Genomic DNA, 57,671 nt, shown 5'->3' on the forward strand with positions numbered 1-57,671 from the left:
GATCAACTAACTCTATTTCAAAAACTATTACTTTTATTTTAAAAGAAAAAAGACTGTAGGCAAACTCGAAATTTCGAGTTTGTCTACAGTCTGAAATGCTCTTCTATATTATGAAGAGCATTTTTTAATGGAATCACTTCTAAGTAACGAATCCTTTTAGTTTACATAATATCATTATTTGTTTCTATTTCTTTTTTGCAAATATTCTTGACGTTGTTCAGTTGGGACCATGTCTCCCCCTGTTGACCAAACGATGTGTGTAGACTTAGTCATTTTTTCAACAAGATAAGTTGCTTCTAAATAGTCTTTACCCTCTTTTACCAATTGAATAGGTCCAAAAACACCTGCGTGTGCTGATGGCTCCATGAAGATATTCTCTTGTTCGTACATCCCTATTAAACTATCGAATAAGAAATCATCATCTACTGTATAACAGCCACTAATGATTGGGTCCATCATCTTTCCTACGAATTTTGAAGCACGTCCTACGGCAAGCCCATCTGCTTCAGTTACATTTGTTAATCCGATATCTGATACTGCAATTTGGTCGTGTAATCCTGTCATCATTCCTATTAACATACAAGGCGATTGCAATGGTTCACCAAAGAAAATGTGTACATGCTCTCCATAAATTGCTTTTAATCCATATGCAACACCACCAGGTCCACCACCGACACCACACGGTAAATATACAAACAATGGATGGTTTTCATCCACCTGAATATTTACTTCTTGTAGTTGTTTTTGAAGTCTTAATGCTGAAACAGCGTACCCAGAAAATAAGTCAACTGAATTCTCGTCATCAATAAAATGACATGTTGGATCTAACTCCGCTTGCTTTCTACCTTCTTCTACCGCGAGGCTGTAATCTGATTCATATTCAATTACATGGACTCCCTTACTACGTAACATTTGCTTTTTCCAAGTTTTAGCATCATGTGACATATGTACGGTAACTTGAAAACCTAATTTTGCTCCCATAATACCTATACTTAGCCCTAAGTTACCCGTTGAACCAACTGCAATTTTAAATTGACTAAAAAATTCTTTAAAAAATGGATCCTGTAATTTTGCATAATCATCATGAATTGAAAGATAACCATGTTGTATTGCTAAGTTTTCAGCATACTTTAATACCTCATAAATTCCACCTCGCGCCTTAATGGATCCTGAGATTGGAAGTGAATGGTCACATTTTAATAAAAGCTTTCCAGGTAATTCAATTTCATACTTTGCTTCAATTTGCTTCTGCATAGAAACAATTTCTTTAATCGGCGATTCGATAATTCCTTCCTGTTGAGATGTTTGAGGAAATGCCACTTTTATATAAGAAGAAAATCGTTGAAGTCTTGTAGCCGCATCTTCTACCATATCAAAAGTAAACTCACCGTTATTCAATAGTTGATTTTGTTTATTCGGATTAATCCATAATACTGGTTCCCCTTTCCTCACATCACCAAGTAAAGGGAAATTTTTAACCAATTTATATATATTTACATTTTCCATCAGCTTTTTGCCTCCTTTTTTGCAATTATTGCACGTTCACAAAGTGTTCGAAAATTTTTTTCGAACAAAATATTATTTTCCTCCGTGCGCTTTTTTGGACCTTTTGTTCTTCCACCAGCGCGTCTGAATTTTGCACTTTCATAACGAAATGTGAGCAACTGATCAATGTTGCCTGATGTCATTTCCCTTCCATTTTGATCGATTACATAAGCCCCTTTTGCTAAACACATTGCAGCTAACCCATAATCTTGTGTAATGACGATGTCAAACTTTGAAACCGTATTCACTAGCTTAAAATCAACGGAATCAGGACCTTTCGGCACCATAATTGTTATTGCATTTTCTCTCTCAATCCGATGTGATGTATCGCAGAATAAGATTGTATTAATCTCATATTGTGATGAAATAGATAGCGCCAAATCTATAACAGGACATGCATCTGCATCGATAAGTAATTGTAAAATAAGTCTTCACCATCCAATCAATTTATTAGTGAAAAACAGGTTAAATGTTTTTTTAATATAGTAATAATTTCATTATATCTAATTGCGGTATTATTATCATCTAAAAACAAGATTGAATAGTTAGAAAAATCTTAATAACATAAAAGCAACAAAACATTTGGAGGGTTACACAATGACGTTAGAAGTATTAAGCAAAAAATCAGCAGCACAGCAGTACGTTGACTCAGTATTTGAACAATTAAAACAAAAAAATTCACATCAAGTTGAATTCTTACAAGCCGCAGAAGAGATCTTTATTTCACTTGTACCAGTGTTTGAACAACATCCTGAATATATTGAGCACAACATTCTTTCACGCATTGTCGAGCCAGATCGCATCATTTCATTCCGTGTAACATGGCAAGACGATCAAAATCAAGTTCATGTAAACCGTGGTTACCGTGTTCAATTTAACAATGTAGTTGGACCATACAAAGGGGGACTTCGCTTCCACCCAACTGTTAATGAATCAATTATGAAATTTTTAGCATTTGAACAAATCTTTAAAAATTCTTTAACTGGTCAACCTATTGGTGGCGGTAAAGGTGGTTCAGATTTCAATCCAAAAGGTAAATCTGATTCTGAAATTATGCGTTTCTGCCAAGCCTTCATGACTGAATTATACCGTCATATTGGTCCAGATGTCGATGTTCCTGCAGGAGATATTGGTGTAGGTGGACGAGAAATTGGCTATTTATGGGGTCAATATAAACGAATTCGTGGTGCTTATGAAGCTGGCGTGCTTACAGGTAAACAACCAGGATATGGCGGTTCATTAGCTCGTAAAGAAGCTACTGGATACGGTTTAGTATATTTCGTTGAGCAAATGCTACTAGATGCAAACGAAACTTTCGAAGATAAAATCGTTGCTGTTTCTGGTTCAGGTAATGTTGCAATCTATGCGATTGAAAAAGCTCAACAATTTGGCGCTAAAGTAGTTACATGTTCAGATTCATCTGGCTATATTTACGATCCAACAGGTATTGATTTAGAAGTCCTAAAAGAAATCAAAGAAGTTAAAGGCGATCGTATCTCAACTTATGTAAACTATCGTCCGAATGCAGTCTATACTGAGGGATGCACTGGTGTTTGGTCAATTCCATGTGATATTGCCCTTCCTTGTGCAACACAAAATGAAATTAATGGAGATTCTGCTCGCACATTAATTTCTAACGGTGTTAAAGTAGTAGCTGAAGGTGCAAACATGCCATCAGATTTAGAAGCAATTAATGAATTCTTAAATAATGGTATTTTATTTGGCCCAGCAAAAGCAGCTAATGCAGGCGGTGTGGCTGTATCTGCCCTAGAGATGGCACAAAATTCTAGCCGTATTTCTTGGACATTTGATGAAGTAGATGGAAAATTACGTAACATTATGAAATCAATTTATTCTGAAAGTAAAGAAGCAGCTGAAAAGTACGGTTACGCAGGCAATTTAGTTGTGGGAGCTAATATTGCTGGTTTTGTTAAAGTAGCAAATGGTTTACTAACTGAGGGTGTATATTAATATATAGTTTGTATTAAGTTGAAGTACATTTTACCTATAGCATCTTAAAGGGGGATGCTTAGGTGAAATGTACTTCTTTTTTTGTAGCACATTTACTTGTTGAAGTTCCGTTGTTTGTTTCTAGGTAACTTATCATATTTTTTATTATAAATGTCTTACGCCCAAACATGCTTCATAAATTACCATGAGGTGATGACATGAATAAGCTGGAACATCCAGTATATGATGAAAAACTGAATCCCCTTTTAAGCATTTGGACACAGCCTAAAAAAACAATTAGTTATGTGATTAAACACAAGAGTATATCTTATGTAATTTTATTATTAAGTATTTGTACGATTGGTAGCATATGTACTAGTTTAATTGACAGTGAACTATACCCACATATCCCTATATGGGGAATAATTGCTTTACTTCTCATACTTTCTCCTATTGTTGGAATTCTTACAAACACAATTTACACCTTTATTTTTATGTTATTTGGTAGGCTTTTTAATGGAATTGCAACCTTTACCGATCTTTTTAAAGCCCTTTCTCTTGTCTATATCCCATACGTAATATTAATCCCCTTTTATTTAATATGGATGATTGTTGATTCAAAAAGCTTGTTTTATCCTGATTTTGCTGATTCAATCGCCTTCCCTCTTTTTGTACTATTCCTTACCTTTATTGTATTTATTTGGTCTTTTGTTCTATCCGTTATTGCAGTTGCTGTAACACATAACATTTCTTACTGGAAAGCAATCCTCGCCATTTTACTCCCTACTATCCTATTATCTATTTTAATGTTCATTATCATATTTATGTTTATTTTAATTATTATTATCATGGGGGTTTCATTTGCCTAACTATTCCCATCTAACTCGAAGTTGTTTTATAAAAGGTCCTGCTATTTCTTTGTCATTCCGATTAAAACGAAGCTGGCAGGGCTTTTTGATTTCATTTATTAAAAAGTGTTCAATATTGTCCAACTATTCTAAATTTCAAAAATATGGTACAATTTATCTTCATTAAGTCGGATTTTAAGATGAATTAATTCTGCTTCTAAAATACAAAATCCGGACGCAATTACGCGAAGTCGCAATTGATTTAACATATTGTAATAAAAGGAGGAATACCTATGACAAATGTTGTACGTAGTGAAGTAAACATTAAAGAAACTTGGGATTTGACGCATCTCTTTCCATCAGACATTGCGTTTGAAGAAGCATTAAACAATGCTATTCACGATGCAACTACTATTGAACAATCATATAAAGGAACTATTAAAAACGCATCACAAGTGATCAAAGTTTTACAGGCTTATGAACAATTACTTAATAAATTAGATCCTATAGGAAACTACAGTAGTCTTGCATTAAGCGTAGATCAAACAGATGAAGTAGCACAAATGCGCGCTTCAAAAGTAGGTCAAACTTACTCAAAAATTAACGCTCAGCTTTCATTTATTAAAAGTGAATGTATAGAGCTTAATGAAACTGTTTTGATAAAAGCAAAAGAGCAAGCCCCTCAGTACACAATATTCATTAATAAATTAATTCGTCAAAAACCATACCAACTACATCCTGAAGCTGAAAAAGCTCTTGCTGCTTTTGGTACCACTTTCGAAGCACCATACGAATTATATAACACTACAAAATTAGTTGATCTAGAGTTTCCAAATTTCGATGCAGAAGATAAAAGTTATCCTTTAAGTTACAACTTATTCGAGGGAGATTGGGAAGTTGAAAATAATACTTCTATTCGCCGCGCTGCGTTTGATGCGTTTTCGAAAAAATTACGAGAATATCAACATACAACTGCAAAAACCTATGATACTCATTTAAAAATCGAAAAAACAGAGGCAGATTTAAGAGGATATGAGTCAGTTTTCGATTTCCTATTGTTTAAACAAGATGTTGACCGAAATCTATATAACCGTCAGATTGATTTGATTACTACAGAATTAGCTCCACATATGCAACGTTATGCGAAACTTTTACAAAAAGTCCATGGCCTTGATCAGATGACTTTTGCTGATTTAAAAATTTCATTAGACCCATCCTATGAACCTAAAATTACGATTGAAGAATCTCGCAAATATATGAAAGACGGATTATCCATTATGGGTGAGGATTATCGCAGAATGTTAGATTTAGCATTTGATGAACGATGGATTGACTTTGCACAAAATAAAGGGAAATCTACTGGTGCATTTTGTGCCGCGCCCTATGGAGCACACCCGTATGTTTTAATCTCATGGACTAGTCGTATGAATGAGGTATTTGTGTTAGCACACGAGTTAGGACATGCTGGTCATTTTTATTTAGCTAATGCGAAACAAAATATATTTAATGCTGAACCTTCTCTATATTTTATTGAAGCTCCATCAACGATGAATGAAATGTTAATGGCGAATTACTTATTAGCTAATTCTAGCGATGCACGTTTTAAACGTTGGGTTATCTCAACCATTATCTCTCGCACATATTATCATAATTTTGTTACCCATTTACTAGAAGCAGCATATCAACGTAAAGTCTATGAGCTTATAGATGAAGGTGGTAGTGTGAGTGCTAGTATTCTTAATAATATTAAAAGAAAAGTATTAGAGGACTTCTGGGGTGATGTTGTCGAAATTAACGAAGGTGCAGAACTAACTTGGATGCGTCAGCCTCATTACTATATGGGATTATATCCGTATACTTATTCAGCAGGTCTAACAATTGCAACACAAGTTTCTCAAAGAATCCTTCATGAAGGTGATGTCGCTGTTCAGGATTGGCTACAAGTATTAAATGCAGGTGGTACAAAATCACCTGTTGAACTTGCCAAGATGGCTGGTGTTGATATAACAACAGAGAAGCCATTACGTGATACAATCACTTACATTGGATTGTTAATTGATCAACTAGAACGATTAACAGAAGAGATTGAAAAATAATTAGGAGGCATCTTGAAGGTCGGTCATGTGCCACGCCTTCAAGATCCCTATTTATTTATAAATATTTATAGTTTATTCTATTTGTTTAATTGTTGCTGATATAGAGTAGAAACACCAGTATTAATGGCAGCGTCACCTACTGCTTTAGCCACAACATTCGCTACACGTTCATCCAATGATTTAGGGATAATAAAATCTTCGCTTAATTCCTCATCTGATACTAATGATGCAATGGCTCTCACTGCAGCAATTTTCATTTCTTCATTAATATCAGTTGCTCTTACATCTAATGCACCTCTAAAAATACCAGGAAATGCAAGCATATTATTAACTTGGTTTGGATAATCTGAACGGCCTGTCCCCATGATTCGTACACCCCATGCTAGCGCATTTTCATAAGTAATTTCAGGATTTGGATTTGCCATTGCAAATACAATTGGATCAGCATTCATCGATTTAATATGCTCTTCAGTTAATAAATTTGCTACTGAAACTCCGATAAATACATCTGCACCAACTAACGCCTCATCAAGACTTCCACGTAAATTCTGTGGATTTGTATGTTTTGCTATCTTGTCTTTCATTGGGTTCATGCCATTTTCTCGACCTTCATAAATAATGCCAGTTGAATCACACATAATCATATTCTTATACCCAAGTTGTAATAATAAACGCAAAATAGCAATACCAGCTGCTCCTGCACCATTAATCACAATTTTTAAATTTCCTTGTTCTTTTTTTACGATTTTTAGTGCATTTATTAACCCCGCTGCTACTACAATTGCAGTTCCGTGTTGGTCATCGTGAAATACAGGAATATTAGCTTCTTCACGTAATCTCGATTCAATTTCGAAACATCTTGGTGCTGAAATATCCTCTAAATTAATGGCACCAAAAGTAGGAGAAATCGCTTTAACAATACGCACAATTTCATCCACATCTTTCGTATCTAAGCAGATTGGAACTGCATCTACATTACTAAACTTTTTGAGTAGTAATGCCTTTCCTTCCATTACAGGTAGTGCTGCTTCTGGACCGATATCCCCTAAACCTAATACTGCTGTACCGTCTGTTACGACCCCAACTAAATTTCCTTTGATTGTATAGTCATAAACTTTGGTTGGATCTTTTGCTATTTCAACACAAGGGGCTGCAACACCAGGAGAATATGCCAAACTTAAATCGTGCGTATTATCAATTGGAACTTTCGGGCTTATCTCCATTTTCCCATTATTTTGTTTATGCATTTCTAATGATTTTTTATTCAAGTCCACACGCGCCACCCTTTCAACAACAATAGTTTTCTATAGTTTTGTATGATATTTCTTTATTAACTTAAAGTCAATTCAATTTGCGTAAAATTTACGTTTATATTTTAGTATTTCTTCGTTTAAACAATAAATTCATCTATTGTGTGATTTTTCACAAAATAACAACCGCAGAATTGTACAAAAAAATTATTATATCAAAAAAAACACAGGGAAACGCTTCCATTTTATGAACCCTTGTATAAGTACTAAGAATATGTGAATAAATACACGTTTTACTTTCTTATTCTATATATGAAAATATTCACAAACTTTTTTTGTTTTTCAGATGAATTACGATTCAGTTTGTCACAAAATGTTCATAATTAATTGATTTAATTTTTTATATCCCCTTCTGATTTACTAAAATGTTGTTTTGAATTTTACATTTTTTGTCCATATTATAAAGAAGATTTTCTCTATGGAAGGGGAATATATGTGGATTTAAAACCTCAATTTTATATTGAACTAAAAAAAGGAATCGATTTCATTGGTGATATTCATGCTTGTTTTGATGAATTTATCACTTTACTGAACTTACTTGGATATGTTCAAAACAAAGATGGCCTTTACGTTCATCCGGAAGGAAGAAAATTTATGTCTGTTGGTGATGTCATGAGTAGAGGACCAGAGTCTTTAAAAACAATGATCTTCTTTCAACAACACGTTGAACAAAAATTAGCTTATATGACTGATAGTAATCATGGTTGGAAAATCGCACGCTGGCTTGATGGGAGAAAAGTGATACTAAAGCATGGCGATGAAAAAGTAGAAGAGGAATTTATTGAATATGAAAAACAGAATGGAAGCGACAGAACGAATCGATTAAAGAAGAAATTAAAACACCTACTTTTAAACGCGCCATCACACTACGTTATCGTAAATGATGGGAAACAGGTGGCTGTTTGTACCCATGCAGGTATTAAGGATGATTTCATCGGGAGAGAGTCTTCTGGCATTAAAAACTTTTGTCGCTATGGAGATGTTTCCGGTGTTGATGAAAACGGAAAACCAATTCGTAAAGATTGGTTTCAAAATCGCCAGGGGGATTTATTAATAATTTGGGGGCATGATCCAAAACCAGAGCCTTTAATAGTTAATCAATCAATAAATATTGACCAAGGTGCTGTGTTTGGTGGTAAATTGACTGCTTACCGCTATCCAGAAGGAGAATTTGTGTTTGTAAAAGCGAACAAGGATTACTCGAACTCCCCGCATAACCCGATTTTGTCGAAATAATAAACATCTTCATTAGAAATCATATAGTTTAAAGATGCAAAAAATATTGAGTAGTAAACAGCACAGTCTAATTTGTGAATAAAATTATCCCAACAGCGAAACAGCAATTTAATTTAGTAAAAAAGCTTCCAAAATGCGAAATTTCCACATTCCGAAAGCTTACTTAAGGTTGGTAGCCCAGTATATTAGTAATGATCAATTAGTAATGGTAAGAATTCTTCAGACACGTATGTTTTATTTGGTTCTAACAATGCAGGAGCATTTTCGAATTTTCGGATTGATTTATTGTAGCCATAGTCTAAAGATCCACGAGTAACGGTGAAGGAAACCGCCCCTTTCGAAATAATGGCACCCTTCCCTGTTGACTCGACTTTAAATCCGAGCTTCTGAGCAACTAAACGAAGAGGAATCATTTTCACACCATTTTTTACATAGTAGTCTTCATTTGCGATTTTAATAGCTTGATCGAGATCTGAAAGTTCTGATTCTAAAACTATTATTTTGCTCGGTGAAGTTTGTGCTGGATAGCTTTCTAACACTACATCATAGAAAATGACAACCTCTTTATTCACCAAATCACTAGCCAATAATTTCTTACCTGATAAATTAGAAATAATTGTTTCATCATTTACTGTTATGATTAAATCCTTTTTTTTGTTAAGAAAATCTTTGTCAAATTTATCTACTTTAACAGTACCAGTTTCTTCTGTTTGGACTATGACCATTTCTGGTGCATATTGTGGAGGATAAATTAAAATCATTGGTTTATTTGAATCTACATAGGCCGTAAATTGCATACCTTCTTTTAATTCAATCTCTTTCCCACTGTTGTCAAGCATGATCGTTTTTTCATCGAATGTAAAGCTATGTGTTTCATTCCCTTTACTAAATTCAGCTAAAAAAGTCCCATTTTCATTCTTAGTAATTTTGGAAACAGTTCCTACAAGTTGTAAGAAGTTAGTTTCAGTTTCTTTTTCAGTTTGGACTGACTGAGTATTTACCGTTGAAGCCTGTGCGCTTGTCGCTGTAAACACACTGCCACAAATCAATGTTGTAGCCAATATTGCTGAATACGCTTTTTTCATTTTTCTCTCTCCTTTTCAATTACTTCGTACAATTAGTCGACCCACATTTGAAAAGGTTACACATTTATGGAAAGATTTGAATATAAAAATGCCTCCAAGTCCTTGGAGGCATTAGTATTATTATTCGTTTTCACCAGTTTCAATGTCGTATTCTGTAATCCAATCACTAAAACTTCCGATATAAAGTCGAATATTTTCATATCCTTCATCAGCTAGTACTGCATATAATGGTGACGCTGTTACTCCAGAACCACAATAAACAACTACCTCTTCATCTTTTCCTACTTTTTGTAGAAGCTTTTCATTAGCTGCTATGTGTGTTCCTTCTTTTAACTGTTCCCAATCGAAGTTTTTAGCTGTAGGTATATGTCCTGCTTTAACGTCAATTGGCTCATTCTCGCCACGATAACGGACTGCTGAACGTGCATCGAGTAAAGTCGCTTGTTCCTTCTTTTCAACTATCGATTTCACATCTTGTCGGTTCGCATAAATGGATTCATCCCATTTTAGCGTTACAGAAGAACGATTAAAGGATGAAATTGCATCTGTCAATTTAAATCCAGCTGCCCGTAACGCTTCAAAACCGCCATTCACTACAAAGACTTTTGAAAATCCGGCATACTTCAGCATCCACCAAGCTCTTGGAGCAAAAGGAGCACCACCTTGATCATAAACATAGACAGGTTCATTCGGTGTAAGTCCTGCTTCTTCAACTAAATTTTGAAGTTGCTTTTTAGATGGCATTGGATGACGGCCTTCTGATTTCGACATATCTGATAAGTCACGTTCTAAGTGCCAATAAACTGCACCTTCTATATGCGATTCATTATAACTTTGTTGTCCCCATTGTTGATCTTGTAAGTTAAATCGAGTATCGATAAAACGTGCATTCTTCTCTTGAATCTCAGTTGCTTTTACAAAAACTTTCCCCAAAGTTATACCCCCGTTTTTTGTAATTCATGGAAGATTTCCTTCCAAGTAGCAAGTCTACTTTCTTCTTGTAATAATAGACGTTCTGTTTCGATTTGTTGTATCGCTTGATGTTGAATAAACTCTCTTAACTTTTCCGCTTCGTCTTCAATGAATTTAATTGCCCATGTGTAAATATTAGATTTCTCATTTTCTACATAGCTTTGTGCATCAGGTTTTGTTAATTCCTCTAATGCTTCTTTCAACTTCTCTTTTTCATTCTTTTCAAAGAATGCTTTTGCATTTTTGAAATATGATTTAACAGAACTATATTTAGCTATGTTTTCGAATGGTCCTTTAAAATCTAATAAATCTGGTTCATCTGACTCAAATGCTAAAAATGAGAAGCTTGTATTTAATTCTTTTAATGAACGAACATCATCTTTATAGCGATCTTGCATTTTCTTTTGGACAAATTGAGCTAGTCGGAAATTAGTTACTCGAAGCTCTTGAGCAAAGTCAAATCGTAAAGCACTTAATGTTTCCTTTAATGCAACATCTAGTGCAGTTTGTGCTGGCATCGCAGCAAATGTAGACGGATTATAACTTTCTCTAAAGAAATCAGGATAACGATAGTAAACTCGTTGCATAACGTAGTACAGTAATTCATCTAATTCTTGTTTTACATCACTTTCTACCATATTCGTAGACGTCGTACTATACGTTTTACGGATATATTGTTCTAATTCTTTCAACTCTGCTAATCGTTCATCTTTACGCAATAGGTTTTGCTCAGTTTGTTTAATTAAGCCATGTAGTCGTTGATGAGTCTTTTCGACTTCTTCATGCAATGCTTGAATAGCTATATTTGCTAAATCCTCGTTTAAGAATTGGTGGAATGCCTGTTCGAATGGAGCCATTCCAGATTGTAGATCCTTCTGTTCTACCTTTTCGTGTAGAGCATTTAAACTTGATACCCCATATAATTTCGGGAATCGAATACCGAAACGTTGAAGCTCATTGCGTACATAGTCTTTAACATCTTCTTCTTCTTCTTTAGTTGATGCTAGGTCAATTGCATTAACGACGAAGAACATTTTATCTAGCTCAAATGCATCTTTAACACGACCTAATTGAATTAAAAATTCGCGGTCTGCTTTTGCAAAAGCGTGATTATAGTACGTAATAAATAGAATTGCATCCGCATTTCGAATATAGTCAAAGGCAACACCTGTATGTCTTGCATTAATTGAATCTGCTCCTGGTGTATCAACAAGCGTAACACCCATTCGAGTTAAAGGAGAATCATAATAGAAATCAATATTATCTACAAAACATGAACGATTTTCTTGCGCAACGAAGAGTTCGAATTCATCACGGTCCACACGAATGGTTTGGCCAAGTTGTGACTTGTATATTGGATAGCCTTGGGAATAAGCTCGAATAAATGATTTGTGAACATTAAGTCGCTCATCTTTTAATTGTACTTGTAATCCTTCTTCTGCACGGTTAAGTGCTTCGTCTAATGAAGAAATCGATAAACCAATTGCTTCATATGAATTTTTAATATCTTCTAGTAATTGTTCCGCTGTTTTTAATTGAACATCAGCAGTTTCATGCGGGTGCTCTGGTGTTACAGGTCGTATTTTGTTAATAGCAGCAGTTGTTGGGTTCGGTGAAACAGGTAATACTTTTGACCCCATTAACGCATTAGAGAAACTAGATTTCCCTGCACTGAAAGCACCAAATAAAGCAATAGTGAAATCTTTTTGCTGTAAGCGTTCAACTTTTTTCATTAAATATGTTGCTACTTCTTGGAATCCATCAACATTTTTAACTAAGTTGGCCGTACGAATAGCAGCTTGTACCACTTCTTCACCTTTACCTGCTAACTCTGACACTTCATTTTGTAAATTTTGCACTTCTTGTATTTTTTCTTTTTTTGGTGCTAACATGGCTGGATCGAATGGACGAATATCATTTAGCGCTTCCTCAAATCCTTTTTCCCAAACATGAGATTGCTGTTTTGCACCATCTCTTGTTTCCTTCGAAGCTTTTATTAATTGTTTTTCAGAAAACTCTTTTCGTTCATCCATCTCTAAAATTTGATGAATTGCTTTTACTTTATTTTCAATTGCTTTTAATTTTAATTGCACAGGTGCAGATATGTTTTCAGCAACTGCATTTAATACCAATTTTTGCTCTTCTCTCCAAACTTCTGTCTCTTGTACAAAATAGCGTTTCGTTGCTTCTGCCACACGATTTGCAAAGTTTAAAACTGCATCTCCTGTGACAAGTGCATCTTTTTGTACTTGGTTCTCAATTAATGAGAATGGTACATCATATTGTATTTGATCAATTGAATTAGCAAGCTCATCCGATAGAGCACCAACGTCCTTTAATGATTGCTTCATCAATTGCTTGATGTGACCAATAATTTGAGATTTTACAACTACTTGATATTGATCATATACATCTTGGATACGGCGATTTTTTTCTTCCTCAGTTTTCTTTTTAGCAGTGAAAAGTCCCCCTACTTTAAAGCCAGGCTGTTTACTTTCTAAATAAGCCCGTAATTTTTCACGGAAATCAGCAGGGATAATGGCTGCATTTGAAAGTAGCTCGTTCCGCTTTTCTTTAAAGGTTTCATTCCATGTATCAATTGAAAACAATTCTGTTTGTAATTTCAGTTTTTCATATTGATCTAAAATGTCTTCTCTATTTTCCCAATCTTCTTCAGAGATTAAGTCCTCAAAATCTGTTTTTCGTTGTAATTTTTCTTCCTCTAAAAAGGCGATATGTTCACTTTGTAACTTTTCCAGTGTACTTTCTGCAGTTAAAACAAGCTGTTCTTGCCAATTGTTCATAGAATCCATCACGATTTTCTTTACATGACTGAAATCATTATGTGGGTGGTCAAATTGACGTAATGATGTAAAGAATATGCCTTTTGGTTCTACTCCCCATGCAGCAAATGATTGCTGTACAGATTGTTTAAAGTCTTCAAAAGAGAGTTCTTGCTCTTTATGCTTATCAATTTGGTTTACAATTAAGTAAACGTTTGGATTATACTTCATTAATTGTTTTGTGAATTGGAAATTCAATTCAGATTGGACGTGATTATAATCCATTGTATAAAATACAACATCTGCAATATGCAGCGCTGACTCTGTAGACATTGCATGCGCATCATCCGTTGAATCGACACCTGGTGTATCCATTACTGTCACACCAAGAGGTAGTGCTGAGCCAGAGTGACCAATTTCAATCTGAGATACTAGATCGCCATTTTTACTTAGTTCTTTTACTGTTTTAAAATCGTACCCAGCTTCAAACTTTACTGGTTTGTCGTGATGCATGTAAACAATTGCAAAATCTTCTTCTGATTTATGAACTTTTACTATGTTTGCACTTGTTGGTATTGGACTTGCAGCTAAAATGTCTTCTCCTGATAGTGCATTAATCATACTTGATTTCCCAGCAGAGAAATGCCCAGCAAACCCGATGACGTATTCCTTTTGCAATAGTTTTCGTGCAAAAAGATTTAACTTCTCCATACGCTCTGTATCTTCATTATTTCTATAAATTATGTATTGAACAGCCGATCGCTGAAGTAGCTGTTGTAATTTGTCTTCAAAAGTACTCATTCACAAATGCCCCTTTGCCTTATTTTCGTCATATTTATATATAATATCATGGTTTGAATACAAAATCGGCTATTAAATAAGAAAAAAATCTAATAATATAATTATTTTTACTAAGTTAGGAAAATATTTTGCTCTAGAGGGGGCATGTTTGAGGTTGTTATAAGATTTAACATTATATTTTTTGGAGATTATTCGTTTTATTAACTTTTTTATAGACTAAGTTCTTTACTTTGGATTATGACTCTCTTGGGGGTTCCATTTTTATTTCACAGTTCTTTTTAGCACATAAGACCCAATTCCTATATAAATAATCACTGTTGCACAAACAAATAAATAGACCATTAGTCAATCCCCTTCCCAATATTGATAATCATTTTCAGTTGCATTTACTAAATTATAATGAAAAATTCACACATACGTCAAGTTACACTTAAACTCTTTTGTTATAATGTAGAAATAACATGAAACGAGATGAAAAAAGTCAAAAAAGGGTGCATTCGGTGATTACTTCAACAACCATTGAAACAATATTAAACAGCACAATTCAAGCTTTGAATACCATTTTAACAATGAAAATTGATTTGCAATCCCCTTCTTATACACTCGAACCTTTTTTACAAGAAGATATTGGGGTACAAATAGGTCTCACTGGGGATATAAACGGGAAAATACTAATAGATAGTACTTCATCTACTTTTAGTGCTATAGGCGCAAGAATGTTTGGCATTCCAGTTGAGGGAGATATGCTAGTTTCCTTTACTGGGGAATTTGGAAATATGTTTGCTGGCCATTTTAGCACTCATTTAGTACAAGAATTCGCTAATATCGATATTACTCCACCTACCGTCTTCGATGGGAACTCAACTATCTATGGATTTGAAAAGGCCTTTCTTCTACCTCTAACAATCGAAAATGCAGGTAAAATGACTATATTATTTACAATTGATTAGGATTTTGACTAAAAAGTGTTTTTTCACTTTTTTGCCATTAATAATGTAAACACACTAATTTTTTATGATTGGTGTGTTTTTTTTATTCCAAAAGATTCAAATATGTGTATTTTTTACGTTTCACATTAAGTTCACATTTCATATGCCATAGTGTGATTTTTATCACATCCTGTGAAAACGTTTTTTTATATGATGAGTTCATGAAATATATTTTCTCAAAATTAGGAGGGACTTTCATGGCAAACCATAAAAAATCTGATGAAAATTTGAAAGGTACTTTATATGCTACTTTCGGTTTAGGAATTTTCATTATTATCGTTTGGGCTCTATGCTTCAATTTATTTATTGATCGTTTTTAACTTAATTTATTTCTTTTTATAGGAGGGAACAACTTATGCACATACACAAGTATGAGAAGTGGTGGCTTTCGTTTGGCGCAGCCATGCTAGTTGCATTCTTAGTCATTGTAGGTGTGAGTGCTTTCCATAACGGAACTCATCCCAATAATTCAAAATGGACAATTAATTATGAAAAAGTTGATGAAATTGCACCGTTCAATCAACCTGGTGTTCACAAAGTAGAAGGTAAAGATTGGGATTATGAAGTAGTTTTAGTGGCTTCAGCTTTCAGTTATAACCCAATGAATATCGAAATTCCTGTTGGTTCAAAAGTAAAATTCATTGCTACAACAAAAGACGTTATTCATGGTTTTGAGGTTGCAGGAACTAATATTAACATGATGTTAGAACCTGGCTACGTTTCAGAATATGTAACAACTGCCGATAAGGTTGGAGAGTTTTTAATCGTATGTAACGAATATTGCGGAGCAGGTCACGCAATGATGTATTCTAAATTAATGGTGGTGAACTCAAATGACAGCAGTAATCACTAAGGATAAAAAGGTCACTCATAACAACAAAGGAAATTCAAAAGTAATTAGTAGTACAAAAGTTGATCGTAAAGATGCAAAACTTGCATTAGCTCATATAATGGTAGCATTCATAGCATTATTCGTCGGTGGTCTTTGTGGGTTACTTCAAGTTTTAGTTCGTTCTGGTCAATTCAAATTACCTTTTGGCATTGGTTATTATCAAGTATTAACTGTACATGGAGTATTATTAGGACTCATATTAACAACATATTTCATTCTAGGTTTCCAAACAGCAGCAGTAAGTCGAACTGCGGGTGCCCTTTCTAACAAGCAACGTAAAACTGGTTGGGTTGGTTTCTGGATCATGACAATCGGTATGTTAGCAGCTGCTACTATGGTACTTTTAAATGAAGCATCTGTACTTTATACATTCTATGCACCACTTCAAGCACACTGGATTTATTATTTAGGTTTAACATTAGTAGTTGTAGGTTCTTGGATCGTAGGTTTAGCTCAAAGTTTACGCTATATTCAGTGGCGCAAAGAAAATAAAGGTCAAACATCACCACTTCTTTCGTTTATGGTTGTTGTAAACAATTTAATGTGGTTTGTTGCAACACTTGGAGTTGCAGCTGAAGTATTATTCCAATTATTACCTTGGTCGTTAGGATTTATTGAAAGAATCGATGTATTATTAACTCGTACTTTATTCTGGTATTTTGGTCACGCTCTAGTTTATTTCTGGTTATTACCAGCATATATGGTTTGGTATGCAATCGTTCCAAAAATTGTTGGTGGTAAAATTTTCTCTGATGCCCTTGCTCGCCTGTCATTTATGCTATTTTTACTTTTCTCAATTCCTGTTGGTGTTCACCACCAATTAACTGAGCCTGGTATTGATGGTTTCTGGAAGTTTGTTCAAGTGGTTTTAACATTCTTTGTTGTTATTCCGTCACTACTTACTGCATTCTCTATGTTCGCAACATTTGAATTACGTGGTCGAGAGCTAGGTGCTAAAGGAGTATTTGGTTGGTTTAAAAACTTACCTTGGAATGATGTACGCTTCTTATTACCTTTTATCGGCATGGTTGCGTTCATACCTGGTGGTGCTGGTGGCCTTGTCAACGCATCTTATCAGATGAACCAATTAATTCATAATACTATTTGGGTAACAGGACACTTCCATTTAACAGTAGCTACTACAGTTGTCTTAACTTTCTTCGGTACAGCATATTGGTTAATCCCACATCTAACTGGTCGAAAATTAACGAAGAAAATGAACAATTTAGGAATTGTTTCAGGTATTTTATGGTCAGTTGGGATGGTCATTATGTCCGGTGCTATGCATATTGCAGGTTTATTCGGTGCACCTCGCCGTTCTGAATACTCTACTTACGGTGGATCTGAGCAAGCTACTGAATGGATTTCTTATCAAGTCGCACAAGCAGTTGGTGGTACAATATTATTCATCGCGATTTTATTCATCATTGGAATTGTCGTAAACTTACTTTGGTTCGCACCTAAAGGCGAAGAAGAGTTCCCAATTGCTGAAGTAGCTGAAGGTGCTGAAAAAACTCCTGCTCTCTTAGAAAACTTTAAAGTATGGGGAGTTATCTTAGTTGCATTAATCCTTATTGCTTACACTATTCCATTAATTGATATTGTACAAAACTCACCACTTGGTTCAAAGGGTTACAAATTCTGGTAATAATGAAAGCTGGAAACATCTATTTAATTCCGCGTCTGCGATAGCGCTACGTCCTCTGGTATAGCAGAGATGATTCAACTATTGTGATAAAATAATCCATTGTTAAAAACGTATTTACCCCCTCCCCTACTTATTGTTTGGGAGGGGTTTTTTTGATCATTAAATACATGTCCCACTAGTTTTATAACGCTCTTTTACTTAGACATTGTATTACGACATCAAAAAGTTCTTCAATAGTTAATAGTTCGATAAAATTATATTTAAAATACCTATCTATCACAAGAAAGATTCTCTTGTGCAAATAAAAAGACTGAGTTAAAAGTTGCAGTAACCTTTAAATCAGCCATTAAAGTCCCTATCTATTTATACGAAAAGTTTAATAGTTTTATGAGAAGAACTTGACTACCCCAACACTAAGTTGCGGGAATAACCAGAGTATCACTACGTCGATTGTCATTATTATGATAAATGGCATTAGAGGCTTAATCATTTTTTCAGGCAACACATTTCCTACTTTTGATGCAACAAATAAACTTAACCCTACCGGGGGTGTTAATAGACCAATTGTTAAATTTACAATCATTATAATGCCGAAATGTACCGGATCTATTCCTATTGAAGTTGCAATTGGTAGTAGAATTGGCGTTAAAATGATAATTGCCGAAATCTCATCAATAAACATCCCAACAATTAAAAGGAAGATAATAATAACAAACATGACTACGACTGGCTGCAAGTTTAATTCAGAAATGACGGACGCTAATTCATGAGGTAATCTCTCGATTGTTAAATAGAAGCCAAAAATAGAGGCCGATGCAATGATTACAGATAGTGTTGATAATACAATAACCGTTTCTAAAATAATCGTTCTTAAAACATTCCAAGTAATTTTCTTATAAACAAACTTCCCAACAAGGAACCCATACACAACCGCGATTACAGAAGCTTCGGTTGGTGTGAAGAATCCTCCATAAATTCCACCTAAAATAATGATCGGCATTAGTAATGCTAAAATTGAACCTAATCCACTTTTCCATACTTTCGAAAGATTAAATGTTTCCGTGCTACGAATCTCGTTTTTTAGTGAATAAATATATACCCAAACCATTAAAGTAATCCCAATAAATATCCCTGGAACAACACCTGCAATAAATAAATCACTGACTGATACACCTGCACTTACCGCAAATAATACCATCGGAACACTAGGCGGAATGATGACTCCAGTTGTACCTCCTGCTGCTTGGACAGATGCAGAGAATTCACGATTATATCCCGCTTTTACCATTGCAGGAATTAGTAAACCTCCTACCGCTGCAGTTGTTGCTACAGCTGAACCAGAAAGGGCCGCAAAAAACATACAGGCAACAATAGACACATGAGCTAGTCCACCACGAAGATGCCCTACTAGGCTAGATGCAAATTCTACGATTTTATCTGAAATTCCACCATGCTCCATAATCTTTCCAGCTAAAATGAAAAAAGGTGCAGCCATTAACGGGAATGAATCTAATGTCGTAAACATTCGATGAGGAACGGTACTTAACTCAAAACTTCCAGTAAGTAATACGATGATAATTGTTGATAATCCTAGAGCGACTGCGATTGGAACATTTAAAAAGAATAAAATACACAATAAGACGAATAGAAGTATACTCATTCATTCACCTCAAGGTTACGACTTTTATTTATTCCTTTTAACAATAGGTCAATAATGTTAATAATTTGTAGAATGGCACCAAGTGGTATGGCGAAATATACTAATGACATTGGTAAATGTAGAGCTGGAGAGGTGTTAGTCATGGATTCCATAGAAAGCTCAAATCCAGTAATAATAAGTATAATCGCAAAAGAGATACTGACCATTGCCCCGATTATTGCAAAAACATTCTTGGCTTTGATGTTAAATTTATTTACTAATACCTCAATACTAACATGTGCTCCGTATTGGTAGGCAAAACCACTTGCTAAAAAGGACACCCATACTAATATATACCTCGCTACTTCTTCAGTCCAAGAAAAGGAAAAACCAGATATTGCACGAGATATGATTTGGAAAAATACTAGGAGTACCATGATCACGAGAAATGACATCGCGACATATTCTGTAACACGATTTAATTGACGTACAAAAGAATGATACATATGTCCCTCCCTCTAGAGTTTAAAGAGGCCCCTTATTGGTAAATGGGGCCTGTTGAATAAAATCTTTACTCTTTAATTTTAGATATATACTCTGCAAACTTTGATTCATGTTTATCGTAAACTGGCTGAACCGCTTTTCTGAAAGCTTCCATGTCAATTTCATCTTGTTCGATTATTTTTACGCCATTGTCCGTCATAATTTTCTCTGCACTTTTTTCGTATTCAGGATAGATTGTGCTATGGTAATAGTCGTCACTTTCTCCTACGACCGTATCCAATTTCCCGCGTAAGTCGTCACTTAGTTCGTCATATTTATCTAAATTCATTACTAGTACACCTGCACGATAACTAATTCCAACTTTAGATAAGTGCTTCGTAACTTCGTATAACTTACCACCAGTCATTGTTACGTTTAATGGATCTGTCCCGTCAACCACACCTTGTTGGATTGAAGTGTATAGCTCAGGATATGGGATTGGTACAGGGTCAGCACCTAATGCACGGTATGTGTCCATAAAAATCTCGTTTTCTAATGTACGTAATTTTAACCCTTTTAAATCTTCTGGACCGTAAACATCGTGTTTATTATTAGAAATGTTAGCGATTCCATAATTCATGAAAGTTAGAATCTTTAAACCTTTTTCCTCTGCTTTTGCTTTTAGTTGATCTCCCACTTCACCCTTTAATACTCTTTGGGCATGATCTAAATCATCAAAAAGGAACGGCATGTCTAAAAAAGCAACGTCTTCAACAAAGTTAGACAGTGCACCACCAGTTACAAAGGCAAAATCAATTGTACCTGCACGAACTTGTTCCACCATTTCAACTTCGCCACCTAATTGAGCACCTGGGAATACTTCTATAGTTACTTGGCCATCAGTTGCTTGATCAATTCCTTCTGCCATTTTTTCAGATAGTAAATCTCCTGGGTCTCCTTCAGGTGCTGCATGACCAAAACGATAAACAATTTCTTTAGCTTCTGACGAAGTCGATGTTGCCGTATCGTCCTTAGAAGAACTTCCACAAGCAACTAACAAAATTGAACACATTACAATAGAAAAGAAGATTAATAGTTTTTTCATAGTCCACCCCGATTAGATTTTATTTAACGAATAACATAAAATTAGTTCAAATAAAGGAATACTACTCTCAAACCTCCCTTCAACATCTACCTATTCATGATTGCTAAGCTGAACACAGCTAAAAGCTTCATATACAATATTCTGACTGACTAAGAGGAAATGAAGTGGAAACGTTTACAAACTTCAAATTTCATAATAATGAAAATTTTATTACAATTCGAGTTCTTTTGTTACATAACATTTTTATGGAAAGTAGAATAAATTCCAACAAATACTTACGAATAGCAAAATGAGAGGTTAACATTTATTGAGGGAGTTTCTTGACAAATTTCATCTTAAACTGAAATTTAGAAATACAGATCCGGATTAAATCTTTCCGAAATGATCTTCAATAAAAAAAGCGAAATGCCACATTTGGACATTTCGCTAAATTCTATTCGATTGGTGTAACTGGTAAAATTTCAATAAATTCAGTTTTCACTTTTTGTTCTTCTGGATTTAACAGAATATGAATTTCCCCATAATCATTAGAAGTACGGATGAGCCTTCCCATCCCTTGTTGCAAGCGAAGTTGCATAAATGGTAATTCGACTTCCTCAAAGGCATTTTCTGAAAAGGAACGTTTCGCATCAAATAGTGGATCATGTGGTGGGAACGGTAAGTCAAAAATAATAACCCTTGTTAATGCTTCCTCAGGTAAATCAAGACCTTCCCATAAATGATACGAACATAACGTTTTAATGTCCCCATTTTGGAAGTCTCGAATAATTGCCGATAATTCACGGTCCCCTTCAAATGCTGTCGATAATCGAGCCATCATTGGAAGTTTAGCTTTGAATTCTAACATTGATTTTTTCGACTTAAATAAAATTAATGTTTGTTTTTCATCCCGTAAAATTTGCTCTACTTTTTTCACTTTTTCCGCTTGGTTTAATGCATGAAGATAGATTTTCATCACTTCTTCATAATCAAATGGAGAAGGTACACTAAATGATTGATACTTTGTAATTCCTAAGCTATAGGCAATATAAGAAAAGTCTTTCTTAACCGATAATGTAGCAGAAGAAAATACAATTGGTAATTTCTTAGAGAATAATGTTTCTTGTAACACTTCTGTGATTAGTCGAGGCATGATGACTAATGTTTCCTCGCCATCCGTTTCTTCCAACCAATCGACTGCATCACCCTGTGCGATGAAGATTCGGATTGAAGCAACGTATTGTTCTAAAAATTCCTCAGCCATATTTAACTCATACTCAGGGATCATATAAAGTTCTGATTCGAACACAAACTCTTCTAAAAGCTGTTCCACATCAGCAACCAGTTGCTTCCCGAGTGCAAGTAATTTCGTAGATTTTTTGATTGTTTTTCGTTCTTCATCAGATCGGACGATATCATCACGTAGTTGATCAAAAAATAGTTCATGATCATCCTGTAACTTCTCCATTGCATATAGCGTACGTTCACGAACTCCATCAACCATTAATCTCTCTAATAGATTCAAAATCGTATATCCTTGAACTTTATAAGTCATCGCTTTTTGTGCAGCATATTCAAGTAAATGTCCTTCGTCTAATACAATCATTGATACTTCAGGTAATAAAGTTAACTGACCTTCACGTTTACGTGACTCTTTTGTCGCTAAATGTTCCATCAGGAAATCTTGAGAACATATTATTAAATCTGTAGACATGCGATAATTTGCACGATGTAATGTTTGGCCACAACGATTGCGCATTTCACAAACACCACATTGCATTAACGAGTTATAGTTAACTTTTTGCCAATCTTCATCACTTACCGTTGGATAATCGCTACGTGCACCGAACAATTGCGCTGATTTCATTGAACCTTGTGCATATACGCCTTCTGGAATTGAAAATGCGATATCGTCTATCCAATCATCAACTTCTACTTTTTCAGCTTCCTCGAAACGTTTAAGACATAAGTATTGATCTCGTGATTTAGCAAGCCGTACATCAATATTTAATCCTAAATGGTCACGAAGTTTGTAAATATCGCCACCTTCTTTAACAAGCTGGTCGATTAAAGTTTCATCAGCACAGGCAATTAATGCTGGTTTCCCAGTGTATCGTGCATAAGAAATAGCAGGTAACAGGTAGGCGATCGTCTTTCCTGTTCCAACACCAGCTTCCGCAAATAATACATTTTTTTCTTTTAATGCTTGCTCGATTTGATACGCCATAAAAATCTGTTCATCACGGCATTCAAATCCTTTTTCTGGCAATTCATCATATAAAACGTCGCCGATCCAATCCCCTAGAGATTCAAAGAACGACCGATCTTTAGATAATTCAAATGGTAAAGACTCTCTCATTTTTGTAACTCCTTCATATAGATGTCTATTTTTTATAGACATTGAAGGAGGTGTCTCATACTACAATGAGACACCTCCTTTGCGATTTACTATCCATTTTACCTTGGCGTCATTGCGTCCCGATTTCGGACTTGTCTAGACGATCAAGTCCACTACGAAGTCGCATGACTCTCGCCGGAGGCATAATCTTTGTTCAGTGGGGAGTTCTACGCCCTCTAAACGAAGATTAACATCGCAAAATATATTTTATCTTATAAAGCCTATTGTAAAAACATGTATTCTATACATAAAAAAGTAAATTATTCTTCTCTTTTCGATTTTTGACCCCAGAATTGGTAGTAATCTGTACGAATGAAGCCATTAAATAACTTACGTTTCTTTGTTGCTTTCTTTCCGTACACTTCTTCAAAGTTCTCCATTGAAGAAAGCATATACACAGACCAAGTAGGATAATCTTTCATCACTTGTCCTAATTGATGAATGACTTTTTCAATCGCTTCTTTTTCACCAATACGTTCTCCGTATGGTGGATTCGAAATGATGACACCGTCAGATAATCTTGTAGTAAAATCAGTTGCTTGCATTTGTTTAAATGTAATCAGGTCACCAAATCCTGCTTCTAATGCATTTTCTTGCGCAATTTTCACCATTTTATGATCAATATCGGACCCTGAAATTTCAATAGGTTGGTCATATTTTGCAAGGGAATCCGCTTCATCTCGAATTTCTTCCCAAATTTTTGCCTTCATCCATGGCCATTGTTCCGAGATAAATTCACGGTTATAGCCCGGTGCGATATTTTGACCAATCATAGCAGCTTCTAATGGAATCGTTCCTGATCCACAAAATACATCGACAAAAGGACGAGACGGACTCCATTTTGAAATTTTTACTAAAGCTGCTGCAAGGGTTTCTTTCAATGGCGCTTCCCCCTGTACTTGACGATAGCCGCGCTTATGAAGCCCTGCTCCAGAAGTATCGATCGTCAGGGTTGCAACATCCTTTAAAATAGACACCTCAATTTTATATGTTGCACCTGATTCATCTAAAAATCCTAAGCGCTTATAGTGAAACTTCATTCGCTCTACGATTGCTTTTTTCACAATCGCTTGGCAATCGGGTACACTATATAATTTAGATTTTACCGACTTACCTGACACTGGAAACGCTGCATCTACTGGTAAATAACGTTCCCATTCAATTCCTTTTGTACTTTCAAATAGTTGGTCAAATGTGTGTGCTGGAAACTCAGCCACAACGATTTTTACTCGATCGGCTACACGTAACCATAAGTTACATCTTGCAATGGCAGTTTCGTCTCCTTCAAAATACACTTTGCCGTTTTCTACACGTGTTTCATATCCTAATTCTTGTACTTCTTGTGCAACAATTGATTCTAAACCCATTGCTGAAGTAGCTACTAGTTGAAATTTACTCATTATTCTATCCTTCCTTGATGTTCAACTTCCCAAATTTGAAGGAAATCAATTAGTTCGGCCATGGGTACCGGTTTACTATAATAATATCCTTGTAGATAGTCACAGCCCATTTTACGTAATAAATTTAACTGTTGAATGTTTTCAACACCTTCTGCTATGACTTTCATTTTTAATCGATGTGCCATTTGAATGATTGCATCAACTACTGCCTGTTTTTCATCAAGCAAAGCAATATGTTGAATAAAACTTCGATCAATTTTCAAATAATCTAATGGGAATCGAACAAGGTAGCTAAGTGAAGAATAACCAGTTCCAAAGTCATCAATTGAAAGCTTAAAACCTGCTTTTTTCAATCGAACAAATTTACGAACTGTTTCTTCATCGCTATTCATGACCGTTCTTTCAGTTACTTCCAATTCAAAATTATGTGGAGCAGTATTGTACTTTTCGAGTATTTTTTGTAACGATTCTAAGAAGTTACTTTGCCCAAAATGTATACTTGATATGTTAATGGCAATCGGTATATCTCGATAGCCTGCAGCCCTTAGTATTGCCAATTCTTCGCAAGCTTTTTCAATAATAATTTCACTTAATGGAATAATTAAGCCCGTTTCTTCTGCATAAGGAATAAACTCACCCGGAGAAACAAATCCAAGCTCTTTATTTTGCCAACGGACTAACGCTTCTAATCCGACAATGGTATTATGAACAACATCTATTTTGGGTTGAAAGCTAAGTGTAAATTCTCGATTTTCGATTGCTTTACGAATTTCACGGTCTAACAGAATTACTCGTTTAGCGTCGATATTTAAGTCTTCAAAATAAAATGAAAAACTCCCACGACCATTTTGCTTTACAAAGTTCATCGCCTTATCAGCACTTTTTACAAGGACATCAGTCGTTTGACCATCATGTGGATACATACTAATACCTATACTAGTTGAAATAAAAATTTCTTGATTGTTGATTAGAACAGGTTCTTCAAATGAACGAATGACTTCTTCAGCAAACTTTGCTGCTTCTCGTGGATGTTGAATATTTGTTAACGTTATGACAAATTCATCGCCACCATAGCGTGCAACAATATCTTTCGGCTCTAGTAATGTTTTTAGTCGGATTGCTGCTTCCACTAGGAGTTTATCGCCAATAGCATGGCCAAGCGTATCATTAATTTGTTTAAAACGATCCAAATCTAAAAAGAAAACTGCGTGATGTACTTGTGGGGAGATTAATTCACTTGATTCTAATAAAGTGTTCATTTTTTCGAGAAAAGCAAAACGATTATTTACTTCTGTTAGTGAGTCAGTTAAAGTTCGTTTTTCTAATTCATTTTCAACAAGTTTTTTTTCAGATAAATCAGTAAAAATACCACAAAAGTTTGTAATTTCACCATTAGAATCTTTTATACTCATAATGGTAAGCCACTCTGGATATACTTCCCCTGTTTTCCGTCGATTCCAAATCTCACCCTGCCACATTCCAAACTTTTTAATACTGTCCCACATCTTATTGTAAAATATGGAATTATGTACACCCGATTGAATAATAGACGGTTTTTTACCAATCACTTCTTTACTGTTGAAACCTGTTACAAATTCAAATGCAGGATTCACGACTTGAATAATTTTATTTTTGTCAGTAATCATAACACCTTCTGTAATATTTTCAAAAACCTTTAATAATACATTTTCTGAGTAATAAGAATTTGAATTTTTACTATTGGAAGTTTTCTCCTCAAATGAGTCTTTCATTACGACCACCCTATCTCTTATACCTAAAAGAAAGGCCCTCCATATGAAGATGGAGAGCCTATCATACTAAGTCAATCTACTCAGTTTTTAAACTTTACCATATTCGTCCAATGTTAAAATGTGTGTGTTTACACATTTCATAATTAGTCTGAACTAACGAATGATTAATAAAGTTTAATGTATTTTAGTTAATAATTATTTTAGGTTTAATCATGGAAATTCAGTAAGCCATGTTTTGTTCCCGAGTACTCAAACGGTTAACACCTCGTACGACCGGGTAGTAATCATCTATCTACGAAAGAAATCTTTCGTCCCTCCATCCGTTCAATTCCTTCAGGAGAGTGCCCCTACCATAATTTGGGTTTCTCACTCGTGGGGTTTACCTCGTTCCACCTTCACCGTTTCCAATGAAGCTCCGTCACTGTGGCACTTTTCAGGAAGTGTCAACCATATCCTAAGACTTAGGTTTTCCTTCCGCCGTCAGGCTTAGCCTGCCTTACCTTATTTTTTCGGTAAGCACGAACACTACGGTCATCTCAGATCCGTGTGAGCATGGACTTTCCTCTACAACATTAATGTTGCAGCGATTACTCGAATTTTCCTATGACATCAATTAGTATACTAAAAAATTATCAAAAAAACAACATCAATCTTTAATTTTTTCATTCGAAGATTTATAACTCATTTGTTTGGAGTTGTTTTACAGTTTTCGCTAATTCAGTTGAAGTCGAAACCTGATGAGATAAATAATCAAAAGCTAAAAACTACATTGATTGCTATACATGCTACGCCCACATATATAACAAACTGTTCCAAACACATCGAAAATCACAAAGACTTAGTAAAAGATTTCTTTGCCTAAATCCTACGTTAAAACGAATAATTTTAATAGAGTAATGTTATATATGCAAGGTATAAAATCCCATCGATGGTTGGCCATAGCTTAATTTTTATTCGTATAATCTACTTCCAAATACTTCCTTCTCGAGCTTAGAAAGACGTTTTAATATATCAAAGTTTGTATTACCACTAGATGGTGCAGCTTGTGGTTTACGATTAGCATTTTCTAATTCTTCTTTTAAGCGTTTATTTTCAGCTTTAAGCTGTTCTACTACTTGTTCAAATACGTCATAATCTTCCAATACTTGATCTAAGAATTGGTCAACTTCATCTACGCTATATCCTTTAATAGCTTTTTTAAATTCTTTTTCATATATAATTTTTGAATTTAATTTAATTTCCATTCAAACATCGTCCTTCCATTCCAAACATACATTACCTTAATTATAGCATATCGATATATTGTAAAGGGACTTGAAAAACAATAGTTTTTTAAAATATACGTGACAGGTTTTATAATCAAATACATCTTTTAATATTTGTACTGCGCGCTGACTTATCAGCCTAAATATTGTAAGGGATATTAACCTATTGAAGTTAAATGTAACACCTTTTGACAACGTTGTCATATTTTGCGCTTACCCAGGAAATTTCGAAAATAATTTCTACCACTTTGTCTTATTAATCTACAGTTACATTTAATAATGTAGATAACTTTTTTTCAATTCTATTGTAGCGCTTGTACCATTTTTCCTTGGCCTTCACTTTTTGCTGTTCTTTTAAAAAATAATGATTTTCAAGTAGCGCTAATCCTTTTTGTGTATACTCTAATGCATTTTGAAAATCTTTAAATTGATGTTCGTATAACATGGCCAGTTGCTCAAGGGCTTTTAATTTTTGTGGTGGTTCAATTGTTAACAACGATTTTTCAAATGAAATAGCCGCTTCCTTATAAAATGATTTTCTCTTTTGTTGAAATGCGAGTAAAAAATATGCATTTCCTGCCTCATGATCGTTGAAATTGTCTGTTACATTATAAAGTACATTTTGTGCTTTTTCTTCGTATTTTAAATCCCCATACCACTTCCCAATATTAGTATGGGTTATAGCCGAGTCCTGTATTTCGTCTTCTAGTAATAGATTCGTAGAAATACTATAAAGTGTGACAAGCGATAATAAATCCCATTCATTATGGTACAGCACTTTCATGAGAGACTGTGCATTTCCGCTTTTAACTGCATCTAGATAAATAATAGGAGCCAAATGACCCGGAATATCACCTATTCGTTTAAATCCTAATTTCTCTTCTTCAACCAATGTTAATTTCATTCGCTCTAAATTATTTTTCCACAAACGTTTCGTGCTGTGTAATAAATCAATTTGTCTCATTTGTTTTAACTTAGGCAACACATTTTGATTCATCGTCCATCGTGTTTCAAGTTGAGGCCAATCAAAGCTTTTCCCATTGTATGTAACGATTGTTGCTTGTTGTTTCCAAAATTTAGATTCGAATAAAAAAGCTGCTTCATTTGAAGGGTCAGCTAAAACATATTGGGTTAGGACGAATTCTTTATCACAAAATTCTAAAAGACCAATCAGAAAAATATACGTACCAACACCTTTTAAGCCTGTAGTTTCCGTATCAAAGAAGATAACCCTCTCATTAGAATCTATTGAAAATGGGTGGTCTATGTTAGAATTATGCCACATATCTACTGCATGAAAGAAAGAACGAAGATAAACTTTTCCGTGTTTGAAATCTAGCGGATAACGTACTTCCCTTTTAAATAGCACACCAAAATCATTCTCTATTAAGGTTAACCCTGCATCTTCCCAATTTTTCACATAGATTGGTTGGGAAGGTTTCTGATACTTAGGTTTAGTTTCTTCTTTAACTTCTTTCTTTTTGCCTAACAACTTCTTCATTTGTAATATTTTATTTTCATATGACATGGATACTCACATCGATTCATTCATTAGAATTGTTAATATTTTCAATACTTGTTCTTTCCCCTGAGATGAAAGATCCTGTGCTCCGATACAAGATGGACACCCATGTTGACATGGACAAGAATACACATGATTATAGGTATGTCTTAATAAAGGGTCAATAATGTCGTACACTTTTTCTGAAAGACCTATTCCACCTGGATAACTGTCATATATAAAAAGTGTCGGTTTTTTATTATGCACTGCTTTCACTTGAGGGACTATAGATAAATCACTTCGGTCACATTGAATAAATAAAGGTACGAAAGACTGCATTGCATATGCAACACCTGTTAAAGAATCTGTTAACATTTCTTCAGACCAATTTTCTGGCAAATCAAAAGTTAACCACGTTGCATTTGTGTGCATTTCATGGGGTGGTAAATGAATTGGACCAGATCCAATATTCTCATGTGTAGAAAACTTAATCTTTTTAAAAATTGTCGGAATGGCTAGAAGACTCACATCACCATAGCTTACTTGACAGGATTTATATGGTTTTGTTAGATCCTCACTCATGACCTTTAATTCAACTGCTAAATTTGCGTCTGTAAAATAATCAACATCTACTTCACGTACATATGCTTTCTTTTCTTCCCAATCTAGTTTTTCTACTTGGAATTGTGTTCCTTGATGCAGATAGATAGCTTCTTCATGTAATAAAGTCATGGCACTATACGTATCCATTTCACCAATTACTTTTGTTGCAGCTGGAATCGTTTGGTCAACAATAACTACGTTTTCCTGTGCTGCCGAGCGCAAACTAATGTCATGAGCAGGGAATCTTTCGCTCATCCAGTACCAATTTGAACTTGTTTTTACTAGAATACCTTCCTCTTCTAAATAGGCAAGTAATTCTTGGACCTCAAATTCTCCATAGGTTTCTGTCATTGAAAAAGGCAATTCGAAAGCAGCACATTTTAAATGATCCATTAATATTAATATATTTTCCGGATTAATTAATGCTTCTTCCGGCGAACTTCCTAATAGATACATCGGATTGTTGACCACATACTGGTCGAGTGCCGTAGATGCTGCAACATAAATAATTAACGCAGAGTCTTGTCGTCTTCCCGCGCGTCCTGCTTGTTGCCATGCACTCGCAATATTTCCTGGATACCCTGTCATAATACACGCTTGAAGTTGTCCAATATCGACACCTAATTCAAGCGCATTAGTACTAACTACTATTTGGATTTCCCCATCACGAAGTCCCTTCTCAATTTCTCGTCGCTCTGTTGGTAAATAACCGCCCCGATAACCACGAATCGATTCATCTTTAATTTTATTTTTAGTTAATCCTTTTAAATAGGTAACGAGCATTTCAACACGAACACGAGATTTCGCAAAGACAATAGATTGGATTCCTGCTTCAAATAATCTTGTAGCCAAATCACGTACCTCAAGAATGGCACTTCTACGAACACCAAATGTTGGATGAACAATCGGTGGATTGTAAAAGATAAATGTCTTTTTACCAACTGGTGCACCTGATTTAGAAATGAGCTCGTGTTTAGTATTAGTTAATTTCTCTGCAAGCTCTTTCGGATTTTTGATTGTTGCAGAGGTACAAATAAAGATTGGATCACTTCCATAAAATGCACATATTCGTTTTAATCGTCGAATTACATGAGCTACGTGGCTCCCGAATACCCCTTTATATGTATGCAATTCATCTATGACGATATACTTTAAATTTTCAAAAAGAGAAACCCACTTCGTATGATGCGGTAAAATCCCTGAATGCAGCATATCTGGATTGGTAATCACGATATGCCCAGCCTTACGAATTTTTTGCCGAATTGCAGGAGCAGTATCTCCATCATATGTATAACTTAATATTTCCTCATCCATCGCTTCAATTAAATTATTTAAATCCGATTTTTGATCTTGAGCGAGTGCTTTAGTCGGAAATAAATAAAGAGCCCTACTAGATGAATCCTCTAATACTTTTTGCAAAACCGGTAAATGATAACAATAAGATTTTCCGGAAGCAGTTGGTGTCACTGCAGTAAATGATTGACCATTTAATGCATGATCAAAAGCATCCCGTTGATGAGTATATAACTGTTCAATTCCACGTGACTGAAGAGCTTTTTCAATTGAAGGATGCAATTGTTCTGGAAACGGTGCATATTGTGCTGGGCGACCTTCAAGCGTTTGCCAGTGAACAATAGATTGTTTTAACTCTTCGTCATATCGCCATTCTTGTAATAATTCATCAATTGATCGTTTTTTACTAAACATCACTTTCACCTTCTTCTAAATTCCTCAAAAGCGTAGTAAGTGTGAAGTGTACGGCTAGTACAGATTGTTCAAATCTTTTCTTACTAGTTTTCTTATAAAATGATTGCACAACAAATTGATCCACCGCATCCACGGCATTATCAACTTGCTGTGCGTGTATATATTTCGGACGATTATCTTTAATCCATTGTTTTGTTAATTGTTGCCATTCCACTAGTATAGTATGAATTTGATCAGCATGTGGTTTTACATCATTAAAAAAATCAGGTGAAGCGTCAAGTTCACGCATTTTATAAAAACGTTTAATTGACGCATCACACTCATTTAATAATTCTCTTGTTTGTTCAATTAATCGCATTTAATTACCCTCTTACGCATATTCGAATATTTTTTGGTACTATTAGTTTACCAAAAATCAATCTATTTCACTAGTAATAGGGGAACAGGCATTCTTTACATGATACCGCTTTTCTGCTAAGCTTACTTTTTGATGAGTAGTTACTAATTGTGAGTAAAATTGGTCATTAATCGAAGACCGTTCATTCTCAATTTTTGCTGTCATCATTTTGTCTACACAGTCAATTTGGGAAAGAAGTTGTTGGATTTTGTTATGCATACGAATTCCTCCTTTTTTGATTATATTCATTGAAAAATAGAAAATCCCTTGCGACTTAACAAAACTAGACATCAGTTGCTAAAAGAACAATAAATTCGATATTTTTCCAAGTTACAACGTTTATTCAAATAAACAATAGCGGATTTGAGACTGTCGAAAGCTAAAATATAAACTTTGGGCATATGTACCCTTACTGAATGATGTAAAATAAAGCTATCATTTCAAAAGAGGTGATTTTATGGCAATTCGTTATCCTAATGGAAAGGTTTTTAATCCGCCGAAAAATGATGCATCGTCATCTAATGTAAAAAAGAAGAAGGACATCTCTTTTAGTAACCGAGGTAAAACACTTGAAGATGAAATTAACGAAACGAACACATACTATTTAAATCAACAAATTGCCATCATTCATAAGAAACCTGTTCCAGTTCAAATCGTCAAAGTAGAATATCCGTCCCGTAGTGCTGCAGTAATCCGTGAGGCATACTTTCGAACTCCATCAACAACGGATTTTAACGGTGTATGGGATGGGTATTATTTAGATTTTGAAGCAAAAGAAACAGAAAGCAAAACTTCATTCCCGTTAAAAAATATACATCATCACCAAGTGACACATATGAAAGATGTAGTGAGCCAAAAAGGAATTGCATTTACGATTGTGCGATTTTCAGTGTTAGAGCGTTATTTTGTTTTACCTTTTCAGGTACTTTTTACTGCTTGGAAAACGATGGAAGACGGTGGTCGTAAATCAATTCCATTAGAGATATTTGAAAAAGAAGCTTATGAAATTAAACGCGGATTTAATCCAAGCATTGATTATTTATCAGCAATTAAAAAAATCATTTCAAACGGGTAATTTAGTTTATTAAAGTGGGGAGATTATTTTGACAGAAAAAAGAAGATCACGTGAAGAATTAAAGCGTCAACGTGAACAACAAAAACGAGCACAACGAAAACCTCTGAAAATATGGACAAAAAGAATTCTATTAACATTAGTAGCTATCGGTATAGTTGGATTTCTTAGTGGAGTTGGTCTATTCGCCTATTACGCAAGTTCGGCTCCAGAACTAGATGAAGACTTGTTAAAAGACCCTATTTCTTCAGAGTTTTATGATACAAACGGTGAACTTTTCGCAAAAATTGGTGCAGAAAATCGAAAATATGTCGAATATGATGAAATTCCACCAGAAATGGTTGATGCCATTTTGGCGACAGAAGACGTTCGTTTCTTTGATCACTTCGGGATCGATATTTGGCGTTTAGGAAGTGCCGTAGTTGCCAACCTTACACAAGGTTTTGGTGCACAAGGTGCGAGTACCATTACTCAACAAGTTGTTAAGAATTCATTTTTAAGTAACGATAAGCAATTAAAACGTAAAGCTCAAGAAGCATGGCTAGCCATCCAATTGGAGCAGCACTATGAAAAAGAAGAAATCTTTGAAATGTATTTTAATAAGATTCTAATGTCTGGAAGAATTTATGGTTTTGGTACTGCAGCGGAATATTTTTATGGTAAAGAATTAAGTGAATTATCTCTTGATGAAATGGCTTTACTTGCGGGGATGCCTCAAAGTCCAAATAACTATAATCCATTTAAATATCCAGAAAACGCAAAAAAACGTCGTAATATTGTACTGAGTTTAATGGCACAGCATGGGAAAATTTCAGAAAGTGAAGCTGAGGCTGCTAAAAAAGCTGATGTAACTGCTGGCTTACTTCCTGAAGACCAAAGACAAGGTGTTACTGGGACAAAATATGATGCATTTCTTGATGTAGTATTAACAGAATTAGAAGAAAACGGTGATGGAGAATTATTAGCTGATGGAATAAAAGTCTACACGACACTTGATCCAAATGCCCAAACGGTCGTTGAAGATGTTATGAATAACTCTGAAAACTTCCCTACTGAAAACATTCAGTCTGGTGTGTCAGTAATCGATACAAAATCAGGTCAAATTAAAGCAATCGGTGGCGGTCGAGACTATGCAGATCGAGATTATAACTTTGCACAAGATTTAACTTCACGTTCACCAGGGTCAACTTTAAAACCTCTTGTCGATTATGGACCAGCTATCGAAAACTTAAAATGGTCAACGGGTCAAACAATTGTCGATGAGAGAATGACTTATTCCGGATCTGATCAAGTAATTCGAAATTGGGATGAAAAATATAATGGTACAATGACAATTAGACAAGCGTTGTATCAATCACGAAACGTACCAGCCGTAAAAACATTACAATCAGTTGGTTTGGAAGAATCACAAGCCTTTATTTCAAAACTTGGAATCGATGTAGATTACCTAGTAGAATCGGATGCAATTGGTGGTGGCCGAGTAAATATTTCACCAATTCAAATGGCTGCATCTTATGCTGCATTCGGTAATAACGGAGTATATAATGACCCCTACTCAATAAAAGAAGTGGTATTCCGTGATGGGTCAAAAATTTCTTATAAACCAGAATCTGTAGTCGCGATGAATGACTCCACAGCATATATGGTTACGGATATTTTAAGAGATGTATTGAGTAATAAACCAGGTGCATCAGGTCAAACTGCCCAAATCACTTGGTTAGATGTAGCGGGTAAAACAGGAACAACAAACTATTCAGGTGATGAGTTTGCGAAATATAATTTACCAAGTACAAGTGTACCTGACTCATGGTTTGCTGGTTATACTACAAATTATTCTATTGCAATATGGAGTGGTTATTCTAAACGTTCAGAACCAATTACTACTTGGGATGAGCGATTATTACCACAAAAATTATTTAAAACTATTATGTCAGAAATCTCAGCAGATATTGAAACACCTAACTTTACAAAGCCAAGTTCAGTTGTAGAAGCAACGATTGAAGTCGGTTCAGATCCATTAAGATTAGCAAGTGATTATACACCTAATGAATTACGCCAAACTGAGCTATTTGTAAAAGGTACTGAACCACAGCAAGTTTCAGAAGTATATGAACAAACAACTCCAGATGCTCCTACAGGATTAAAAGCTGATTACAAAGAAAAAGAAAATGTAATTAACTTATCTTGGGACTATAAAGGAAAAGGTAAAGGTAAGAAAAATGTTCAATTTGAAGTAACAATGACTGTTGATGCAGATGCTCCTGTAGTCATTGCAACAACAGACTCGAAAAAAGTCTCAGTTTCTAATATAGAGCCTGGCCGAAACTATACATTTACCGTGACAGCTGTTTCTAATGATGCACGAAGTGATTCAGCATCCGTTTCACTCTTCATTGACCAGTCTGTAGAAGAACCTGAAGTAGAGGTTCCAGATACTGGATTCGAGGAAGACTTCGACTTAGATGGGGATGGCATTCCTGATGGAGATAACAATGGAAACGGGAATAATAACGGGAATGGCAATGAAAACGGCAACGGGAACGGAAACAACAACGGAAATGGAAACGGGAATAATAACGGAAATAATGGAGGCACTGGTGAAGTAGATGATGGTACCCTCTTACCTCCTGAACTTCCAATAAATCCAACTGAAAATAGTCAATAAAAATAAATAAAATATAAAAAGGACTCAGCAGGAAAAAGTTAACCTGTTGAGTCCTTTTATATTTGGGATCAATTCTCCTACTTTTCTCTTGGTTGATCACCTAGATTTTCCTGCGCATAGACATGTCATTTTCTTAAATGCCTTAGTTTAATTACATAAGAAAAGGAGTTGCGCAAATCCCATTGCGACAACTCCTCCAACTATGCTTTTATTCGTAACCGAGCATAACGCTTTTTAATTTCCTTAAATAATTCATCTAATTGACGGAAACAAGCATATTGTGCAGGTCTTGCTTTAATAAATAGAAAACGCTCCATCCCATTGATTGGAAATACTTCATATTCTTCATTAGTTTGGATCAAGGAAGTTTGCTCAACTAGTGAGGTGTTCAATACTAACTCTTCGAATAAAGCAATACCTTCTTCCATCAATGATTTTGCTTCCCCGTTCCGTTCATCGTGGGCATGAAAAATTTGATCACTCAATCGTTCCCACCGTTCAAAATAGGGTTCAATTAATTCTTTTGAGATGGCTTCTTTTTTTACTGGAATCATACTTTCACTAGCCCCTTTTTAAGACGCTTCTTCCCCTCTCTACAATCTTCAAGTAGCGGACAGACATTACATTGTGGATTTTGTGCTTTACAATGGTAACGTCCAAAGAAAATGATTTGATGATGAGTTTTCGACCAATCTTCCTTTGGTGTCTTTTTCATTATCGTTTCTTCGACTTCTAAAACTGTATCCTTTATTCGACATAATCCTAAACGTTTAGAAACACGCTCAACATGAGTGTCTACAGCTAGGGCAGGTATCCCGAATGCTACAGATAACACGACATTTGCTGTTTTCCGTCCAACACCTGGTAATGTGACAAGCTCTTCTCGAGTTTGAGGAATTTCCCCATTAAACTCATTGATTAACTTTTCGCATAATGCTTGGATATTTTTAGCTTTATTGCGATATAACCCAATGGAACGAATATCATTTTGTAATTCTTCTAACGGGACAGCTAAATAGTCTTCTGGCGTTTTGTATTTTTGGAAAAGTGTCTTAGTCACCTTATTAACCAATACATCTGTACATTGAGCAGATAAAAGTGTCGCAATGGTTAATTCAAACGGATTATCATGAACAAGCTCACAATGGGCATCAGGAAACATACCGTCCATGACGTCAAGGCAGTGTTGCCATTGTTTTATTGTTAGCATGATTTCACCTACTCTCTCTCTTCAAGCCAATTGTAAAACGAAACTTTTTGTGTATTATCGTTCTTAATTTGTTTTTCATTCATCACAGGCTTTATATTTTTATGAAATTGCTCTGAATGCTTTTCAACTTGTTTAATAGACGTAATATTTTTCTTTTTCCATTCGAATAATATACGGTCGATATAACGAAGCGATATCTTCCCTGCAAGTACTGCTTCTTTTAACGCAGCTTTTATAATGGCTGGCGAATGGTGATCCGTGTCTAGCCACATCGAAATCGTCTCTAGTTCCATGGGAGATAATAGTCTACCAAACTCTTGTTCAAAAATGGAGAAAATTTCTCCCTCTTCATTTTTTTGTTCCACTTTTTCATTTGACATCGACGTCATTTCAAGTTGGTCTAAAATTCTCTGCCAAAGTGGGTAAATGGAAAACTTCTCTGTTAGTTTACCATTAGCATCAACACCTTGTGTAATTTCTAAAAATCCTTTTTGCATAAGGCGCTGAAGTTTCATGGAAACTTCATTATCGTTTATTTGAAGTCTTTGCGATAAATCTGAAGGCGTTGGAAAATCGATTCCCTCAGAATGAAATGATAATAAGTGAATAAGTATTAAGGCTTCATCATCAGTCATCTTTAGATCTTTGTAATACTTTAAAAATAGTTGGGGAATAGACACATTCCCTTGTTCAGTCCATGCACGGAGTCGATTGAATTTTTCGGCCATTGTTGTTGACTCCTTTCTATCTTCTATAGTCAGTTAGTTGAACTAATACGAAAGGAAAGCGTCCGCAAAAAGATACACACGGACGCTTTCATTATGTTCATATCATGTCATCTATCTTCATTCAGATGAGTACAAACCCAACTAAATGAAGATTTGGCTTCAGCGAGTCATTGATTTTGTAATGAGTTCCAGGTTGTTAGCCTAAGATCGTCCATCCTTGCAACAACAGCTAACTGACCTGCAACATGTAGGACTAAGCACATTTCAAAATTTCGACGCAATTACACCAAGTCGTAATTGATTATGGGTAAAGACGATTTAATAGTCTTGGGAACGGAATAGATTCGCGAACGTGTTCTGCTCCACTAATCCAAGCAACTGTTCTTTCTAATCCTAAACCAAATCCAGAGTGCGGTACAGATCCTTGTTGACGAAGGTCTAAATACCATGCATATGCGTCTAAGTCTAGGTTATGCTCTTCTAAACGCTGTTTTAATAAATCAAAATCATGAATACGTTCTGAACCACCGATAATTTCACCATAGCCTTCCGGAGCAATTAAGTCAGCACAAAGTACAACATCGTCTCTTTCTGGATGTGGCTGCATATAGAATGGCTTAATACCAACTGGGTAGCAAGTGATAAATACTGGCTTATCAAAGTTTTGTGCAATTGCTGTTTCATGCGGAGCTCCAAAGTCATCGCCCCACTGAATATCAGTAAACCCTTGTTCGTGTAGGAATTTAATCGCATCATCATACGTAATACGTGGGAATGGTGCTTGAATGTTTTCTAATTTTGATGTATCGCGACCAAGTCGTTCCAACTCAATTTTACAATTCTTCAACACTGATTGTACGATATAAGAAACATATTGTTCTTGAACTTCAAGATTTTCTTCAAATTCAACGAACGCCATTTCCGGTTCAATCATCCAAAATTCGATTAAATGACGACGAGTTTTAGATTTTTCTGCACGGAAGGTTGGACCGAATGAAAACACTTTTCCAAGTGCCATTGCAGCTGCTTCCATGTAAAGTTGACCTGATTGAGATAGATAAGCATCTTCATCAAAGTATTTTGTATGGAAAAGCTCTGAAGTTCCTTCTGGAGCCGAACCTGTTAAAATTGGTGGGTCGATTTTCACAAAACCATTGTCATTGAAAAATTCATATGTCGCACGAATGATTTCATTACGAATTTTCATAATTGCATGTTGTTTACGAGAACGTAACCAAAGATGACGGTTATCCATTAAGAATTCAATTCCGTGTTCTTTTGGTGTAATTGGATAGTCTTTCGCTTCATGAATCACTTCAATCTCAGAGATTGCTAATTCACAACCAAAACTTGAGCGGCTATCCTCTTTTACAACGCCTGTAATATACATTGACGTTTCTTGAGTTAGACCTTTCGCTAATGCGAATACTTCTTCCCCTACTTCTTCTTTGACGATTACACCTTGGACAAATCCAGAACCATCTCGTAATTGTAGGAAAGCAATTTTCCCGCTTGAACGCTTATTCGCTAGCCAAGCACCTAATTTTACAGTTTCGCCAATATGATTTGGCATTTCTTGAATCATTATTTTTTTCATATTGTTGTCCTCCGCAAAAGAACTAAATTATTTAAGACTGTTGACAAACGCTTCCATCCTTCGTCACTTGACCAATGAAGTCACAGGATGTTTGTCAAGTGGACGTTGGCACAGGACGTACCGGTCTTAGCCCGCGTACCATTACTGTTCTATTCTGTCTTCATTGGTCTGCGCTTTTCGTCTGCAAATCGTTTTCAAGACAGTCTTTTGTGTTACTGATTAAAGAGAACTTCTCCTCTGTGAAGTCTTCTTCAATTATTTTGTAAACGAATTAATTTAGTCTTGCCATTTTGTTTTAACAAAGTTGTCCATGCGTTTTACTGCTTCTTCAAGTAAATCTAATGAAGTTGCGTAACTTAAGCGGATTGTAGAAGGTACTCCGAATCCTGAACCCGGTACTACTGCTACATTCGCCTCAGTTAATAGTGCACTTGCAAAATCATCGACTGATGTAAAACCTGTTTTTTGTGCTGCCTCAGCTACATCAGGTAATAAATAGAATGCTCCTTGTGGTTTTAGTACTTTAAAACCAGGGATTGCACTTAATTTTGGATAAATCGTTTCTAATCGTGATTCGAATGCTTTTCTCATCTCTTCAACGGAATCCTGAGGTCCATTATATGCTTCTACTGTAGCATATTGTGATGTTGTTGTTGGGTTTGAAGTTGAATGGGAAGCAAGATCAGTCATTGCATTAATAATTTCTGCATCACCTGCTGCATACCCAATACGCCAACCAGTCATCGAATGTGATTTTGCAACACCATTAACAACAATCGTACGTTTTTTCACTTCTTCAGACAGTTGTGCAATGGAGAAATGTTCTAAACCATTGTAAAGTAATTTTTCATAAATTTCATCAGATACGATTACAAGATCTTTTTCAACTGCTACTTCAGCAATTTCAGCTAATTCTTCACGTGTGTAAACCATACCTGATGGGTTACTTGGAGAGTTAATAATAACTGCTTTCGTTTTGTCTGTAACGGCATTACGAAGTTGTTCAGCTGTAATTTTAAAGTTTTGTTCGCTTGACCCTTCAATATAAACTGGTACTCCACCTGCTAATTTAACTTGTTCAGGGTATGAAACCCAGTAAGGGATTGGAATAATGACTTCATCGCCTTCATTTAATAATACTTGGAATAGAGTATATAATACGTGTTTTGCACCAATACCTACAATAATTTCATTTGGTTTGTATTCAAGGTTGTTGTCACGAATTAACTTATCGATAATCGCTTGTTTTAAAACAGGTAATCCACCTGCTGGAGTATATTTTGTTAAGCCTTTGTTCATAGAATCTGCAGCTGCATCTAGGATATTTTGAGGTGTATTGAAATCAGGTTCACCTGCTCCTAATCCAATTACATCAATTCCTTGTGATTTCAGTTCTTTTGCTTTCGCAGTGATCGCTAATGTCGCTGAAGGGGATAAAGTTTTTACACGATTCGCCAATAAGTTTTTCATTTTTTTTGCTCCTCTACAAATTCAAAATTCGTTTCCACCATTGTCCATCTTCAAACAAAATATAAACGTAATTTAGCTCGTCTGATTCGTTGGTATATGTAATTTCCCAAACAGCACCAACTTCTTCATAGCCTAATTTTGTATGAAGAATTTCTTTTACTTCCTCTTTATTATTTAAAACCGATAAAGCTTGTTCCTCTGTAATACCGTCTTGCAAATAAACTTCCTGAATCATTTTCTCTTCTAAGTTGTCAGGAACAAAAACTGCTTTTTTCTTACCTCGTTCATCTTCCCCGAACAAAGTAATGTACGGTTCATTACCATTATAAACATAACCATCAGAAACGAACTTCAGGTGATCAGAAGAGATAGCTAAATCTGATGCCTGCTTTTCAATTTCATCAAAAGGCTCATCGGCTTTCCAAATTACGAGAATAGAAATAACAAGTGTTAACGAAAGTAAAAATACAGTGATAAAAATTAACCAGTTTTTCATTGTCTCACCGTAACCAGTTTGGGTGTATTTTTATTATTCATTTTTGTCTACCTGCTTTCTTTCCTCATGTTTGTTATTATACCAATGTTCTAACTCTAAAACCATATTTTGTAGAGGTAGTTTTTGAATAGATATTGGAGGTAAAGAATCTAAAAATTCTTTCCCATAAGATTTAGTATCAATTCTTCGATCAAGTACGACTAATACTCCTTTATCCTTTGATGAACGTATTAATCGACCAAAGCCTTGTTTAAATCGTATGATTGCCTCAGGTAACGATAAATTCGTAAATGCATTTAGACCTTTGGCTTGCAGATCCATTGATTTTGCTTTGAATGATGGTTCATCTGGAGAGCTAAATGGCAATCTCACTATAATGACACTTGCCAATCCATCACCTGGCACATCTACTCCTTCCCAAAAACTATTTGTTCCAAATAACACGGAATGGTTAAATTTTTGGAAGGACTTTAACAAACGCATTCTACTGCCCCCAGTAACTCCTTGAGCAAAAAGAACATAATCATTGAGAAGTTCACTCTCTTGAATTAATTCTACGGTTTTCTTTAACATATCCTGTGAAGTAAATAATACAAATGAACGCCCCTCTGTAGAGCGGACAATGCGAGTTATGGCCATTGAAATTGATTCAATGTATCGGTGCTGTGAAACCGATTGAATATCTGGCATATCATTTACTATATAGGCTTTTGCCCCACTGTAATACGTTGGAGGAGCTTGTAAATTTATAATTGGAACCTCATCACGAATGCCTAACTGGTCGGCTATAAATCGTTTATTATTCGGTACAGTTAATGTTCCAGATGTCCAAATAATCCCATGATGATTTCGTACTGGATCAAATAACTTTCGAATATGGTCTTTCACTTGTATCGGTTTTTTATAAACTTGAATACTTCCAGGAATATTTCGACGGTCAATTTCCACCCATGTGGATGAATCCACTCCATCATTTAAAAATACATCTTCCCATTCAGATACTTTCATTTTCATTTCTCGAGTCCAATATTTCCACTGCTCAAGAATGACTAAGTGTTCTGGAGCAATTTCTTCTACTTCTTGTGAGAATTGACGTGCCGCATCTTCCGCTAAATCAATCCATTGTTGTATTCCCTTAGAAACAGACTTAAGTAGTGTTTCATTTAAATTTAATTCTTGTAGAAAGGATGTATATTTCGTATAACTTTTCGTGCTTTTTGAATGTTGTTTCATACCCTGCACAATTTGATTCATTGTTTCATCGAATGCTTTTGTCATTTGCATAAATTTCTTTTCTAACTGATTGAGACTTTGTTTCGAAACTCGTTGTTTTTTTAATGATACTCGATGAAAATTAGCAAACACATTATTTTCTGATGAAAGACCAATTTGCCCAAAAATATATTTCCATTTTGTAAATGAAAAAATCGATTCATCTCTTCCAACAGCAGCTTGAATAAATTGGTGAGCTTCATCAATTATCCACCCTCTGATCTGGTCGAATATTGGTTCACGTCTTTCCATATCAGCTAGTAGCATGGCATGATTAGTAATTACGATATCTGCAGTTTCACTTTCTTCAATAGCTCTTTTATAAAAATCAAAGGGCTCGCTACCCTTTTTATGGTGATCCGGATTTTTCCGAATTTTATCAATGAATAACTGGCCTCCGCCAGAGACATTAATTTCATTTAAATCTCCAGTTTCAGTCTTCGTTAACCATACTAGTACTTGTAAAATTGTTAGCGTTTCATCGTAGGAAAAGTCTCTAATTTTTAATAATTGTTCAAATTGAACAACATCGATATAATTTTTCATCCCTTTTAGTAAAGAAACATTAACTCGACAGCCAAGTGTTTTTTCAATTTTTGGAATCTCTTCAGTTAATAATTGTTCCAGTAAATGCGAAGTGTAAGTGCTTATACAAACTTTACCCTGTTGTTGTTTCGCATAAATAACAGACGGTAATAAATATCCGATTGTTTTCCCGATACCAGTAGAAGCCTCAATCATTACTTCTTTCTTAAGATTTAATCCATCCCATATCGTATCCATCATTTGAAATTGCTGTGGACGCTCTTCAAAATTTGGAATTTTGGATTGGAAAAATGCAATCTTATCAGCGTTAGATTGTGGGTACTCTAACTGTTTATTTCCTGTCTTTAATTCTGCTTTCTTTTTAATCGCTAGTTTTCGATAATAAATATTGTGCTCTTCATTTGAAGTTGTTTTTCTCTTAATTTGTAGAGCCTCAAAAAACAATTGAGATAAATTCGATTTTAATTGAAAAGATTTTTTGTGTAATTGTTCAATTGTAATAATCGGTAGTGTTAAAAGCTCTTCCCAACATTTTTGTAGCAAATGGGCAGTTGCTTTGGCATCATTGTCCGCCCGATGAGCATTATCTAAAGGGATATTTAAATCAGAAGCTAGATCCCCTAATTTAAAGCTTAATGAAGAAGGAAAAATAATTTTTGCTAATTCAACTGTATCTATTTTTTTCCCTTTCCACTCGGGTAACCCTGCTCGTTTAAATTCTGCTTGTAAAAAAGATAAATCAAAGTCAGCATTGTGCGCGACAAAAATTGAATCTTGTATCATCTCATAGATTGTCTCAGCATGCGATTCAAAAGGTAACGCATCTTGAACATCAATATCCGTAATATTGGTTAAATCTTGAACGAATAATGGAATTGCTTGCCCAGGATGAATAAATGATGTAAAAGTCTTCTCAATACACCAATTTTTCATGATTACAATTGCAATTTGTATCATGCGATCTCCATTAGCAGGCGAATGTCCAGTTGTCTCCAAATCTACAATTGCATATTTTTGACTTTCCATCATTTTGATCAACTCACAGTACATAATTATATGCGAATTTTAACATAAAGCGTAAGATAGGTCATGCATCACCTACGATTTATTGTATTTTTTAGAATTAATATGTACTCTTATTTCTTTATCGTCATATGTATGAATCCTTATGTAAAAGGAATGCTCAGCATATATAAATTGAAAAAGAGAGAATTCAAATTAGTTTGAACCCTCTCTTACTCTAGTATGTATTATTAAAAATTAAAAAGAGCAGGGGCTCATCTCCCTGCTCACGAAAACAAAGCAATCCGACAAATCCGTGTCGTAATGATTGCTTTGGTTGTAAAGTATAAAACTTTACTTAGGTTTGGCACCTAAAATAGATTCTATCTTAAATTAATAGGATTAGCAAGGGCCAAATTATGACAATTAAAAACCAATTTAGCAAAAAGTGAATATGTTAGAGATTCCTAATAAGAGTCAATACCGCGCTATAAAACAGTTGCTTCCGGTTCATAGCTGATTATTTCTTTAATCTTGTTTTGCTCTCCCATAATGGCAACGGTTGGTTGATGACCTTTTGCTTCTTCATTCACCACATAAACATATGAAATAATAATAACGATATCTCCTTTTTGCACAAGTCGAGCGGCAGCGCCATTTACACAAATGACCCCACTTCCCCTTTCCCCTGCAATAATATATGTTTCAAACCGCGCGCCATTATTATTATTTACAATATGGACCTTTTCGTTTGGTAGCATTCCAACCGCATCTAAAATATCCGCATCTATCGTAATAGATCCAACATAATTTAAATCAGCTTGTGTTACTTGAGCTCTATGAATCTTGCTGTTCATCATCATTCTAAACATGTGCGAGTGCTCCTTTAAGTGAAAATATGACATTGTCAATTAAGCGAGTTTTGCCAATATACACGGCAGCTGCGATTAAAACTTCTTTTGTTTCTTCCGTAACCTGGCGCAAGTCTGGATAAGATAACATTTGCAAATAATCAATACGACCTGACGTACATTCTTCTATATAATTTCTAGCAAGAATAATTGCCTTCTCAGCATCTCGAGAAATTAAAAATTCATCATGGGCAATCTGTAAAGCTTTGAAAATTGCTGGTGCTTCACGACGTTCAGCTTCTGATAAATAAACGTTTCTTGAAGATTTGGCTAGACCATCTAATTCACGTACAATTGGAACCGTTCGAATTTCTAATGAGAAATTATAGTCTCGAACCATAGTTTGAATAATGGCAACTTGTTGTGCATCCTTCTGACCAAAGTACGCACAATTTGGTTCAGTTAAGTGAAATAATTTAGCAACTACCTGTAACACTCCATCAAAGTGACCTGGACGAGTGGCTCCGCATAAAATTTCCGCTTGCTTCCCTGCACGAATATAAATACCCCCATCGGTTGGATACATTTCTTCTACAGAAGGAGCAAAAATAACGTCAACTCCTACAGTGGATGCTAGTTGTACATCACGTTCTAAATCCCGCGGATAAGATTCAAAATCTTCATTTGGTCCAAATTGAGTTGGATTGACAAAAATACTCATAATCACAACATCATTTTCATTACGTGCAACTGTTGCCAAAGTTAAATGCCCTTCATGTAAGTACCCCATTGTCGGAACAAGGCCAATCGAGTGTCTGTTTTCCTTAGCCTTGTTTACAATTGTTTTTAACTCTGCAATCGTTTTTACTACCTTCATTACTTAACGCCCCCGTACAAAGTTGTTAATACTTGCTCTTTCATCGTAAAGCTTTGTTCTAATGTCGGGAAAGTTCCATCTTTTACTGCCTTTGTATAACCTTTTACGCCACGTTCTACCTCTTCACCAACAAAGGAGAAAGTTTGAACGAATTTTGGAACATGGTGATTGCCGAAGTTTACTAAATCATGGAACACAAGGACTTGTCCATCTGCATATGGTCCTGCACCAATTCCAATGGTTGGGATGATTAACTCTTTAGTAACTACTTCCGTCAGTTGATAAGGGATACACTCAAGAACGACAGCACAAGCACCAGCATCTTCACAAGCTTTTGCATCTTTGATTAGTTGTTCCGCTTGTTCTGATGTTTTGCCCTGTACTTTATAGCCACCTAACACACTAGCAGATTGTGGCAGTAAACCTAAGTGTGAAACAACAGGAATCCCTGCTTTAGTAAGCTTTTTAATGACTTCGAGTACTTCACCTGCTCCCTCCAGTTTGAGTGCATTTGCTCCAGTTTCTTGAATCATTTTCACAGCAGTTTTTAATGCTTCATTAGGATCCCCATGGTATGAACCAAAAGGCATATCAACTACGATAAAGGTATCTTTAGCACCGCGTCTAACGGCCTTTGAATGATGAATCATATCTTCCACGGTTACGGGCATTGTCGAATCATATCCGAGAACCACCATTCCTAAAGAATCGCCGACTAAAATCATATCAACATCGGCTTGTTCCGAGAAGGTTGCTGTTGGGTAATCGTATGCTGTAATCATCACGATTTTTTCACCCTGTGTTTTCATCTTTAAAAAATCAGTTGTCGTTTTCATTTTTCTCCTCCTTATATAAAGGTTCTCTCCCACTAAATTATGCCTGGGCACAATTTCATCTAGTAAATGAAGAAAGAACCTAAACTAAGAAGAAAACATGTTTTCAAACGCAATAAGCAAAATGCATCTACGTTTCTTTGTAAGTAAAACAAAAAACCCATCTGTCAAAAAATGGACAGAAGGGTTGCGTAGTATGTAATATGCTAATTAAACGCACCTGTTTTCTTCCGTCCCTGTCGATTTACGATCAAGGCAGATATTTTTATAGTTTAATAATAAAAATGATTGGTACAGTTCTCGTAAGATACTGTCCATAGTGCTACTATAACAAGTTTAGTAGAAAAGGTACAGAATTAAAAATACTAGAGTTAGACCAATAATAACCATATTACTCTGTAGTTGTAGCTTGAAAAAATTACGTCTGGGTTCGCCAACTACTTTGTAATGCTCCTCAAACTTTGGACAGCTTCTCTGTTCATTTCTTTTCGAGCTTTTCCGTTCATCTTCCCTTCAGAATGACTATACACATCAAATTTCTTTTTCGACTTTAGCAAATTGTATTTGAATGTACCTAATAAAAAAACAGCATATCTCTAGTCTAAGAGATAGCTGCTTCATTAAAACGTTAGCTATTTCACTTCAATATCGGCGGAGTAAATACTTTTGATTTCACCGTTATCAAGTTGGATTTCTAGTACCCCTTGTTCTGTGATGCCAATTGCTTGTCCTTCAATTACTTCACGCAATGTCGTCGCCTTAATTCGTTTCCCTATCGTACCAGACGCTGTTTCCCACAGTTTTTTAATCGGAGCAAAGCCTTCATTTATGTAGAGCTCAGAATACTGTTCCATATAATTTAAAATTGATGCCACAAGTTCAGAACGATCTAGTTGCTTCCCTTCTTCGATACTTAGGGAAGTAGCAATGGATTGTAGCTCTTCTGGAAAATGATTCATCTGTTGATTCACATTAATGCCAATTCCAATTAATAGCGCTTCAACCCGGTCCATTTCTGCCACCATTTCAGTTAAGATACCAGTACATTTACGCCCATTAATTAAAATATCGTTTGGCCATTTAATTTCAGGTTTGAAGTGAGCATAAAGGGATTTCATCGCATTAACTACTGCAACCGCAGTTACTAATGTAAATTGAGGCGCCTGTTGTGGAATAACGTTTGGACGAATCATGAGTGTCATCCAAATTCCTTTGCCTTTTGTAGATTCCCATGGTCGAGCCATACGCCCTTTTCCACTTGTTTGTGTTTCGGCAATAACAACCGTACCATCTTCAGCCCCATTTCGAACTAATTCATGGGCAATAACTTGAGTTGAAGTCACTTCCTCTAAATAATGGATGGACCTACCGTATCGTTTCGTTGATAAAAAGGAAGTGATTCTTGCTGCATCTACTCTGTCAGGTTTACCGATTAAACAATAACCTTTTTTCTTAATCGTCTCAAATTCGTAGCCTTCTTCTTGAAGAGACTGCAAATGTTTCCAAATAGCTGTACGAGAAATCCCAAAATCATCTGCTAATTGTTGACCCGAAAGTGGTTCATCGCCTGCCAAAAGGAAACGCTCTAATATTTTATCTTTCATTGTTAAACTCATACATAAACCATTCCTTCAATTGATCTACATTATTTTCTACCTGACCATTTATTACTGCTATGAGTGCAGCATCTAGAGCTTCCTTAATCCAAGGACCACGCTTTTCAGAGGACCAACTCATTAAAAGATGTCCGTTTAAATTAAGTTCTTTTACTGATTGAAGTGGTAATTCACTTTTTAACTTTGCAATTTGAGATTTTGGATATGAAACTGTTTTATGTTGCCATAAAGCAAACTCATACGCAACTTCTAATACCTCAAGCTCATGCATAAATAAATTAAACCTTGTCCACCCACCATTACATAGAGCATTATAGGCTTGCTCAACTTGTTGAATAAAGTTCTTTTCTTTATTCGAAAGCTTATAGAAACTCGAAATATAATGAAGATCCCAATTGTTTAGTAAACATAAATAGGCCCAGCCAACGTAGGAATTATCTGCTTGGAATTTCTTCCATTCCTCTTTGTGCACCTCGAAATGTCCAACAAGAAATTGTGATAAACCACTTTCGACTAACATCGTAATACCATGGTAAACATTTGGTGCTTTCCATAGCTTGACTAATTCCATATGAATGCGCTCTTTTGCGATTAATTCAATGTTTTGACTTTTTAATTGAATAGCCTTCATTGTTTTTTCTTCAATGGAAAAACCGAGCTGTGCACTAAAGCGAACAGCTCGTAGCATACGTAAAGCATCTTCTTCAAAACGTTGGATAGGTTCACCTACTGCACGCAAAACTTTATTTTGCAAGTCCGTTTGACCATTAAATAAATCAATAATGTTCCCATCTTTTGTCATAGACAAAGCATTGATCGTAAAATCTCTACGTTTTAAGTCTTCATCTAAACTTCTGACAAAATGTACTTGTTCGGGTCTGCGATGGTCAACATAATCACCATCTGTACGATAGGTTGTTACTTCAATAGGTTCTCCCTCATCAAGAACTAAGACCGTTCCATGTTCAATTCCTACATCAATCGTTGATGAAAAAATCTGCTTCACTTCTAATGGTAGCGCATTCGTTGCGACATCAACATCATTTACTTTTCTTTGTAGTAAAAAATCTCTTACAGCACCGCCTACGATGACTGCTTCATATCCTGCATGTTCTATTCGATCAATTACTCGATAAGCTGATTGGAATTCTGGTATTCTCATACGCGTAATGCCGCCAGTCTTTCATATAATTGTACATATTGGTCAATAATTGGAGTTGCATTAAATTTTGTCTGTACAGCAGCGATGGCCGCTTGACGAAACTCTATTAATTTTTCTTCATCAGATAATAATTCAATCGCGTAATTTGCTGCTTGTTCTGTATCTCCAAGTTCTACAACAAAACCGTTTATTCCGTGGTCAATCACTTCAGGAATACCTCCGATTGCTGTTCCAATTCCCGGTACACCACATGCCATTGCCTCAAGTAAAACTAACCCAAAGGATTCATTTTGTGATAATAATAGCTTTAGGTCACTGATAGCAAAAAGTTCTGCTACGTTTTCTTGCTTACCTAAGAATAAAATATCATCTTTATAAGGACTCGTCTTCACAAGCTCTTTTACACGATGTCTTTCAGGTCCATCCCCAACTAGTAATAATTTTGCAGGTAGCTCTTTTCGTATTTTCATAAATGTATCCACAACATCAGGTAGATTTTTAATTTTCCGGAAGTTGGAGACATGAATGATGACACGATCGTCATCGCTAATTCCAAATTGCGCTTTCAAATTTCCTGCATCAACGGGATGGAAAACAGATTCATCGACAAAATTATGAATCGTTTCAATTTCTTTTTCTGTTTCGATTAATTCATAGGTTTGTTCTTTTAACGCATCTGAAACAGCTGTTACAATATCCGATTTCTCAATACCGTATTTAATCGCCTGCGCAAGTGTTGAATCTTGACCTAAAACCGTTATATCCGTTCCATGTAATGTTGTCACAATTCCAAACTTTTCCCCACTCATTTCGCGTGCTAGGACTGCACACACAGCATGTGGAATTGCGTAATGAACGTGAAGAACATCTAATTTTTCATTTTTTACAACATCTGCCATTTTACTTGCTAAAGCAATGTCATATGGTGCATATTGAAATACTGAATAATTACTCACTTCTACTTCGTGGAAAAATACGTTCGGATAAACTTTATTCAGTCGAAATGGCACGCTTGATGTGATGAAATGGATTTCATGGCCACGTTCAGCAAGCATTTTTCCAAGTTCCGTTGCAAGAACACCAGAGCCTCCAACAGTTGGATAGCATGTAATTCCAATTTTTAATTTTCTCATCCGACGTCATCCTCTCTAATCAAGAATATTTAATTTCCAAATCATTTATTGAAATCAATAGAACGAAAATGTTAATCAAATACGCTTTTCTTGATGCTTATTCTTGTTGAAATGAAAACTATGAAGCACCCGTCAGAAGTTCTCACTATCCAGTTGAATGTTCGATACCCCAGATTAATATCTAAACGCTATAAAGCTGTTCGACTTTCGACATACTAAGTTGCCGCGCAGGAGTAAATTTTTGTACGAATAACATCGCACAGGCATTTTTCTGCGACGAGTAACTACAAGGTATTCAAGTGATTCTTTCGCTTATCCTATTGTCTTCTCTCTTGAATTAATCTCCAATCAACAAATCCTTCTTGCAACCCTTTTAGTAAAATCTCAGCTGTCCCCATATTTGTTGCTAACGGGATATGATATACATCACATAATCGCACAAGTGCCGTTACATCTGGTTCATGTGGTTGGGCAGTTAGTGGATCACGGAAGAAAATTACCATATCCATATCGTTATTAGCAATCATTGCGCCAATCTGTTGGTCTCCACCTAGTGGACCTGAGCGAAATCGTGTAATGCTTAATCCTACTTCATCCTGCATACGGAGACCAGTTGTTCCTGTAGCAAATAATTCGTGTTCACTTAATATTTCTTTATATGCTATGGCAAATTCCACAAGACTATCTTTTTTATGATCGTGTGCAATTAATGCGATTTTCAAGGCAATCAGTCCATTTCACTATAAGATATTTTCTAATCCATATACTAGTCTATCTAGAGACATTACGGTTTCAACACAATACATAACCCCATCCATGAAAGATTCACGGTTAAAGGAATCATGTCGAATTGTAAGTAATTGACCTTCTCCACCAAATAACACTTGTTGATGTGCAACTAATCCTGGTAATCGAACAGAATGAATGCGCATTCCATCAAAGTCTGCGCCACGTGCCCCATCAATTGTTTCGTGCTCACTTGGATGTCCTTGTTTTCTACCTTCTCGAACCTCTCTAATCATCTGTGCTGTCTTTACTCCAGTACCTGATGGAGCATCTAATTTGCGATCATGATGCATTTCAATAATCTCAACATTAGGTAAATATTTTGCCGCTTCTTGTGCGAATTTCATCATTAAAATAGCACCAATAGCAAAGTTAGGAGCAATAATACAACCTACTTGTTGTTCCTCGGCTAGATGTGTTAGTTCTGCTAATTGTTCTTCTGTGAAACCAGTAGTACCAACAACAGGACGAACGTTATGTAAAAGTGCTACCTTTGTATGTTCATAAACTGATTGAGGGTTTGTTAAGTCAATTAATACATCCGGTGTTGTTTCTTGAATCAAATTTGTTAGATCTGTATAAATAGGGACATTTAAATTTGGCGAAAATATTTCAAGCTCTGCTAAACTTTCTCCAACATATTTATAGTCAAGGGCAGCTACTAACTCCATACCATCGCGTTTTAAAACGGTGTTTACCGCTTCTCTGCCCATTTTCCCTCTTGCTCCAGCAATTGCTACTTTAATTGTCATCATGGTCCTTCCTTTCGTTCGTACAGCATTGTCGCTTAATATTTATCGAGTACATTTAATGTGTATTTTCTACATTTTTCTGTAATTGTTGTCATGTTACTCCATTCGACATTATAACATGCTTCATTAATAATCGTATAAAATTTGTGATGTAGTTGTCAAAAGTTGAAAAGTGAAACATAATAAGAATGCTAAAGTATTAGAAAAAATCTAATTATGTTAATTAATGGAAAATTGGAGGCAACTATGAAAGGAATTAAAATCCGACACATCCTTGGTATAATAATCGGTTCAGCTATATATAGCTTTGGCTTCGTTCATTTTAATATGCAAAATGAACTAGGTGAAGGTGGATTTAGTGGAATTACCTTAATTTTATATTTCACTCTTAATTTAGATCCAGCCCTAATGAATCTTATATTGAATATCCCTATGTTTATTATTGGATGGCGTCAATTTGGACGAAAAGAATTTCTATATACAATTCTCGGAACGGTAAGTGTATCAATCTTTTTAAGAGTATTTCAAAATTATGAATTTGAATTAGGTTTACAAGATGATTTATTATTAGCTTCGTTATTTGCTGGTGTTTTTGTCGGCATTGGACTTGGTATTATTTTCCGGTGCGGTGGCACTACAGGTGGTGTAGACATTATTGCCCGACTTGCTAAAAAGTATTTTGGATGGAGCATGGGCAAAACAATGTTTATGTTTGATGCAATAGTTATTACATTATCTTGGATTACTTTCCTCGATAATCATTCCATGATGTATACTTTAGTTGCTGTTTATGTTGGTGCACGTGTAATTGACATGGTTCAAGAAGGTGCCTACTCTGCGAAAGCGGCATTAATTATTTCTAATAATCCACAAGAAATTGCGGACTATATATCAGAAAAAATGGAACGAGGTATTACAGTTTTCCATGGATATGGACATTATACAAAACAGTCTAAGGACGTATTATACTGCATTGTCGGACGAAATGAAGTTGTTAAATTAAAGTCCATTATTCGCCAAATAGATCCTAAAGCTTTTGTTTCTATTATTGATGTAAATGATGTAACTGGGGAAGGGTTCAGAATAGATGATTAACCCGAGAATTAATTAAGGTAAAAGTGGCCTGGCGTACTTGCCAAGCCACTTTCTTTACTGAAATATCAATAGTTTTCAGGAAATCAGCATAAGAATTAACTTCAGCTTATGCTTAAACGATGTTGTTCACTACTCCTTTCCTACATCGAAAGAGAAGCAACAGATGCAAAGCGGTTACCTCAAGACGCGCCTTTTTTTACTTTGTTCATTCCTAGGTTGAACTGTTTCACTCTACTTACTCATCAGCTTTTGTTAATACCTCGTTTACATATTTTGCAACAGCTTCAATTTCTTCTTCAGATAAAATATCTCCAAATGCTGGCATAGTCGTACCACCGTTGTTTACTCGTTCAACAACATTTTCGTAGTTTTCAGCGAACTCACTTTGTTGTAAATTCGGCCCATTATGACCATTTGCCCCCATATCTCCATGACATGATAAACAATTTGCTGTATAAATGGAACTGCCTTCTGCATATGGATCAGCGCTAGCTGTTTCACCTGAAGTTTCTTCAGAAACTGTATCTCCATCAGTACTAGCGTTCGATGTTACTGGTATTTTTCCTGGGTTTTCTTCAGATGCATCAATAGGTGTTCCATCCCAAGTTCCATTTAATTTGAATGTATATACTTTATCTCCATGTTTTGAACCAGCTAAAGAATTACCCATTGCAAGGATTGAAATGTACTGTTCCCCATCAACTTCATAAGTAACAGCTGGTGCATTTGCCCCTGCATCCATTTTATAACTCCATACTTCAGTACCGTCTTTTGCATTGAATGCAATTAAGCGTCCATCATTATGTCCAACAAAAATCAAATCTCCTGCAGTTGCGAGTACTCCAGAATAAGCGTTTTGATCCCATTTTACTTGCCATGCTATTTTGTTTGTTTTTACATCCATCGCAGTAATAGTACCGCGTTGAGGTGCGTCAGTTACTGGAACAAAAATACTACCAATCCACTGTTTCCCTTCCTCATATACATCTTCATCTTGTCTTGTTAGAGCAACATATCCATCAGTACCTATAACATAGAAGTATTCAGTTTCAGGTGAATATGCTGAAGGTGGCCAGTTTGCTCCTCCAAAAGCTGAAGGTTTTAACGTAATTGGTTCATCCCAGAATGGTGAGAAAATGGAGCCAATTTTCCCTTCAAAGTCATCACTCAAATCACGTTCCACATCCTCTGGTGTAACTGCTTGTGGCACAAAGGAATCGCCAATTGGAAACGGCTGAGTAGGTGAAGTTCTTTGTTCTTCTAGCTGAGGAACAGGCTTTTCTTCAATACCGATTAAAGGTGTTCCATCCGTACGATCTAAAAAGTAAACCCAACCTGTTTTTCCAGCCTCACCAAGCGCTTTTCTCATTTTTCCATCAATTTCAACGTCAAATAAAATAACCGGATTTGTAGGGTCCAAATCCCAAATATCATGATGAACTTGTTGGAAATGCCATTTATAGTCCCCAGTTTCTGCATTAAGGGCGACAATTGAGTTTGCATATAGGTTATCACCCTCACGTTTACTTCCATCAAGATCTGGAGATGTGTTACCTGTTACGAAATAAATCACGCCAAGTTCAGGATCTACAGCTGGCGTATTCCAAACCGGTGCTCCGCCATTTAGCCAGTTTTTATTCTCATCATCTGGCCACGTATCACCATGTTTATCATAAGGTGTTGGAATGGTATAGAAACGCCAAACTTCATAACCCGTGTCAGCATCGTAGGCCATCAAGCGACCTCTTATCCCATATTCACCACCAGAAACTCCAGTATAAACTTTCCCATTGTAATATAATGGTGCGCTTGTGATTGTGTAGCCTTCTTCCCAATCTGCTACTTCTGTTTCCCAAAGAACTTTACCTGTTTCTTGATCTAACGCTACTAATCTAGCATCTAACAAACCTACAAAAACTTTACCATCTGCTACAGCGACACCTCGAGTCGTCCAACCACAACAAACGGTATCTAACTTTTCCGCAATATCAGGTCTATACTCCCAAATCTTCTCTCCTGTTTTAAGATCTAAGGCTAATACATCATTCTCACCACTTGCAACATACATGACCCCATCAACGACAATAGGAGTAGCTTCTCCTGAAAACTTCATATCAAGACTCGAACCTAAACTCGTTACCCATTCTGGTTTTAAATCCTTTATTGATTCTAGATTAACTTGATCCAATTCAGAAAAACGTCGATTGTAATAATCTCCACCATGTGTCGCCCATTCTTTGCTAGCTAGGTTTACTTGGATATCCGGCTGACTCGGACTCTTCCCTTCTGAAACAGGTTTTTCAGTAGATTCAACCGCAAATCGTTCAGTTTTTCCGGTTTCACTTCCATCCTTAAGACTATCCTTCACCAATCCGCCTGCATAAAAAGCAAAAAATACAATAATTAAGACCATTAATGTCCCAAAGATGATTACCTTAGATGGGTCTAGTTTCATATTTCCCCCCCTTTTTAATTCCTTTTATGTAAAGCGTTGTTTGTTAAACGCTTTCATAACATTTATTACTTTTTAGTTACATCATATTAAACTTTTTTTAAAAATATTAATTTAAAAAAATATATTATTCGTAAAGGTTATGAATAATTGATGAATTTTTATCTAAAAACTCAGATGGAATCTCGTTTTATTATGACTTTTTGTGCTAATACTTTTAACAAAAAAAACCGACCCTAAAGGATCGGCGGTAAATTATCTATTTTATAATTATTCTTCAGATCTTGCCATACCAGTATAAATTAATACTAAACGAAGTAATTCAAGAACTGCTACTGCAGCTGCTGCAACATAAGTCATTGCGGCCGCACTTAAAACTTTTTTAGCACTACGCTCTTCATTATTTGAAATAATTCCTAACGATACAACTTCATTCATCGCTCGTTTAGAAGCATCAAACTCTACAGGTAATGTAACGATTTGGAACAAGACACCTGCACCTAATAATACAATACCTAATAAAAGCATGTTTGACATAGATGCAAAAATACCAATTAATACGAAAATCCATGATAAGTTAGATGAAATATTGGCAACTGGAACTAATTTAGCACGTAATGTTAAAAATGAATATGCTTCTTTATGTTGAATAGCATGTCCTACTTCATGTGCAGCAACTGCTGTTCCTGCAATAGAAGAGTTATAGTAGTTATCCTCCGATAAAGCTACTGTTTTAGTTGCTGGATTATAGTGATCAGATAATACTCCTTGAGTTGGTACGACACGTACATCATAAAGTCCGTGTTGATCTAAAATCATTCTTGCTACTTGAGCACCAGTCATTCCTTTAGATGCACCAACTTGAGAAAATTTCTTGTATGTGCTTTTTACCTTAAATTGTGCGTAAATTGGCAATAATAATATTACTAAAAAGTAAATGATAAACATTCTTTTTGTATCTCTCCCTTTCCCTTTTTATACTCTACTCTATTTATTATTTTAATAGTAAATTATTTATTCTGCAAATGTTCTCCCTTATTTTGAACAATGAAGGCGATGCCAATACAGCAAATAGACAACCAAAAAGTGAAATAACCAATATGACTAGCATATTGTTCTAAGCTTCGATATGTTGGCATCTGTCCATAAACGTAATCAATAACATCGTTATGCAGTGTCCAGATGGCAGCAATAAGCACATGGACATAAGTAAATCGATAATTAAAAATATAAAGAACTGCTTGTACAGCCATTAAAAAATGCGAAACAACAAGCATCCATCCCAATGGTCCAATTGGTCCACTTTCAACTATTGTCCATAAATTCATGACAACTGCCCAAATCCCATACTTAATTAAAGTAATCAATGCTAACGCCTCAATTAATTTAAAGTTTTTACCAAATAACCAACCAAGAATGGCAATCGTAAAGAATAAACTTGCAGTGGGGCTATCGGGTACAAATATTAAAAATTGGGGCTCCGTCACTGCAAGCTGCCAACCATACCAGTAATAACCATATATAGTACCTAAAAAATTTATTATCAATAATAAATTTAAAAATGACTTAGATCGAAGTAAATACTGAATTTGTAGTAACACTGGATTCACAACTCCTCTATATTAATTAAATGCGCTTTGGCTTATTTATGACTGCAAGCTTTCGTCACAGCA

Annotated in this window: 46 protein-coding genes and 1 other RNA gene; 11 read left to right on the forward strand and 36 right to left on the reverse strand. The window is 35.4% G+C overall.

Translation table 11 applies throughout. From position 1 onward, the window contains the following. Positions 1 to 174: 174 nt before the first annotated feature. Entirely contained in the window at positions 175 to 1,506 is a 1,332-nt protein-coding gene (locus JOD29_RS12725) for a D-serine ammonia-lyase (RefSeq protein ID WP_124764892.1), read from the reverse strand. Then, positions 1,506 to 1,970 (reverse strand): YaiI/YqxD family protein, encoded by a 465-nt coding sequence (locus tag JOD29_RS12730; protein WP_124764894.1) that lies wholly within the window; start codon positions 1,968 to 1,970, stop codon positions 1,506 to 1,508. Before JOD29_RS12730 ends, JOD29_RS12725 begins: the two co-directional genes overlap by 1 nt. A 172-nt stretch (positions 1,971 to 2,142) precedes the next feature. On the opposite strand from JOD29_RS12730, the gene gdhA reads away from it, so the two are divergent. The 3 genes from gdhA (at position 2,143) to pepF (ending at position 6,439) form a co-directional block, all read left to right on the forward strand. Further along, positions 2,143 to 3,516: an NADP-specific glutamate dehydrogenase gene (gene gdhA, locus JOD29_RS12735; RefSeq protein WP_124764896.1), complete on the forward strand. Its 1,374-nt coding sequence runs from the start codon at positions 2,143 to 2,145 to the stop codon at positions 3,514 to 3,516. Between the two features lie 197 nt (positions 3,517 to 3,713). Next, complete coding sequence (locus JOD29_RS12740; protein WP_124764898.1) at positions 3,714 to 4,364, forward strand: YIP1 family protein; 651 nt, start codon at positions 3,714 to 3,716, stop codon at positions 4,362 to 4,364. A gap of 272 nt (positions 4,365 to 4,636) precedes the next feature. Beyond that, on the forward strand, positions 4,637 to 6,439 hold the full coding sequence (pepF, locus tag JOD29_RS12745) for an oligoendopeptidase F (RefSeq protein ID WP_124764900.1): 1,803 nt from the start codon (positions 4,637 to 4,639) through the stop codon (positions 6,437 to 6,439). A gap of 77 nt (positions 6,440 to 6,516) precedes the next feature. On the opposite strand, the gene JOD29_RS12750 is transcribed toward pepF, so the two are convergent. Then, on the reverse strand, positions 6,517 to 7,713 hold the full coding sequence (locus JOD29_RS12750; RefSeq protein WP_124764902.1) for an NAD(P)-dependent malic enzyme: 1,197 nt from the start codon (positions 7,711 to 7,713) through the stop codon (positions 6,517 to 6,519). 471 nt (positions 7,714 to 8,184) lie between these two features. On the opposite strand from JOD29_RS12750, the gene prpE reads away from it, so the two are divergent. After that, a complete protein-coding gene (gene prpE / locus JOD29_RS12755) occupies positions 8,185 to 8,985 on the forward strand; it encodes a bis(5'-nucleosyl)-tetraphosphatase PrpE (protein ID WP_240033609.1) in 801 nt (266 codons plus the stop codon). 185 nt (positions 8,986 to 9,170) lie between these two features. Here prpE and JOD29_RS12760 read toward each other — a convergent pair whose 3' ends face one another. The 3 genes from JOD29_RS12760 to JOD29_RS12770 form a co-directional block, all read right to left on the reverse strand. Further along, positions 9,171 to 10,070 (reverse strand): stalk domain-containing protein, encoded by a 900-nt coding sequence (locus JOD29_RS12760; protein WP_124764906.1) that lies wholly within the window; start codon positions 10,068 to 10,070, stop codon positions 9,171 to 9,173. A gap of 120 nt (positions 10,071 to 10,190) precedes the next feature. Continuing rightward, on the reverse strand, positions 10,191 to 11,003 hold the full coding sequence (locus tag JOD29_RS12765; protein ID WP_124764908.1) for a sulfurtransferase: 813 nt from the start codon (positions 11,001 to 11,003) through the stop codon (positions 10,191 to 10,193). Positions 11,004 to 11,005: 2 nt separating this feature from the next. Continuing rightward, positions 11,006 to 14,626: a dynamin family protein gene (locus tag JOD29_RS12770; protein ID WP_124764910.1), complete on the reverse strand. Its 3,621-nt coding sequence runs from the start codon at positions 14,624 to 14,626 to the stop codon at positions 11,006 to 11,008. A gap of 461 nt (positions 14,627 to 15,087) precedes the next feature. Between JOD29_RS12770 and JOD29_RS12775 the strand changes: the two genes are divergently transcribed. From JOD29_RS12775 to JOD29_RS12785, 4 genes are all read left to right on the forward strand, one after another. Beyond that, the gene (locus JOD29_RS12775; protein ID WP_192894223.1) at positions 15,088 to 15,576 is read left to right on the forward strand and encodes a chemotaxis protein CheX; all 489 of its coding nucleotides are present in this window, start codon (positions 15,088 to 15,090) and stop codon (positions 15,574 to 15,576) included. Between the two features lie 236 nt (positions 15,577 to 15,812). Beyond that, positions 15,813 to 15,935: a hypothetical protein gene (locus JOD29_RS20625; protein WP_275579652.1), complete on the forward strand. Its 123-nt coding sequence runs from the start codon at positions 15,813 to 15,815 to the stop codon at positions 15,933 to 15,935. 35 nt (positions 15,936 to 15,970) lie between these two features. Further along, on the forward strand, positions 15,971 to 16,468 hold the full coding sequence (locus tag JOD29_RS12780) for a cytochrome c oxidase subunit II (protein WP_124764914.1): 498 nt from the start codon (positions 15,971 to 15,973) through the stop codon (positions 16,466 to 16,468). Continuing rightward, positions 16,449 to 18,155, forward strand: coding sequence for a b(o/a)3-type cytochrome-c oxidase subunit 1 (locus JOD29_RS12785; protein WP_124764916.1), 1,707 nt, complete (start codon positions 16,449 to 16,451; stop codon positions 18,153 to 18,155). The genes JOD29_RS12780 and JOD29_RS12785 overlap by 20 nt, the downstream gene beginning before the upstream one ends. A 385-nt stretch (positions 18,156 to 18,540) precedes the next feature. Here the strand turns inward: JOD29_RS12785 and JOD29_RS12790 are convergent, their stop codons facing one another. From JOD29_RS12790 to JOD29_RS12845, 12 genes are all read right to left on the reverse strand, one after another. Next, on the reverse strand, positions 18,541 to 19,815 hold the full coding sequence (locus JOD29_RS12790; protein ID WP_124764918.1) for a TRAP transporter large permease: 1,275 nt from the start codon (positions 19,813 to 19,815) through the stop codon (positions 18,541 to 18,543). Beyond that, positions 19,812 to 20,300, reverse strand: a complete 489-nt coding sequence (locus JOD29_RS12795; RefSeq protein ID WP_124764920.1) for a TRAP transporter small permease — start codon at positions 20,298 to 20,300, stop codon at positions 19,812 to 19,814. The genes JOD29_RS12790 and JOD29_RS12795 overlap by 4 nt, the downstream gene beginning before the upstream one ends. 65 nt (positions 20,301 to 20,365) lie before the next feature. Beyond that, a complete protein-coding gene (locus JOD29_RS12800; RefSeq protein WP_124764922.1) occupies positions 20,366 to 21,382 on the reverse strand; it encodes a TRAP transporter substrate-binding protein in 1,017 nt (338 codons plus the stop codon). A gap of 433 nt (positions 21,383 to 21,815) precedes the next feature. Continuing rightward, positions 21,816 to 23,720: an ATP-dependent DNA helicase gene (locus JOD29_RS12805; RefSeq protein ID WP_124764924.1), complete on the reverse strand. Its 1,905-nt coding sequence runs from the start codon at positions 23,718 to 23,720 to the stop codon at positions 21,816 to 21,818. Positions 23,721 to 24,019: 299 nt separating this feature from the next. Beyond that, positions 24,020 to 25,159: a THUMP domain-containing class I SAM-dependent RNA methyltransferase gene (locus JOD29_RS12810; RefSeq protein ID WP_124764926.1), complete on the reverse strand. Its 1,140-nt coding sequence runs from the start codon at positions 25,157 to 25,159 to the stop codon at positions 24,020 to 24,022. After that, complete coding sequence (locus JOD29_RS12815) at positions 25,159 to 26,910, reverse strand: GGDEF domain-containing phosphodiesterase (RefSeq protein ID WP_124764928.1); 1,752 nt, start codon at positions 26,908 to 26,910, stop codon at positions 25,159 to 25,161. The genes JOD29_RS12810 and JOD29_RS12815 overlap by 1 nt, the downstream gene beginning before the upstream one ends. A gap of 219 nt (positions 26,911 to 27,129) precedes the next feature. After that, an RNA gene (gene rnpB, locus JOD29_RS12820) (RNase P RNA component class B) lies at positions 27,130 to 27,509 on the reverse strand. Positions 27,510 to 27,860: 351 nt separating this feature from the next. Then, the gene (gpsB, locus tag JOD29_RS12825) at positions 27,861 to 28,154 is read right to left on the reverse strand and encodes a cell division regulator GpsB (RefSeq protein WP_124764930.1); all 294 of its coding nucleotides are present in this window, start codon (positions 28,152 to 28,154) and stop codon (positions 27,861 to 27,863) included. A 277-nt stretch (positions 28,155 to 28,431) separates the two neighbouring features. Then, a complete protein-coding gene (locus tag JOD29_RS12830; RefSeq protein ID WP_338088316.1) occupies positions 28,432 to 29,676 on the reverse strand; it encodes a ribonuclease H-like domain-containing protein in 1,245 nt (414 codons plus the stop codon). Positions 29,677 to 29,709: 33 nt separating this feature from the next. Continuing rightward, positions 29,710 to 31,986, reverse strand: coding sequence for a DEAD/DEAH box helicase (locus tag JOD29_RS12835; protein ID WP_124764934.1), 2,277 nt, complete (start codon positions 31,984 to 31,986; stop codon positions 29,710 to 29,712). Further along, positions 31,979 to 32,344, reverse strand: coding sequence for a YppE family protein (locus JOD29_RS12840; RefSeq protein ID WP_124764936.1), 366 nt, complete (start codon positions 32,342 to 32,344; stop codon positions 31,979 to 31,981). Before JOD29_RS12840 ends, JOD29_RS12835 begins: the two co-directional genes overlap by 8 nt. A gap of 57 nt (positions 32,345 to 32,401) precedes the next feature. After that, a complete protein-coding gene (locus JOD29_RS12845) occupies positions 32,402 to 32,602 on the reverse strand; it encodes an endonuclease (RefSeq protein ID WP_124764938.1) in 201 nt (66 codons plus the stop codon). A gap of 238 nt (positions 32,603 to 32,840) precedes the next feature. On the opposite strand from JOD29_RS12845, the gene recU reads away from it, so the two are divergent. Continuing rightward, the gene (gene recU, locus JOD29_RS12850) at positions 32,841 to 33,458 is read left to right on the forward strand and encodes a Holliday junction resolvase RecU (RefSeq protein WP_124764940.1); all 618 of its coding nucleotides are present in this window, start codon (positions 32,841 to 32,843) and stop codon (positions 33,456 to 33,458) included. Positions 33,459 to 33,486: 28 nt separating this feature from the next. After that, entirely contained in the window at positions 33,487 to 36,120 is a 2,634-nt protein-coding gene (locus JOD29_RS12855) for a penicillin-binding protein 1A (protein ID WP_124764942.1), read from the forward strand. A 200-nt stretch (positions 36,121 to 36,320) separates the two neighbouring features. Here the strand turns inward: JOD29_RS12855 and JOD29_RS12860 are convergent, their stop codons facing one another. The 15 genes from JOD29_RS12860 to dapB all read right to left on the reverse strand — a co-directional run bounded on the left by JOD29_RS12860 (position 36,321) and on the right by dapB (position 52,451). Beyond that, positions 36,321 to 36,674 carry a YpoC family protein gene (locus JOD29_RS12860; protein WP_124764944.1) on the reverse strand — a complete coding sequence of 118 codons (354 nt, stop codon included), beginning with the start codon at positions 36,672 to 36,674 and terminating at the stop codon, positions 36,321 to 36,323. Next, the gene (gene nth, locus JOD29_RS12865) at positions 36,671 to 37,330 is read right to left on the reverse strand and encodes an endonuclease III (protein ID WP_124764946.1); all 660 of its coding nucleotides are present in this window, start codon (positions 37,328 to 37,330) and stop codon (positions 36,671 to 36,673) included. Before nth ends, JOD29_RS12860 begins: the two co-directional genes overlap by 4 nt. Positions 37,331 to 37,338: 8 nt before the next feature. Then, the gene (locus JOD29_RS12870) at positions 37,339 to 38,058 is read right to left on the reverse strand and encodes a DnaD domain-containing protein (RefSeq protein WP_124764948.1); all 720 of its coding nucleotides are present in this window, start codon (positions 38,056 to 38,058) and stop codon (positions 37,339 to 37,341) included. 301 nt (positions 38,059 to 38,359) lie between these two features. Further along, entirely contained in the window at positions 38,360 to 39,655 is a 1,296-nt protein-coding gene (gene asnS / locus JOD29_RS12875; protein ID WP_124764950.1) for an asparagine--tRNA ligase, read from the reverse strand. A gap of 276 nt (positions 39,656 to 39,931) precedes the next feature. Next, complete coding sequence (locus tag JOD29_RS12880) at positions 39,932 to 41,125, reverse strand: pyridoxal phosphate-dependent aminotransferase (protein ID WP_124764952.1); 1,194 nt, start codon at positions 41,123 to 41,125, stop codon at positions 39,932 to 39,934. A gap of 13 nt (positions 41,126 to 41,138) precedes the next feature. Next, positions 41,139 to 41,621 carry a cell wall elongation regulator TseB-like domain-containing protein gene (locus JOD29_RS12885; protein WP_124764954.1) on the reverse strand — a complete coding sequence of 161 codons (483 nt, stop codon included), beginning with the start codon at positions 41,619 to 41,621 and terminating at the stop codon, positions 41,139 to 41,141. A gap of 33 nt (positions 41,622 to 41,654) precedes the next feature. Then, positions 41,655 to 44,468: an ATP-dependent DNA helicase DinG gene (gene dinG / locus JOD29_RS12890; protein ID WP_124764956.1), complete on the reverse strand. Its 2,814-nt coding sequence runs from the start codon at positions 44,466 to 44,468 to the stop codon at positions 41,655 to 41,657. A 461-nt stretch (positions 44,469 to 44,929) separates the two neighbouring features. Continuing rightward, positions 44,930 to 45,313, reverse strand: a complete 384-nt coding sequence (gene panD / locus JOD29_RS12895) for an aspartate 1-decarboxylase (protein WP_124764958.1) — start codon at positions 45,311 to 45,313, stop codon at positions 44,930 to 44,932. After that, positions 45,306 to 46,169, reverse strand: a complete 864-nt coding sequence (gene panC, locus JOD29_RS12900) for a pantoate--beta-alanine ligase (protein ID WP_124764960.1) — start codon at positions 46,167 to 46,169, stop codon at positions 45,306 to 45,308. The genes panD and panC overlap by 8 nt, the downstream gene beginning before the upstream one ends. Further along, positions 46,169 to 47,005: a 3-methyl-2-oxobutanoate hydroxymethyltransferase gene (gene panB / locus JOD29_RS12905; RefSeq protein ID WP_124764962.1), complete on the reverse strand. Its 837-nt coding sequence runs from the start codon at positions 47,003 to 47,005 to the stop codon at positions 46,169 to 46,171. The genes panC and panB overlap by 1 nt, the downstream gene beginning before the upstream one ends. Positions 47,006 to 47,634: 629 nt before the next feature. Further along, on the reverse strand, positions 47,635 to 48,618 hold the full coding sequence (locus JOD29_RS12910) for a biotin--[acetyl-CoA-carboxylase] ligase (protein ID WP_124764964.1): 984 nt from the start codon (positions 48,616 to 48,618) through the stop codon (positions 47,635 to 47,637). After that, positions 48,596 to 49,780, reverse strand: a complete 1,185-nt coding sequence (locus tag JOD29_RS12915; protein ID WP_124764966.1) for a CCA tRNA nucleotidyltransferase — start codon at positions 49,778 to 49,780, stop codon at positions 48,596 to 48,598. The genes JOD29_RS12910 and JOD29_RS12915 overlap by 23 nt, the downstream gene beginning before the upstream one ends. Continuing rightward, a complete protein-coding gene (gene bshA, locus JOD29_RS12920; RefSeq protein ID WP_124764968.1) occupies positions 49,777 to 50,913 on the reverse strand; it encodes an N-acetyl-alpha-D-glucosaminyl L-malate synthase BshA in 1,137 nt (378 codons plus the stop codon). The genes JOD29_RS12915 and bshA overlap by 4 nt, the downstream gene beginning before the upstream one ends. Before the next feature lie 317 nt (positions 50,914 to 51,230). Continuing rightward, positions 51,231 to 51,635 carry a methylglyoxal synthase gene (gene mgsA, locus JOD29_RS12925; protein WP_124764970.1) on the reverse strand — a complete coding sequence of 135 codons (405 nt, stop codon included), beginning with the start codon at positions 51,633 to 51,635 and terminating at the stop codon, positions 51,231 to 51,233. Positions 51,636 to 51,653: 18 nt separating this feature from the next. After that, positions 51,654 to 52,451, reverse strand: a complete 798-nt coding sequence (gene dapB, locus JOD29_RS12930; protein WP_124764972.1) for a 4-hydroxy-tetrahydrodipicolinate reductase — start codon at positions 52,449 to 52,451, stop codon at positions 51,654 to 51,656. A gap of 246 nt (positions 52,452 to 52,697) precedes the next feature. Here dapB and JOD29_RS12935 point away from each other — a divergent pair, with 246 nt between their 5' ends. Beyond that, positions 52,698 to 53,546, forward strand: a complete 849-nt coding sequence (locus tag JOD29_RS12935) for a YitT family protein (RefSeq protein WP_124764973.1) — start codon at positions 52,698 to 52,700, stop codon at positions 53,544 to 53,546. Between the two features lie 235 nt (positions 53,547 to 53,781). On the opposite strand, the gene JOD29_RS12940 is transcribed toward JOD29_RS12935, so the two are convergent. The 3 genes from JOD29_RS12940 to lhaT form a co-directional block, all read right to left on the reverse strand. Further along, positions 53,782 to 56,001 (reverse strand): outer membrane protein assembly factor BamB family protein, encoded by a 2,220-nt coding sequence (locus JOD29_RS12940; RefSeq protein WP_124764974.1) that lies wholly within the window; start codon positions 55,999 to 56,001, stop codon positions 53,782 to 53,784. Between the two features lie 267 nt (positions 56,002 to 56,268). Then, positions 56,269 to 56,946: a zinc metallopeptidase gene (locus JOD29_RS12945; protein ID WP_124764976.1), complete on the reverse strand. Its 678-nt coding sequence runs from the start codon at positions 56,944 to 56,946 to the stop codon at positions 56,269 to 56,271. 62 nt (positions 56,947 to 57,008) lie between these two features. Further along, positions 57,009 to 57,608 carry a lipoprotein heptaprenylglyceryl N-acetyltransferase LhaT gene (lhaT, locus tag JOD29_RS12950; protein ID WP_124764978.1) on the reverse strand — a complete coding sequence of 200 codons (600 nt, stop codon included), beginning with the start codon at positions 57,606 to 57,608 and terminating at the stop codon, positions 57,009 to 57,011. Positions 57,609 to 57,671 lie beyond the last annotated feature (63 nt).

The organism is Lysinibacillus composti (assembly GCF_016908465.1).
GTDB classification, from domain to species: Bacteria; Bacillota; Bacilli; order Bacillales_A; family Planococcaceae; genus Ureibacillus; species Ureibacillus composti_A.

Bases quoted from the DNA above. Each gene is read 5' to 3' on its own strand.
- JOD29_RS12760 (WP_124764906.1), bottom strand. From the start codon at position 10,070: ATGAAAAAAGCGTATTCAGCAATATTGGCTACAACATTGATTTGTGGC.
- dapB (WP_124764972.1), bottom strand. From the start codon at position 52,451: ATGACAATTAAAGTAGCAATTGCTGGAGCAAGAGGGAAAATGGGCAGA.
- panC (WP_124764960.1), bottom strand. From the start codon at position 46,169: ATGAAGGTAGTAAAAACGATTGCAGAGTTAAAAACAATTGTAAACAAG.
- JOD29_RS12800 (WP_124764922.1), bottom strand. From the start codon at position 21,382: ATGAAAAAACTATTAATCTTCTTTTCTATTGTAATGTGTTCAATTTTG.
- JOD29_RS12830 (WP_338088316.1), bottom strand. From the start codon at position 29,676: ATGAAGAAGTTGTTAGGCAAAAAGAAAGAAGTTAAAGAAGAAACTAAA.
- JOD29_RS12815 (WP_124764928.1), bottom strand. From the start codon at position 26,910: ATGAAAGACTCATTTGAGGAGAAAACTTCCAATAGTAAAAATTCAAAT.
- JOD29_RS12725 (WP_124764892.1), bottom strand. From the start codon at position 1,506: ATGGAAAATGTAAATATATATAAATTGGTTAAAAATTTCCCTTTACTT.
- JOD29_RS12775 (WP_192894223.1), top strand. From the start codon at position 15,088: ATGAAACGAGATGAAAAAAGTCAAAAAAGGGTGCATTCGGTGATTACT.
- bshA (WP_124764968.1), bottom strand. From the start codon at position 50,913: ATGAGAAAATTAAAAATTGGAATTACATGCTATCCAACTGTTGGAGGC.
- JOD29_RS12840 (WP_124764936.1), bottom strand. From the start codon at position 32,344: ATGCGATTAATTGAACAAACAAGAGAATTATTAAATGAGTGTGATGCG.
- JOD29_RS12880 (WP_124764952.1), bottom strand. From the start codon at position 41,125: ATGAAAAACTTATTGGCGAATCGTGTAAAAACTTTATCCCCTTCAGCG.
- panD (WP_124764958.1), bottom strand. From the start codon at position 45,313: ATGTTTAGAATGATGATGAACAGCAAGATTCATAGAGCTCAAGTAACA.
- asnS (WP_124764950.1), bottom strand. From the start codon at position 39,655: ATGAAAAAAATAATGATTCAAGAAATGCCAAATCATATTGGCGAAACT.
- gpsB (WP_124764930.1), bottom strand. From the start codon at position 28,154: ATGGAAATTAAATTAAATTCAAAAATTATATATGAAAAAGAATTTAAA.
- JOD29_RS12940 (WP_124764974.1), bottom strand. From the start codon at position 56,001: ATGAAACTAGACCCATCTAAGGTAATCATCTTTGGGACATTAATGGTC.
- JOD29_RS12835 (WP_124764934.1), bottom strand. From the start codon at position 31,986: ATGTTTAGTAAAAAACGATCAATTGATGAATTATTACAAGAATGGCGA.
- panB (WP_124764962.1), bottom strand. From the start codon at position 47,005: ATGAAAACGACAACTGATTTTTTAAAGATGAAAACACAGGGTGAAAAA.
- JOD29_RS12795 (WP_124764920.1), bottom strand. From the start codon at position 20,300: ATGTATCATTCTTTTGTACGTCAATTAAATCGTGTTACAGAATATGTC.
- JOD29_RS12785 (WP_124764916.1), top strand. From the start codon at position 16,449: ATGACAGCAGTAATCACTAAGGATAAAAAGGTCACTCATAACAACAAA.
- JOD29_RS12945 (WP_124764976.1), bottom strand. From the start codon at position 56,946: ATGTTTATCATTTACTTTTTAGTAATATTATTATTGCCAATTTACGCA.
- JOD29_RS12780 (WP_124764914.1), top strand. From the start codon at position 15,971: ATGCACATACACAAGTATGAGAAGTGGTGGCTTTCGTTTGGCGCAGCC.
- JOD29_RS12870 (WP_124764948.1), bottom strand. From the start codon at position 38,058: ATGGCCGAAAAATTCAATCGACTCCGTGCATGGACTGAACAAGGGAAT.
- JOD29_RS12910 (WP_124764964.1), bottom strand. From the start codon at position 48,618: ATGAGTTTAACAATGAAAGATAAAATATTAGAGCGTTTCCTTTTGGCA.
- JOD29_RS12740 (WP_124764898.1), top strand. From the start codon at position 3,714: ATGAATAAGCTGGAACATCCAGTATATGATGAAAAACTGAATCCCCTT.
- JOD29_RS12885 (WP_124764954.1), bottom strand. From the start codon at position 41,621: ATGAAAAACTGGTTAATTTTTATCACTGTATTTTTACTTTCGTTAACA.
- JOD29_RS12915 (WP_124764966.1), bottom strand. From the start codon at position 49,780: ATGAGAATACCAGAATTCCAATCAGCTTATCGAGTAATTGATCGAATA.
- nth (WP_124764946.1), bottom strand. From the start codon at position 37,330: ATGCTAACAATAAAACAATGGCAACACTGCCTTGACGTCATGGACGGT.
- JOD29_RS12770 (WP_124764910.1), bottom strand. From the start codon at position 14,626: ATGAGTACTTTTGAAGACAAATTACAACAGCTACTTCAGCGATCGGCT.
- dinG (WP_124764956.1), bottom strand. From the start codon at position 44,468: ATGATGGAAAGTCAAAAATATGCAATTGTAGATTTGGAGACAACTGGA.
- JOD29_RS20625 (WP_275579652.1), top strand. From the start codon at position 15,813: ATGGCAAACCATAAAAAATCTGATGAAAATTTGAAAGGTACTTTATAT.
- JOD29_RS12860 (WP_124764944.1), bottom strand. From the start codon at position 36,674: ATGATTCCAGTAAAAAAAGAAGCCATCTCAAAAGAATTAATTGAACCC.
- JOD29_RS12805 (WP_124764924.1), bottom strand. From the start codon at position 23,720: ATGAGAGAGTCTTTACCATTTGAATTATCTAAAGATCGGTCGTTCTTT.
- gdhA (WP_124764896.1), top strand. From the start codon at position 2,143: ATGACGTTAGAAGTATTAAGCAAAAAATCAGCAGCACAGCAGTACGTT.
- pepF (WP_124764900.1), top strand. From the start codon at position 4,637: ATGACAAATGTTGTACGTAGTGAAGTAAACATTAAAGAAACTTGGGAT.
- JOD29_RS12790 (WP_124764918.1), bottom strand. From the start codon at position 19,815: ATGAGTATACTTCTATTCGTCTTATTGTGTATTTTATTCTTTTTAAAT.
- JOD29_RS12935 (WP_124764973.1), top strand. From the start codon at position 52,698: ATGAAAGGAATTAAAATCCGACACATCCTTGGTATAATAATCGGTTCA.
- JOD29_RS12810 (WP_124764926.1), bottom strand. From the start codon at position 25,159: ATGAGTAAATTTCAACTAGTAGCTACTTCAGCAATGGGTTTAGAATCA.
- JOD29_RS12845 (WP_124764938.1), bottom strand. From the start codon at position 32,602: ATGCATAACAAAATCCAACAACTTCTTTCCCAAATTGACTGTGTAGAC.
- recU (WP_124764940.1), top strand. From the start codon at position 32,841: ATGGCAATTCGTTATCCTAATGGAAAGGTTTTTAATCCGCCGAAAAAT.